Source organism: Pseudomonas sp. SDO52101_S400 (assembly GCF_054071635.1).
Genome location: NZ_JBSVWF010000054.1, coordinates 1 through 44294 on the forward strand (window position 1 = coordinate 1; position 44294 = coordinate 44294).

Here is a 44294-nt window from a genome sequence, read left to right on the forward strand (position 1 = left end):
GCGGTGTGTCTGCGCGAGATTTTCCAACAGATACGACGCTTTCGCGAGCAAGCCCGCTCCCACATTGGAATTGTGAGTTGTCTGGTCGGGTTGGGCTTGCCCGTCGCAACATTTTGTTCGAAACTCCGCACCTCGTCCTTTGCGGCGACCCTGGATCAGCAGACAGGGCAACACTGAGCTGGCAACCCTGAACCCAACTTTCAGAGGAGCCGGCCACAATGCCTGCGACCCGTATCTGGTTAAAAAATCCCCTCGCCATTTTTACGGCCAACGGTCTCGATGCCCGTGGCGGTCTGGTGCTGCAAGACGGTGTGATCACCGAAGTGCTCGGCGCCGGCCAGCAACCTTCCGCGCCATGCAATGAAGTGTTCGACGCCCGTGAACACGTGATCCTGCCGGGCCTGATCAACACCCACCACCACTTCTATCAGACCCTGACCCGCGCCTGGGCGCCGGTGGTCAACCAGCCATTGTTCCCGTGGCTGAAAACTCTGTACCCGGTGTGGGCGCGCCTGACGCCTGAAAAACTCGCCCTCGCCACCAAAGTCGCGCTGGCCGAGCTGCTGTTGTCGGGTTGCACCACCGCCGCCGACCACCACTACCTGTTCCCGGATGGCCTGGAAAACGCCATCGACGTGCAAGTCGAAACCGTGCGCGAACTGGGTATGCGCGCCATGCTCACCCGCGGTTCGATGAGCCTCGGCGAGAAGGACGGCGGCCTGCCTCCGCAGCAGACCGTGCAGGAAGGCCAGGTGATTCTCGACGACAGTCAGCGCCTGATCCACGAGTACCACGAACGTGGCGACGGCGCGCAAATCCAGATCGCTCTGGCACCGTGCTCGCCGTTCTCGGTGACCCCGGAAATCATGTCCGCCAGCGCCGATCTGGCGAACAAGCTTGATGTGCGCCTGCACACTCACCTGGCCGAAACCCTCGACGAAGAAGACTTCTGCCTGCAACGCTTCGGCCTGCGCACCGTGGATTATCTGGACAGCGTCGGCTGGCTCGGCCCGCGTACGTGGCTGGCCCACGGCATCCATTTCAACCCCGACGAAATCGCTCGCCTCGGCGCGGCCGGCACCGGCATCTGCCATTGCCCGAGTTCGAACATGCGCCTGGCGTCCGGCATCTGCCCGAGCATCGAACTGACCGATGCCGGCGCACTGTTCGGTCTCGGCGTGGATGGCTCGGCGTCCAACGATGCGTCGAACATGATCCTCGAAGCCCGTCAGGCCCTGTACATCCAGCGCCTGCGTTATGGCGCCGAGAAGATCACCCCGGAGCGTGTGCTGGGCTGGGCAACCAAGGGTTCGGCGAGCCTGCTGGGTCGTACCGACATCGGCGAACTGGCGGTGGGCAAGCAGGCGGACCTGGCATTGTTCAAACTGGATGAGCTGCGCTTCTCCGGCAGCCATGACCCGATCTCGGCGCTGCTGTTGTGCGGCGCGGATCGGGCGGATCGAGTGATGGTCGGTGGCAAATGGCGCGTGATTGACGGGCAGGTTGAAGGGCTGGATCTCAAAGGCCTGATTGCCGATCACAGCCAGGCTGCCCGGCAGTTGATCGCCGGAACCTGATCCAGGTGAAGGTCTGAAGGTGGGAGCAAGCCCGCTCCCACATTTGGTTTTGTGGTGTTCTCAAAGTCCGAGCAGCGACAACATGATGAACGTCGCAAACAGCACAAAATGCGTCATGCCCTCGATGGCATTGGTCTCGCCGTCATTGAGGTTGATCGCGCTGACGATCAGCGTGATAAAGATCATCACCGTCTGCACCGGCGTCATCGCCATCTGAAACGGCTGACCGGTGTAGAGCGCCATTGCTTCCATCACCGGAACCGTCAGAATCACCGTCGACAACGAAGCCCCCATCGCAATGTTGACCACCGACTGCATGCGGTTGGCCAACGCCGCGCGCAACGCGGTCAGGATCTCCGGCGCCGCCGAAATCGCCGCCACCAGAATCGCCGTGATCACCGGAGGTGCGCCCGTCCCTTCCAGGCCCAGATCGAGGGTCTTGGACATCACCTCGGCCAATGCGCCGATCACCACCACACCGAACACCAGAATGCCTATCGACAGCGCCAGGCTGACCGGTTTCGGCTCCTGCTCCACGGGCTCTTTCTTGCGGCGTTTATCCGGGTAGCTGTAGCTGAAAAAGTAACTGTGCGGGCCGACCTGCATGCGCAGGAACAACGTGTAAAGCACCACCATCGCGCCGATGGTGAACGCAGAATAGATTTTCCAGTCGGCCTCGGGAATGAACTCCGGCACCACCATCGACACGCCCATGGCGGTGAGGATCATCACGCTGTAGCTGCGGGCCGAATCATCGTTGTAGGACTGCTCGCCATGCTTGATCCCGCCCATCAATGCGGCCAGGCCGAGAATGCCATTGATGTCGAGCATCACCGCCGAATAGATCGTGTCGCGCACCAGGGTCGGTGAAGCTTCGTTGCTCATCATGATCGCCAGGATCACCACTTCCACCAGCACGGCGGCGAGGGTCAGGATCATCGTGCCGTACGGGTCGCCGACTTTTTCCGCGAGCAGTTCAGCCTGGTGGGCTACGCGCATCGATGCAGCGACGATGAACGCGATCAACACCAGCCCGGCCGTCAGGGCGACGACCTGGCCGCTGTGCAGCAACCAATGCTCCAGCGGATAGGCGACAAGAGCCGCGATCAGGGCCAGCAGCAGAAAGCTTTCTTGCTTGAGGATCGTGAGCATGGCGGGCCTTCGGGTGCTGAGGTCGAATGAGCTACTGACTGCGGGGCGGCGCTAATGGTTCGTTACACCTTAGCGCACCAGTGGATGGCAGCTTTATCTAAACCTGCACTTTTATTGGCCTTTGCGGCCTCTTCGCGAGCAAGCCCGCTCCCACATGAGAATGCGATCCTCTGTGGGAGCGGGCTTGCTCGCGAAGGCCTCGCCGCGATTTCGAATCGATTTGTTGTCCGCTTGGTCAGCCTTTTGCATTGCCCTCCCCACACACAACAAAAGGGAGTTAGCGTTCATGCAAAAACGTCCACTGCAAAAACTGCTGTGCATCGCCATGGGCCTTGGCCTCAGCCTTGGCGCCAGTGCCGCCGATCCACTGAAAGTCGGTTTCGTCTACATCGGCCCCATCGGCGACCACGGCTGGACGTATCAGCATGAACAGGGGCGCAAGGCGCTGGCGGACAAACTCGGCACGCAGATCACCACCAACTACGTGGAAAACGTCGCCGAAGGCGCCGATGCCGAGCGGGTGATCCGCAACATGGCCAAGGACAACTACGACCTGATTTTCACCACCTCTTTCGGCTACATGAACCCGACGGTGAAAGTCGCCAAACAGTTTCCCAAGGTGACCTTCGAACACGCCACCGGCTACAAGCAGGACAAGAACCTCGGCACCTATCTGGCGCGCACTTACGAGGGCCGTTATGTCGGTGGTTTCCTCGCGGCGAAGATGACCAAGACCAAGAAGATTGGCTATGTCGCCTCGTTCCCGATCCCGGAAGTGATCCGCGACATCAATGCCATCCAGCTGGCCTTGAACAAATACAACCCGGGCACCGAAATCAAAGTGGTGTGGGTCAATTCGTGGTTCGATCCGGGTAAAGAGGCCGACGCCGCCAACGCACTGATCGATCAGGGTGTGGACGTGGTGTTCCAGCACACCGACAGCCCGGCACCGATCCAGGCCGCCGAGCGGCGTGGCGTATACGCCGTGGGCTACGCTTCCGACATGGCGCACTTCGGCCCGAAAGCGGTGCTGACCTCGATCGTCAACGACTGGGCGCCCCACTATATTCAGGCGACTCAGAGTGTGATCGACCACAACTGGAAATCCCAGGATTACTGGGGCGGGTTGAAAGAAGGCACGGTCGAACTGCCGATCAGCGATCTGGTGCCGGCGCCGGTTAAGGCCGAAGCCGAGCAGATCATCGCCGACATCAAGAGCGGCGCCCTGCAACCGTTCACCGGGCCGATCAAGGATCAGGCCGGGGTCGAGAAAATCCCGGCGGGGGTCAGTGCTACCAATGCCGAACTGGCGTCGATGAATTACTACGTCGAAGGTATGAAGGCCGAGATGCCGAAGTAACGCCTGCCCGCCATAAAACCCTGTGGGAGCCAGCCTGCTGGCGATAGCGCACTTTCAGTCGATACCGTTCTGGCCTCATCGCCAGCAGGCTGGCTCCCACACTGGATCTCACATGACTCCAAGGATTGTGCATGAACAGCCTTCCGATCATCGACATCTCGCCGCTCCATTCAGACGACCAAAATGCCTGGCCCGCCGTCGCCGGACAGATCGACCAAGCCTGCCGCGAATGGGGCTTTTTCTACATCAAGGGCCATCCGATTTCTGCGCAGCGCATCGAATCCCTGCTCAATCACGCCCGGCACTTTTTCGCGCTGCCGACAGCGGAAAAACTCAAGATCGACATCACTCGGACCGCCCATCACCGCGGCTACGGCGCCATCGCCACCGAACAACTCGACCCGGACAAACCCAGCGACCTCAAGGAAACCTTCGACATGGGCCTGCACCTGCCGGCCGATCATCCCGAGGTGCTGGCGGAGAAACCCTTGCGCGGCCCCAACCGTCATCCGGCCATTGCCGGTTGGGAAGCACTGATGGAGCAACACTACCGCGACATGCAGGCCCTCGCGCAAACCCTGTTGCGAGCCATGACTTTAGCGCTGGGCATCGAGCGCGACTTCTTCGATACACGCTTCAACGAACCAGTCAGCGTATTACGGATGATCCATTACCCGCCACGCCACACCGCCAGTTCCGCCGAGCAACAAGGCGCCGGCGCGCACACCGATTACGGCTGCATCACGCTGTTGTATCAGGACGCGGCCGGCGGTTTGCAGGTGAAAAACGTCAACGGCCAGTGGATCGACGCCCCGCCCATCGACGGCACGTTCGTGGTCAACCTCGGCGACATGATGGCGCGCTGGAGCAACGACCGTTATCGCTCGACTCCGCACCGGGTCATCAGCCCGCTCGGCGTGGATCGCTATTCAATGCCGTTCTTCGCCGAACCGCACCCGGACACTCGCATCGAATGCCTGCCCGGTTGCCAGGACGCGCAACATCCGGCGAAGTATCCGACCACCACCTGCGCCGAATTCCTGCTGTCGCGCTTCGCCGATACCTACGCCTATCGACGGGAGCCGCAAGCAGTGTGATGGATCGGTTGGTCAGGTTTTGCCAATTGTTTCGGCGGGCATCTGTAGAATGCTCGTCATTGCACCTGATGAGAAAAGAATATGTACGACTGGCTCAACGCCCTGCCCAAGGCCGAACTGCACCTGCACCTCGAAGGCTCGCTGGAGCCCGAGCTGCTGTTCGCCCTGGCCGAACGCAACAAGATCGCCCTGCCATGGAGCGATGTGGAAACCCTGCGCAAGGCCTACGCCTTCAACAACCTGCAGGAATTCCTCGACCTGTATTACCAGGGTGCCGACGTGCTGCGCACCTCCCAGGATTTCTACGACCTGACCTGGGCCTACCTGCTGCGCTGCAAAGAACAGAACGTGATTCATACCGAACCGTTCTTCGACCCGCAGACCCACACTGACCGTGGCATCCCGTTCGAAGTGGTACTCAACGGCATCGCCGCCGCGCTGAAGGATGGCGAGCAGCAACTGGGCATCACCAGCGGTCTGATCCTGAGTTTCCTGCGCCACCTGAGCGAAGACGAAGCACAGAAAACCCTCGACCAGGCGCTGCCGTTCCGCGATGCGTTTGTCGCTGTAGGTCTGGACAGCTCCGAGATGGGTCACCCGCCGAGCAAGTTCCAGCGCGTGTTCGACCGTGCCCGTCACGAAGGCTTCCTGACCGTTGCCCACGCCGGCGAAGAAGGCCCGCCGGAATACATCTGGGAAGCCATCGACCTGCTGAAAATCCAGCGCATCGACCATGGCGTGCGCGCCATCGAAGACGAGCGTCTGATGCAGCGGATCATCGACGAGCAGATCCCGCTGACCGTGTGCCCGCTGTCGAACACCAAGCTCTGCGTGTTCGATCACATGTCCCAGCACAACATCCTCGACATGCTAGAGCGTGGCGTGAAGGTCACGGTGAACTCCGATGACCCGGCGTACTTCGGGGGTTATGTCACCGAGAACTTCCATGCGCTGCATACCCACCTGGGCATGACCCAGGATCAGGCCAAACGCCTGGCACAGAACAGCCTGGATGCGCGGTTGGTAAAACCGTAACAACGCTGAAGATCCAATGTGGGAGCCAGCCTGCTGGCGATGAGGCCGTTACATTCAACATCTGTGTTGATTGAAAGCCCGCAATCGCCAGCAGGCTGGCTCCCACAATAGGATCTGTATTCAGCCAGCGACCTGAGCTTCGGTCAGCTCTTCCAGCGTCTTGCCCCGGGTCTCCATCCCGAACAGCCACACCACCCCCGCCGCAATCGCAAAGCACAACGCCCCCAACGCAAACACCCCGCCCTGCCCGGTGATCGGGAACACCAGCCCGGTGACCAACGGCCCGAGCAGCGAGCCCACGCGCCCGATGGCCGAGGCGAAACCCGAGCCCGTCGCCCGCGCCGAGGTCGGGTACAGTTCCGGCGTGTAGGTGTAGAGCACCGCCCACATGCCGAACAGGAAAAACTGCATCAACAGACCCGTGCCGATCAGCAGTGCCACGTTGCCGCCAAACACTGCGCTCTGCCCGTACAGAAACGCCATCACCCCGCCACCGAGCAACGTGACGATGCACACCGGTTTGCGCCCCCAACGCTCCACCAGCCACGCCGCCATCAGAAACCCGGGAATCCCGCCCAGGGAAATCAGTACCGTGTAATACACGGACTGGGTGACCGCGAACCCCGACTGTTGCAGCAACGCGCTGAGCCAGGAGGTCAGGCCATAGAAGCCGAGCAATGCAAAGAACCACAGGCTCCAGATCATCATCGTGCGCTGGCGGTACTGCGGCGACCAGATCTGGCCGAGGGCCGAGAGGAAATTGCCCGGTGGCGTGATCACCCGAGGCAGGCGAACCGGCTCCGGCAACGCAGCCCCGCCAAGCGACGCCCGCACCCGGCCCTCGATTGCGCACAGCACCTTGTCGGCAGCTTCATGCTTGCCCGCCTGCTCCAGCCAGCGTGGCGACTCGGGAATGAAAAAGCGGATCGCCAAGACAAACACTGCCGGTACCGCCAACACCAGAAAGATGTCGCGCCAGCCAATCAGCGGTAGCAGGAAATACGACAGCACCCCGGCAGCGACAAAACCCAGCGGCCAGAAACCGTCCATCAAGGCGATGTAGCGCCCGCGACGCCGGGCCGGGATCAGCTCGGACAGCATCGACTGGGCAATCGGAAACTCCATGCCCATGCCGATCCCCAGCAGGATGCGGAACAGCGTGAGACTCTCGACCGTTTGCGCCGTGGAGCACAGGTAACTGGCCACACCCCACAATACGATGCTCCACTGAAACACCGGTTTGCGACCGAAACGATCAGCCAGCAACCCGGACAGCGACGCCCCCAGCACCATGCCGAAAAAACTCGAACTGGCCAGCAGCCCGGCCTCGGCGCTACTCAGGCCGAACTCGGTTTTGATCGAGCCGAGCAAGAAGGTCATCATCGCCAGATCCATGGAGTCGAAGAAGAACGCCAGGGCGATGATGATGAATATGATCCGGTGATAACCGCTGACCGGCAGGCGTTCCAGTCGATCTGCCGCGCTGAAGCTTCCCGTGTCCATGCCACCTCCTCCACCCGAAATATCTGCGGATCGAGTGTGCGCGATAGCCGTTCAGCGTTTGTGCCAGATGCGACCTGTTCGCAGCCGTAGGCGACGCCTGTCATCCGAAAATGGCGCAAAGTGCTCTAGAACGCCATTTCCAGCTCGGTCTCCCGGGCGAATCGATGAATTTCCCGCTGCCCTGCTGCCGTCAGTTGCAGGGCGCGCGAATCGTTGGGCAGCATCAACCAGCCGGACTGCATGAACAACTGGAGTAAAGCCGCTCCCAGTGAGCCGCCCATGTGCGGGCGACGCTCGCTCCAGTCCGGGCAAGCACACGCCACCTGGGCATTGCGGTGGGCCAGCGCCTGGATGAAGACCCCACGACTGGCCAGTTGCGTCGCCCCCTTGTGCGTGACCACCACCCGATGCTCAAGCTGCTCGATCCAGCCGGCATCGAGCAGGCGTTGATACAGATCGGCAGCCAGCGTACCGCCCAGATGATCATCGCAAAAACGCGCACGCAGCAGAGAGGATGGGGCGGCCTGAGGTCTGGCAATGGGTGTGGCGCGCTTGAACACGTCGGGAATCTCCCGCGGCGCGCTGGCAAGCGTGGCGCTGGCCAGGGCCTCGATGGCCGCGCCGATTTCCGGAGCTGCCAGGCGAAAGAAGCGCTTGCGCCCGCGAGCCTCGACCTTCAACAGACCGCCAGCGGACAAGCGCCCCAGATGCGCGCTGGCCGACGAGGGCGACAGCCCCGCCAGCAGAGCCAGTTCCTCGGTCTGCCGGGCCGAGCCATCCATCAACGCCCACATCATCGCGCTGCGTTTGGGATCGGCCAGCAACGTGGCGATCTGGCTGATGCAAGGTGCATGTTCCATGTATTCACTCCCTGTTGAATCGTATCGTCTACTGCTCAGAGACATCTTGACCAGTAATCAGTCGTCGGCCAAGCCGCGCAAAAACGCCTTGATCGGAGGCGAGGCAACACACTGCCACCCGGTATTCGCAGTACTTGATGCAACCGTCACCACTGCCCGGCCAGTGTCGGTCCGAGCGTGCCTGTGCCCGCATGCCGGTGCAGGCTTCAGGCGGTCGCTAGTATAAGCGGGTTGCTCGCGGCGTCCTGCGCCGGAGCGGGTACGGCTGGTGATTGTTCCTGACAGAAATTTCGCTATTTGCCTGCGACTAATGATCGAACTGCGAAAAAGCGGGAAATCGGCTACTCAATTCGGCGCAACGGCTGGCGAGCATCTCCCTCAACAGGTTCACCGGCTTACTCAATTGTGCGCGATGGGCGCACAGCAGATTCAGCGGAGCCCGCTCGCAGAGCAGCCCGGGCAGCAGCACTTTCAGTCGCCCGGCGAGCACATCGCCGGCCACATCCAGCCAGGACTTGTAGGCGATGCCCGCCCCCGCGACGGCCCATAAACGCACCACGTCGGCGTCATCGCTGAAACGGTCGCCGCTGACGGTCAGGCTGACTTCGCGTTTGCCGTCATGAAAACTCCAGTGGTCATGCACTCGGCTACCCAGCATGTACAACAGGCAGTTGTGCTGCGCGAGCTGTTCCAGTTGAGTCGGCTCGCCATGTTGCGCCAGATAGCCGGGAGAGGCGCAAAGTACCCGTCGGTTCTGCGCGGCGACAGGTAGCGCGACCAGACTGGAATCCTCCGGTTCGCCATAACGCAGGGCGATATCCACCGGTTGGCGAAACAGGTCGGCGATGCGGTCCCCCAGCAACAGGCGCACCGTCAGTTTCGGGTGTTCACGCTGAAACTCATCGAGCCACGGCAGCAGCAGGTTGCGGCCGAAATCCGACGGTGCCGACAGTTGCAGAATCCCGCTGACCTGTTCCTGACCACTGGCCAGCAGACGACGGCCTTCCTCCAGATTGCTCAGCGCCGCCCGGGCGTATTCGAGGAAGCCTTCGCCTTCAGATGTCAGGCGCAAGCTGCGGGTGGAACGTGCCAGCAAACGCGCTCCAAGTTGCTGCTCGATACGCTTGAGCGCCGCGCTCGCCACGGCGGCGGACATGTCCATCACCCGTGCCGCCGCCGACAGACTGCCCAGATCCGCTGCCCGGACAAACAACTGCAAGTCGTCGAAACGCAGCATTTCAGCCTCGATTATCAAAAAAGCATTGAAAGAGACTGCTCTTTTAGCGGGTTTTATCTCGGGTAGAAATAGCCAATCATGCCACCCATCGAATTCATCCCGCTTCGGAGTCGAACATGTCTCAGCCATTCACCGCCATCGCCACCCTGATCGCCAAACCTGGCCAGCAGGACGCCCTCGAACAGCACCTGCGCGCCCTGATCGAACCGACCCGCGCGGAAGCCGGTTGCGGCCAATACGACCTGCACCAGGACCTGGCCAACCCGCTGGCCTTTTACATGATCGAGCAGTGGGCCAGCGACGAAGCCCTGCAGGCCCACGACGACAGTGCGCATATCCAGCATTTCCGGGCGCAGGCCGCTGGTTTCCTCGAACATTTCGAGCTCAAGCGCCTGCGCGCCATCGCCTGAATCCTTCCTTCAAGCACTTTTCGGAGTCATCCATGAAAGCCATCGCCTATTACGCGTCACTGCCGATCAACGACGAAAAATCCCTGCAAGACATCGAACTGCCGGAACCGGTGGCCGGTCCGCGCGACCTGCTGGTGGAAGTCAAAGCGATTTCGGTCAACCCGGTCGACACCAAGGTTCGCCAGAACGTCGCACCAGAAGACGGCGCCGCCAAGGTGCTGGGCTGGGACGTGGCCGGCGTGGTCAAGTCGGTCGGCAGTGAAGTGACGCTGTTCAAGGCGGGCGACAAGGTCTTCTACGCCGGCTCCATCGCCCGGGCCGGTGGCAACAGTGAACTGCACGTGGTGGATGAGCGGATCGTCGGCCATATGCCCAAATCCCTCGGCTTCGCCGAAGCTGCAGCGCTGCCGCTGACCGCCATTACGGCGTGGGAGCTGTTGTTCGAACGTCTGCAGATTCGCGAAGGCAACACCGACGAAGGTCAGAGCCTGTTGATCGTCGGCGCGGCCGGTGGCGTGGGTTCGATCCTGACCCAACTGGCCAGCCAGCTGACCGGGCTCAAGGTGATCGGCACTGCCTCCCGCCCGCAAACCCGCGACTGGGTGAGCGAACTGGGCGCCGACGTAGTGATCGATCACAGCCAGCCGTTGAGCGAAGAACTGAAACGCGCCGGCCTCGGCCACGTGACCCACGTCGCCAGCCTGACCCAGACCGACCAGCACCTGGACCAATTGGTCGAAGCCCTGGCGCCGCAAGGCAAACTGGCGCTGATCGATGATCCGAAAGCGCTGGACGTGACCAAGCTCAAGCGCAAGAGCCTGTCGCTGCACTGGGAGTTCATGTACACCCGCTCGCTGTTCGAAACGCCGGACATGATCGAGCAGCACAAACTGCTCAACCGGGTGGCCGACCTGATTGATGCCGGAACGTTGAAGACCACGGTGGGCGAGCACTTCGGCAAGATCAACGCGAGCAATCTGCGCCGAGCCCATGAATTGCTGGAAAGCGGCAAGGCCAAGGGGAAAATTGTTTTAGAAAGTTTCTAAAACTCGGAAGGCCGCAGCCTACGCCCGAGCCAAAAGTATCTGGCGCGGGGGCTGCGGTCGCTTTTTGCCGTCAGTCAGATGCTTGACCCTTGTCACAATTGCGATCGTATTCAGGTCTACAATCGAGACCTCTGCGATGCAATCTTTTACGTCCGGGAGGTCAGCAATGAAGATCCTGATAAAAGAAGTGGCAAAGTCCCAGTGGCAAGTTCGTCTCGACCAGCACGCCGTGACATTCCGCAGTGAGGCCGAAGCTCGGGCCTTCACCCGCACCCTCGAAGCGCGTCTGCACGCGCCCCATCAGATTCCCGACCTCGGCCAGCAACGCGCTGTCGGCTGAGTTCTTCCGTTCAGACTTCGGCCTGCGCCTTTGCCAGCGCCCGGGCATTCTGTATGCGCCGGGTGAGCATCGCCGCGCTGACCACCAACAGACCGCACAGGCTGATGACCATGGCCATCGGCACGGCCGTGCCGTCGTGCAAAACCCCCACCAGCGCCGAAGCACCTGCGGCGACGCTGAACTGCATGCTGCCAAGCAATGCGGACGCACTGCCGGCGCGAGCGCCCTGCCCGTTCATCGCACTCGCTGCCGCATTGGGGCTGATGCAGCCCAGGCTCGCCACACAGATGAACAACGGGATCAGCAGTGGCCACAGAGCCTCGGTGTGCAGGGCACTGACCGCGAGCAACGTCAACCCGGCGCCAAAGTAAACCCAGACCGCCCGTGACAGCAGAAACGCCGGGCCACGTTTGGCCAACAGTCGCGCGTTGACCTGTGCCACCAGAATGAATCCCGCCGCGTTGGTGCCGAACAGCCAGCCGAAATGCTCGGCCGGTACGCCATACAACTTGATGAAAATGAAAGGCGAGCCGGCGATGTAGGCAAACATCCCGGCGATAGCGATGCCGCCGGTCAGGGCGTGGCCCATATAGACCGGATCGGTCAGCAACCGGCCGTACTGGCGCAGTGCGCCGGACAATGGCTGGCGCGGAACATGGGCCGGCAGACTTTCCGGCAGGCCGAGGGCCACCGCCAGTCCGGCCAGGGCACTGAACCCGGTCAGCACCAGGAAGATCGACTGCCAGCCCGTGGTGTTGACCAGCAGGCCGCCGAGCATCGGCGCCAGAATCGGTGCCAGCCCCATCACCAGCATCAGTTGCGAGAAGACTTTCGCCGAACCCACCGCATCGCACTTGTCGCTGACTACTGCCCGGGAAATCACCATCCCCGCACAACCGCCCAGCGCCTGAACGAATCGCGCACCAATCAACCATTCAAGATTCGGCGCATAGGCGCAAGCCAGTGACGCTAGCGTGAACAGCGTCAGCCCCACCAGCAACGGAATCCGTCGGCCAAACCGATCCGCCACCGGCCCGTAAGCCAGCTGACCGATGGACAGGCCAAAGAAGTAAGCCGACAACGTCAGCTGGACGTGTTTCTCATCGGTGCCGAACGCCAGCGCCATGGAAGGAAACGCGGGGAGATAGAAGTCGATCGCCAACGGACCGAAAGCGGTCAAGGCACCGAGAATCAGAATGGTACGGAAGTTCATCAGGCGTCCAGGTCCGGCAGGCAGTTGGGTGGGCACTTTGGTAGAGAGTGCAGCCCGACAGTCTAGCCGCGCGAGGACGCCTTGAACATTCCGATAGCTCGCTAACTATTAAAAAGTTCAGGCGAGTCTGATGGCATAACCTTCTTCGCTGATCGCCTCGATCACCTGCTCGGCGCTCAACGCACTTTCGACACCGACTTCCTTCGCTGCCAGATCGACCCGCACGCTGGCCGCCGGATCCTTGCTCTGCACCGCTTGGGTGACGGCTTTGACGCAGTGACCGCAGGACATGCCTTCAACAGTGAAAACTTGCATGGAATGACTCCTTTGAGTGAGGTTGCCGGCAGTTTCGAGCTTGCCACGATGGCAAGGTCAAGTTCTGCAAAAAACTGCCGGGCTGGCAATCGGCGCCGCGCTCGGCCAAGCTGCGTGCATCAATGACATAAATTCAGGAGATTCAGCCATGCGCTGGTCAGCTTTCAGCCTGTTTGGCTTCCTCAGCCTCTTTGCTGCGATCCCTTCGGTGCAGGCCGCCGGGGAGGATTTCGGGGTGCTGATCATTTCCCGCGAGCGCCTGGAAGTTGCGACCTCCTGCGAAATCGGCGTCTACATCCAGGATCAACTGTCGGCGCGACTGTTCCAGGAGCAAAGCACCTCGTTCAACCTGCCGCCGGGCAATGTGTCACTGCGCCTGAAGCTGCTGCCGGGGCAAATGCCGGGCTGCAACCCGGGCATGCTCGCGCCGGGCTCGCAGGAGATCAAACTGCATGCCGGCGACATCCTGAAGTTCCGGATTGCGATGAATGCGGAAGGCATGTACCTCAAGCCCACTGGCCTCGGTTACTGACACTTTCGGATTGGCGCTTGACCTTGCCAGCATGGCAAGGTTGATCCTGTAGGCATCTTCTACAGGGAGTACGACCGATGTCCGATTCCATCACGTTCGATCTGCCCATCAGCGGCATGACCTGCGCCAGTTGCGCCGGTCGTGTCGAGCGGGCGTTGAGCAAAGTCAGCGGCGCCAGCGCCGTCAGCGTCAACCTCGCCACCGAACAGGCCCGCGTACAGGCACCCGGCGACAGCCTGCCGGCGCTGATGGAAGCGGTTGAGCGTGCCGGTTACAGCGTGCCGCAGCAAACCTTGGAATTGAACATCGACGGCATGACCTGCGCCTCCTGCGTCGGCCGCGTCGAACGCGCATTGCAAAAAGTGCCGGGGGTGAACAGCGTCAGCGTCAACCTGGCCAATGAACGCGCCCACCTCGAACTGCTTGGCGCTGTCGATCCGCAGCTCCTGATCGCCGCCGTGAGCAAGGCCGGTTATTCGGCCAGCCTCTTCGAACTTGAACACCAGACCGACAATCATCAGCAACGCCTGAGCCACGAGCGCTGGGCGCTGATCTGCGCCATCGCCCTCGCCTTGCCGCTGGTGCTGCCGATGCTGCTGCAACCGTTCGGCATTCACTGGATGCTCCCGGCCTGGGCGCAGTTCGCACTCGCCACGCCGGTGCAGTTCATCTTCGGTGCACGTTTTTATGTGGCCGCATGGAAAGCCGTGCGCGCCGGGGCCGGCAACATGGACTTGCTGGTGGCGTTGGGCACCAGCGCCGGATATGGACTGAGTCTCTACGAATGGGCGACCGCCGACGGAGGCATGCCGCATCTGTATTTCGAAGCCTCTGCGGTAGTCATCGCTCTGGTGCTGCTCGGCAAATACCTGGAAAGCCGCGCCAAACGCCAGACCGCCAGCGCCATTCGCGCACTGGAAGCCTTGCGCCCGGAGCGGGCGATTCAAGTCATCGATGGTCGCGAACAGGACGTCGCCATCAGCGCCCTGCGCCTCGGTGACCTCGTACTGGTCAAACCCGGCGAACGTTTCCCGGTGGACGGCGAAGTGCTGGAAGGCCAGAGCCATGCCGATGAAGCGCTGATCAGCGGCGAAAGCCTGCCAGTGCCCAAACAACCGGGCGACAAGGTCACCGGCGGTGCAATCAACGGCGAAGGCCGCTTGCTGGTGAGCACGACTGCACTCGGTGCGGAAAGCGTACTGGCGCGAATCATCCGTCTGGTCGAAGACGCCCAGGCGGCGAAGGCACCGATCCAGAAACTGGTGGATAAAGTCAGTCAGGTGTTCGTGCCGACGGTTCTGCTGCTGGCCCTCGCCACGCTGATCGGCTGGTGGCTGTATGGCGCGCCGCTGGAAACCGCGTTGATCAACGCCGTCGCGGTATTGGTCATCGCCTGCCCCTGCGCCCTTGGTCTGGCGACACCGACCGCAATCATGGCCGGTACCGGCGTGGCGGCACGGCACGGGATTCTGATCAAGGACGCCGAGGCACTGGAGCGTGCCCATGAAGTCAGCGCCGTGGTGTTCGACAAGACCGGCACCCTGACCTCCGGCACTCCGCGCATTGCGCACTTCAGTGCGATCGATGGTGATGAAGATGCCCTGCTGACAGCAGCCGGCGCGCTGCAACGCGGCAGTGAACATCCGCTGGCCAAAGCGGTGCTGGATGCCTGTGCCGAGCGCAATCTGACTGTGCCCGACGTCAGCGATAGCCAGTCGCTGACCGGTCGCGGCATCGCCGGCCACCTCGACGGGCGGCGCCTCGCCTTGGGCAATCGCCGACTGCTGGACGAAACCGGGCTGGACGCCGGCACGTTGGCGGAATCCGCCAAGGCCTGGGAAACCGAGGGCCGGACACTGTCCTGGCTGATCGAACAGAGCCCTGAACCCCGAGTGCTTGGGCTGTTCGCCTTCGGTGACACCCTCAAGCCCGGCGCGCTGCACGCGGTGCAACAACTGACAGCACGAAATATCCACAGCCACTTGCTGACCGGCGACAACCGAGGCAGCGCCCGTGTGGTGGCCGAAGCGCTGGGCATCGAGAACGTCCACGCCGAAGTGCTGCCGGCGGACAAGGCCGCCATCGTCGCCGAGCTGAAAAAAACCGGCGTCGTCGCCATGGTGGGCGACGGCATCAACGATGCCCCGGCGCTGGCCGCAGCCGATATCGGCATCGCCATGGGCGGCGGCACCGATGTGGCCATGCACGCCGCCGGTATCACCCTGATGCGCGGCGATCCGCGACTGGTACCGGCAGCGCTGGAGATCAGCCGCAAGACTTACGCGAAGATCCGGCAGAACCTTTTCTGGGCTTTCGTCTATAACCTGATCGGCATTCCGCTGGCGGCGTTCGGCTTCCTCAACCCGGTGCTGGCCGGCGCGGCGATGGCCCTGTCGAGCGTCAGCGTGGTAAGCAATGCGCTACTGTTGAAAACCTGGAAACCCGAGGATCTGGAGGACAACCGATGAACATCGGCCAAGCGGCCCGCCACAGTGGCCTGAGCGCGAAGATGATCCGTTATTACGAGTCGATCGGTCTGCTCAAGGCTGCCCATCGCACCGACAGCGGCTATCGCGTCTACGGCGACGATGATCTGCATACGCTGGCGTTCATCAAGCGTTCGCGGGACCTGGGCTTTTCGCTGGAGGAAGTCGGCAAACTGCTGACGCTCTGGCAGGACCGCCAGCGCGCCAGCGCCGATGTGAAGGCCCTGGCCCGCCAGCACATCGACGAGCTGAATCAGAAGATCCGCGAACTCGGCGAACTGCGCGACACCCTGCAGGATCTGGTCGAGCACTGCCACGGCGACCATCGCCCGGACTGCCCGATCCTCAAGGAGCTAGCGTCGGGCTGCTGCGCGCAACCCGCTCGCGCCTGAGCAGCAGGACGTTCATCGACAGCACCGTGGCGAGGGGGATGCCGTGGAACAGCAGCACCACGGCACCCGGTGCCCACCACTCATAGAACGGTGCGGCGATCAGCATGCCGATGCCGAACCCGGTCATCTGCAACAGCGTCAGGAAACTGAAGATCGGCAGGCGCAGTCGCTCCGGCTCCCGTTGCAGACGTGACATCAGACCGACTTCCGAGAACCCGTCCCCCAGCCCGGCCGGCAGTGAAAACAGCAGCAGGCCATAGAGGCTTTGATGCTGGAACATCAGGATGAAACCGCAGGACATCAGTAATACGCCGCCAAAGAATCTGCGTTCCAGATTGATGTTTTCCGAGCCCTTGAGGCGACTGGCAATCCGCGCCCCCAGCAATTTTCCGCTGGCCCACACCGCGAGCATCAGGCCCAGCGTGGTGCTCGCCGAGTCCGGTGTCAGCAGTCTGGAAATGATCGGGAACCCGACATTGTGCGCGGCGCTGCCCAAGGTGTCGGCCATCGTCACGGCCAGCATCGCGGCAATCACCGGGGCGCTGCGCAGGCCCTGCAGCAACGCCGACCATTCGCCCTGTTCAGCGCAGGATTCGGCGACCGGCTCCGGTGCGCTGAACCGCAGCGGCGCAATCAAGACTGCCGCCAACAGATAGGTCAATGCGTTCAGCACAAACACCGTTTCAAAACCGAATCCCGCGACCAGCAACCCGGACACCAGGCTGCCACCGACCATCGCCATGGACGAAGCGGACGTGATCCAGGCATTGGTCTTGAGCAATTGCGCCGGTTCGATCAGGCGCGGCAACTGGCTGTTGAGACCGATGGCGAACATCGAGTTGCCAAAACCCAGGCCGAACGCGATCAGCGGCAACAGCAACGCCTGCTGGCTGACCGGCACGATCAGCAGCAAACCGAGCACGGCGGCGCGCAAAAGATCGAAGGCAATCAGCGGCAAGCGACCGCTGCATCGGCGATAAAACGCGGTGCCGATCAGACTGGCGAAGATCCCGCCGCCCACGCGACTGGCCAGGAAGATCCCGACGCTCATGGCGCTGTTGCTCAGCAGGTAGACATAAGTGGCCAGCGCAACCATGTTCAGGAAGGCGCCGAAATCGGAAATAAGCCGCGCCGTGATGATCAGCCGGACATTGCGGGTGGTGCTGGTCACAATCAATCCTTGAATGTGTAAAACCCGGCCGAAGCCGGGTTTTCTTTTTCAGATGCTTATTGCATCCACGGTGGCGGAGGCGGTTCGTCGGACTTGCCCTTGGGCTCGTCGTCCGCCGCACGGATGGCTTGCTTGCGCTCCTCATCCAGACGCGCCGCTTCGATCTCGCGCAGTACCCCGCCGACATCGGCCAGGTCCTCGGGATCGTCGAACTCGCCGGTCAGCACGCTGGCCGGGTGCAACGTACCCGCTTCATACAACGCCCACATTTCCTTGGCGTATTTGGTTTTCTTCAACTCCGGGGCGAACCGGCCGAAGTAAGACGCCATGTTGCCGACGTCACGCTCCAGCATGCTGAACGCGTGGTTGTTGCCCGCCGCGTCCACCGCTTGCGGCAGGTCGATGATGACCGGACCGGTCGGCGTCAGCAGCACGTTGAACTCCGAGAGGTCACCGTGCACCAGACCGGTACACAACATCAGCACGATCTGCGAAATCAGGAACGCGTGGTATTCGCGGGCCTGATCCGGCTCCAGCACCACGTCGTTCAGACGCGGCGCGGCATCGCCGTATTCGTCGGCCACCAGCTCCATCAGCAGCACGCCTTCGAGGAAGTCGTACGGCTTGGGTACCCGCACACCGGCGCTGGCCAGACGGAACAGCGCCGCAACTTCGGCGTTCTGCCAGGCGTCTTCGGCTTCCTTGCGCCCGAACTTGGAACCCTTGGCCATCGCCCGGGCCTGTCGGCTGTTACGAACCTTGCGGCCTTCCTGATACTCGGCCGCCTGGCGGAAACTGCGTTTGTTCGCCTCCTTGTAGACCTTTGCGCAACGTAACTGATTGCCGCAGCGCACCACATAAACAGCTGCTTCTTTGCCACTCATGAGTGGACGCAGCACTTCGTCGACCAGACCGTCCTCGATCAGGGGTTCAATGCGTTTTGGAGTCTTCATCAGCTTTTATTGTGGGTCCTTTATTACCAAACACGCGAATGTCACTCGTTATACGGCAATCCTCGCATCACGGGGAGGGGTTGCCGACCTGTGAACCTGTGGATGCACACACTGTGCCGGATCAAACGGGTCATTCCACCCACTTGTATCGGCCGCAGCGAATCATAGCCGAGCCCGCCAGACTTGTTGGCGCAAGGACTTGAGGGCATTTGCGACAGAATCTGACATCCAGCATCACTCCTTTCGTAAGAATTTTCTCTTACGGCCTCAATTTCCCTCTTCGGCAGCCGAAGTCCTCAGAGACAGAGGAATTTGTCCGACAATCGTTCCAAAAAAACTCCGATGTCGCACTCGAAGGATGGAGTGGCAAACAACGTTTTTCGGCTGCCAATAAACCGCGAGTCATCTGCACTGCGTGGGCCTACAAGAAAATCTGGAGCGCGGATGAACATCAAACAGAAGTTGACGTGGGCGTTTGCAATCATCGCCTGCTTGCCCGTGGTGCTGGTCGCCACGCTGGTGGTACTCAACCTGCGCAGCGATGCCCGGGAAGGTTTTGTCGACGGCAGCGGACGCGAGATCCGTCAGGTCAGCAACGCCATGCAGCTTTTTTTTGACGGCATCAGCCAGAACGTCGATTACCTGGCAACGCAACCGTTGATCAAGAACACCGACGACAGCCTCAAGACCTACATGAGCGCCAACGCCGAAAGCGTCCCACAGGGCGAGATGGACAAGAAGGTCTTCGCCTTCCTCCAGGACCTGGGCAACAGCCACCCGGCCTACGCCTACGCCATTGTCGGCACCGCTGCCGGCGGCTACGTCTCCTGGCCCGACGACCCCAAGCTGAACAATTACGATCCGCGTCAGCGCCCCTGGTACAAGGCCGCTCAGGCCAAACCCGGCAAACCGCTGCGCACAGCCGCCTATTACTGGGCACAGGACGATGCGACCTACGTCAGCACCGTACGCACCATCGACAACAAACTCGGCAGCAATGGCGGCGTGGTCAGTATCGACGTCACGCTCAAGCAGCTCACCGAGATCGTCAAACAGATCAAGCTCGGCGAAACCGGTTACCTGATGCTGCTGGAAAACAGCGGCATGGTGCTGGTCGATCCGAAGCAGCCCGAGCACAATTTCAAGCCTCTGGACAGCCTCGGCGAGGGTTACGCGCAACTGGCCAAGGCCGGCAAAGGGCTGGTGGAAGTCGAACTCAACGGCGAGCGCTACATGGCCAACGTCTGGCCGTCGGAGCAACTGGGCTGGACCTTCATCGGCCTGATCAAGCAGAACGACGTAATGAGCTCGGCCACTAAACTGACTTGGCTGATCGCAATCATCGCTGCCGTGCTGGCGGTGATCTTCGCCGTCGTCGGCGCCAGTTTCGCCAGCCTGATCGTGCGACCTATCCGCAGCGTGGCCAGCGGTCTGGAAGGCATCGCCCAGGGCGAAGGCGACCTGACCAAGAACCTCGACATCCGTGGCAGCGACGAAACCGCGCAACTGGCCAACTGGTTCAACCAGTTCCTGACTGCGATTCGCAGCCTGATCCAGCACATCGGCGGTGCAGCCGGGAAAATCCTCGCCACTTCGCAGAGCTCGACCCGGGTTTCCGGCGACATGGCCGAAGCCGCCGGACGCCAGCGCGAAGCGGTGGATATGGTATCGACCGCGTTCCACGAAATGGTCGCCACTGCCAACGAAGTCGCCCGCTCGTGCAGCCAGGCAGCGGAGTCGGCTGACAGCGGCCAGCGCCAGGCGCGTGAGGGTCAGCAACAAATCGATGCGGCGGTACACAGCGTCGATCAACTGAGCCAGGAACTGGAGCAGTCGGCGCAGTCGATGCAGCAACTGGAACGCGACAGCAACGACATCCAGTCGATCCTCGGCACCATCCGTTCCATCGCCGAACAGACCAACCTGCTGGCACTCAACGCGGCCATCGAGGCGGCGCGTGCCGGCGAGCAAGGCCGTGGCTTTGCGGTGGTGGCCGATGAGGTCCGCGCACTGGCCAAACGCACGGCGGATTCGACGGCGGAAATCGACGGTCTGCTGGGCAACCTCGCCAAGCGCACCAGCGCCGTGACCCAGCAGATGCGCGCCAGCCTCGATGTCTCGCAACAATCGGTGGCACGTATCGGCGAGGCGCGGGAAAGTTTTGGTCAGATCCGTGAATCGGTGGATGTGATTCGCGACATGAACACCCAGATTGCCACGGCCGCTGAAGAGCAGCATCAGGTGGCCGAGGACATCAATCGGCATATCAGCCAGATTCACGGCGATGCGCAGTTGGTGGCGGAGTTGGCGAATTCGGCGCGGCTGGATTCGCAGAGTCTGGCGGGGTTGTCGAATGAGCTGGATGGGTTGGTGCGCAGGTTCCGGACTTGAGTCAAAACCAGAAGCGCCCTCACCCCAGCCCTCTCCCGGAGGGAGAGGGGACTGACCGAGTTGTCTTTCGCTATACATCGACCTGAAAGATCGAGTCGATTATGGATTCGGAGCGATTCTGTCACGTCGGCACATCTCTAAAGCATCCCCCAATCGGCTCCCTCTCCCTCCGGGAGAGGGCTGGGGTGAGGGCTGCTTTTTCAGCGCTCGATGATCGCCGTCACCCCCTGGCCCCCCGCCGCACAAATCGAAATCAACCCCCGCCCCCGCCCCGCCGCATCCAGCAGCTTCGCCAGGTTCGCCACGATCCGCCCGCCGGTCGCCGCAAACGGATGCCCCGCCGCCAACGAGCTGCCCTTGACGTTCAGGCGGCTGCGATCGATCGAGCCCAACGGCGCATCCAGCCCCAACCGGGTCTTGCAGTATTCCGGATCCTCCCAGGCCTTGAGCGTGCACAACACTTGCGCAGCAAACGCTTCGTGGATTTCGTAATAGTCGAAGTCCTGCAAGGTCAAACCATTGCGCGCCAGCAACCGTGGCACCGCATACACCGGGGCCATCAAAAGTCCTTCTGCGCCGTTGACGAAGTCCACCGCCGCCGCTTCGCCATCGCGCAGATACGCGAGGATCGGCAAGCCTTTTTCTTTGGCCCACTCTTCACTGCCCAGCAGCACCACCGAGGCACCATCGGTCAGCGGCGTGGAGTTGCCGGCGGTCAGTGTGCCCTTGGCACTTTTCTCGAAGGCCGGTTTCAGGGTCGCGAGTTTTTCCAGGGTCAGGTCCGGGCGCAGGTTGTTGTCGCGGGTCAGGCCCAGGAACGGGGTCATCAGGTCGTTGTGCCAGCCTTCGCTGTAGGAGGCGGCGAGTTTGTGGTGGCTTTCGAGGGCCAGTTGGTCCTGCTCTTCGCGAGGAATGTTCCAGGTCTGCGCCATCAATTCGCAGTGCTGGCCCATCGACAGGCCGGTGCGCGGCTCGCCATTGCGCGGGAATTCGGGGATCAGGTGTTTCGGGCGCAATTGCAGAAAGGTCTTGAGCTTGTCGCCGGTGGTCTTGGCACGGTTGGCTTGCAGGAGGATTTTGCGCAGGCCTTCGCTGACGCTGATCGGCGCGTCCGACGTGGTGTCGACGCCGCCGGCAATGCCGCAATCGATCTGGCCGAGGGCAATCTTGTTCGCCACCAGTAACGCAGCTTCCAGGCCGGTGCCACAAGCTTGCTGGATATCATAGGCAGGCGTTGCCGGCGACAGGCGCGAGCCGAGCACGCATTCACGGGTCAGATTCATATCCCGTGACAATTTCAGCACCGCTCCCGCGACGACTTCGCCCATGCGCTGGCCGTGCAGGTTGTAGCGTTCGATCAGGCCTTCAAGGGCGGCGGTGAGCATCACCTGATTGCTCGCAGTGGCATACGGCCCGTTGGAACGGGCGAACGGAATACGGTTGCCACCAATGATCGCGACGCGGCGCAGCTGACTCATGAAAAACTCCTTGTGAAATATCCAGTCTGAAAATCGGGCACTGAAAATCCCGCCGGGCCCCAAAAACACCGGGGGCAAACTACTCTGCTGTTCTAGCGTAGGCCTTATTGCGTGGATCGAACGATTGATTGTCCTTCGCAGTCCACACTTTGAACCCCATCTTCTGGAGAGCGTTCCATGTCTGACCGCTATATCGACTTCGCCAACTCCTCCATCGGCCACCGTCTGGTCGGGGCCCTGGGCCTGCCGTCGCCGGTGCGGCTGGAACGCTGGCAGGCCGGGCGTCTGCGGCCGGTGGACGGCGCACTGCTTATTGGCGGCGGGCCGCTGGCCGAACGGGTCAGCGCCTTTGCCAACCGGCTGACCGATGCCATTTATCGCTACGGCGATCAGCCGGCGTCCGCCACGCAGTGGATTCCCGGCCATGGCCCAAAACTCAAGGCCGTGGTGTTCGATGCCAGCGATTTGCAGCACACCGACCAGCTGAAGCAGTTGCGCGAGTTTTTCCAGCCGTTGATGAAGAACCTCGACAGCAGTGCGCATCTAGTGATCCTCGGCCGTGCCCCGGAAACCCTGCGTGAACCGTTCGCCGCCAGTGCTCAGCGAGCGCTTGAAGGTTTCTCCCGCTCACTGGCCAAGGAGCTGCGCAGCGGCGGCACGCTGCAATTGATTTACGTGGGCGAAGGCGCCGAGGATCAACTCGAAGGGCCGCTGCGGTTTTTCCTCTCGCCGAAAAGCGCATTTGTCTCCGGGCAGGTGATTCGTCTGAATCCTTGTGCCACGCCGGTGACCGACTGGACGCGCCCGCTGGCCGGGCGCAAGGCACTGGTCACCGGCGCGGCGCGGGGCATCGGCGCCTCCATCGCCGAAACCCTGGCCCGTGACGGTGCCGAGGTGATCCTGCTCGACGTGCCGCCAGCAAAAACCGATCTCGAAGCCCTGGCCGCGCGCCTCGGCGGGCGCGCCATCACCCTCGACATCTGCGCCGAAGACGCCGCCACGCAACTGATCGAACAGTTGCCGGACGGCCTCGACATTCTGGTGCATAACGCCGGCATCACCCGCGACAAGACCCTGGCCAACATGACGCCCGAGTTCTGGGACGCGGTGCTGGCGGTCAACCTCAACGCGCCGCAAGTGCTGACCAAGGCCCTGCTCGACAGCGGCACATTGCGTGATAACGCGCGAGTGATTCTGCTGGCCTCGATCAGCGGCATCGCCGGTAACCGCGGGCAAACCAATTACGCCGCGAGCAAGGCCGGGCTGATCGGGCTGGCCCAGGCCTGGGCTCCAACGTTGCTGGAACGTGGCATCAGCATCAATGCCGTGGCACCGGGCTTCATCGAAACCCAGATGACCGCGCACATTCCGTTCGGCCTGCGTGAGGCCGGCCGGCGCATGAGTTCGCTGGGCCAGGGCGGTCTGCCGCAAGACGTTGCCGAAGCGGTAGCGTGGCTGGCGCAGCCGGGTACCGGCGCGTTCACCGGGCAGGCGCTGCGGGTCTGTGGACAAAGTGTTCTGGGGGCTTAGGCATGAGCATCGAATGGCACACGTTGCACCGCGAACCGAGTCTGCCGGGTTTGTATGTCCGGGCCGCGACCCGGCGCAAAATCACCGGCACCCGTTTGCCCGACAGCGGCCTGCGCTGCGGGGTCGAGATCGACGGCAAGCGCCTGGCGGCCTATCGCAAGGTCTGCGGTTTTGCCGATGACGGCCTGCTGCCGCCGACTTATCCACATGTCCTGGCGTTTGCGTTGCAGATGCAATTGCTCACGGCCAAAGACTTTCCATTCCCGCTGCTGGGGCTGATTCACCTGAGCAACCGCATCCGCATTCTGCGGCCGATGGGCGGGATCAGTCGCGCGCAGGTCAGCGTTCGGGTGTACAACCTGCAACCGCATCCGAAAGGTGCGACCTTCGATCTGCTCACCACCCTCGACGATCAACTGGGTCCGCTGTGGGAAGCCGAAAGCCAGATGCTCTGTCGAGGCGTGAAGCTTGAGGGCGAAATGCTCGAACAGGCGTGGGAGCCGACGCTGCCATTGATGCAGGTGGCGCAGTGGAACGCCCCGGCGGACATCGGCCGGCAGTACGCCAAAGTCTCCGGCGACTACAACCCGATCCACCTGAGTGCCGCCAGTGCCAAATTGTTCGGCTTCCCTACCGCCATTGCCCATGGCCTGTGGAACAAGGCCCGTACGCTGGCCGCGCTGACGGATCATCTGCCCAGGGCCAACCTGGAAATCGCCGTGCATTTTCGCAAACCGGTGCGCCTGCCGAGCGAGGTATCGCTGTTCGCCAGCGCGGCGGGATCCAGCGGTGAGTTGCGACTGATCGGTGCCGCAGATCTGGAGCACATGGTCGGCTGCTGGCAACCGATTGCCTGAATCGATATGCCGTCCCAGTGGTTACCTTGCCCGTTGCGGTACTCGATCCACAGCAGCGGAACATGATTAATTGTGTGTATATAACTTAAGTTTCTGCAGCCGTTATCCAGCGCCCTTCCAAATAACAAGCCTTGATTTTCAAGGCTTTTTTTTGCGCGTTTATATCCTCTGAATTAGTCGTTAAGCACCACATTCACCGATCTATATAAAGGCGTTAATACCAACTCGAGAATGGCGTGGATCCAACCTTGCGATTGATATGAGCACAACGGACGAAGGCATTGCCGGCAACAGAACCGGCGGGCCATCGAAGACAACGAACGTTGTGACAGGTGCAAGGAATATCCCTCATGAAAACTCAAGTGTGGTGCAAATCGGCAACAGCATTGGCATTGATCCTCTCCCTTGGCCTCGCCGGCTGCAGCAGCGGCGGTGGCGGTCATCACAGCAGCTCCGGCAGCTCGTCGCCGGACAGTTCCACCGCAGGCACTGGCGGAACATCCGGCAGCGGCGGTACAACCGGGACCGGCGGCACCGCAGGAACCGGCGGAACAGGTGGCACCGGCACCACGGATCCGACCAATCCAACGAACCCAACCAATCCGACAGACCCTACCAACCCGACTAACCCGAGCACGCCTCAAGCGCTGGTCACCACAACCCTGGTGCAGGATGTCGGTAGCACCGTTGCCGGTGTCGGCAGTGGCGTCGGTCAGGTCGGCGACTCCCTCAGTGGCGTGCCCGTGGTCGGCGGTGTCGTGCAAAGCGCCGCCAAAACCGCCGGCAACGTAGTGACTACGCTGGGCAACGGCGTAGCCAACGGCCTCGGCAAACTCGGCACCACCGACAACGGCCTGGGCGTCACCGCCTCGGCGGTCGGTGGCGTGGTGCAGGATGTCGGCAACGGCGTATCGGACCTGAGCGGCAAACTGGCCACCGCCACCGGCAGCGTGCCAGTGGTCGGTGGCGTGGTTACCAAAGTCGCGCCGCTGCTCAACGGGGTTGGCGAAAAAGTCACCATGCTCGGTGACACCCTCAGCACCGCCACTACCACTGGCCCACTCGGCTCGGTGACCAAAGAGGTCGGCAGCAAACTGGTGCCGGTGATTGCCATGGTCGAAAGCACCACGGACAAACTCGGTAGTGCCACCGGCCTGGGGGCCCCCGTGAACGGCCTGTTGCAGAAAGTCGGAAGCACCGTCGATGGTGTAGGCGACAAAGTCACCGACGCTGGCAACGGCAATGCCCTGACCAACACCGTCGGCGGCGCCCTGAGCAATGTCGGTACGGCGGTCGGCAAGACCGGCGGGCTGGTCGATAACGGCACCGGATCGGGCACCGGCGTGGGTGGCGGGCTCGGTGGTGGCCTCGGCAACAATGGTCTGCTGCAAACCGTCGGCGGTGCGGTGGTCAATGTCGGTGCCGGGCTGGGCGCCGGCAACGGCTCACTCGGCGCACCGGGCAATGTGCTGGTCTCGGCCGGCAATACCGTGGCTTCGCTCAACACCGTACTCGGTGGTTCGGGCTCGCCAATCACCAGTCCTACCGCGCCCCTGGCCAGCCTGGGCAGCGGCGTCGGTGGCGGGCTCGCGCCCGTCACCAGCGCTGTCACCAACCTGACCCAGAACGTCGGCAGCGCCACCGGGCTCGGTGCTCCGGTAGCCGGCATCACCAGCCAGGTGGGCGGTGCGGTGGGTAATCTCGGTGGCGCCATCGCCGCCACCAACAACCCGGTCACCACCGCTGTCGGTGGCCTGGTCAGCAACGTGGGCAACACCGTCACCGCCGTTGGCGGGCTGGTCAACGGTGGCACCTCCACCGGTGGCACTGGCGGTCTGGGAGGCGTTCTCGGTGGCCTGACTGGCACCCTGGGCGGCAATAAACGCTGAATTGCACCTGGCCGATTCGACGGCCTAACCTACAGCGCCTACGCTTGGTTGAGGGCGGAAGATTCCCACGAGTCTTCCGCTTTTTTTCTTAGGAAAAAACCCGCCAAGTGCTGCGGTTTGAACATGGAGTGTCCTATGCGCGTTATGGCATCCCTGCTGTTCCTCAGTCTCAGTTCCACCGCCCTCGCCGACACCCTTCCCAGCTTTCTCAACAGCAACGAAACCATCCGCAACCTGCCGGTGCCGAACCTGCCCGCCGACGCCTACCGTCCGAGCGCCGCGCCGCTGCAAGTTCCGGAGCCCGGTGCTGCGGCTGCCGAGCCGTTGATGATGGGCACGAAGATCAACCTGAAAACCGTACAGATCGAAGGCGGAACGATTTACCCGCTCAATGAACTGGCAGAAATCTACAAACCCCTGATAGGCCACGAAACCAGCCTCGCCGATCTGATCGAAGCGACGCGCAACATCACCCGTCGCTACCAGAGTGACGGCTACCTGCTGTCCTACGCTTTCCTGCCGCAGCAGACCTTCGATGATGGCGCGGCGCGAGTCGTGCTGGTGGAAGGTTACGTGCGGGATGTGCAGGTACAGGGTGATATCGGCCGGGTCAAAGGCCTGATCGACAAACTGACGGCGAAGATCCAGGCCGAACGTCCATTGACCCGCAAGACCTTCGAGCGATACACCACGCTGATGACCCGCATTCCCGGCGTCACGATTCAGGCTCAGGTCCCACCGCCCGGCACCACCGACGGCGCCACGACGCTGGTCGCCCAGGCCAGCCGAAAACCGTTCACCAGTACCCTGAGCACCACCGAAGACAACCGCAATGGTACCCAGGCCCTTCTCGGTGTCAGCAGCAACTCACAGACATCGATGGGTGAGCAGCTGAGCCTCAGCGGTCTGTTTCCGCCGGGCGATGACCACGAGCATTATTATCGCCTGGACTACAGCCAGTTCCTCGATGACGAAGGTACACAACTGAGCCTGTCCGCCTCGCGTTATCGCGCCGATCCGGGCACGAACGTAGTGCTGAACAACGGTCTGGAACTCAAGCCGCACCGCGAAAACGACCGTTATTCGATCGGATTCAGCGTGCCGCTGATTGCCGCCTCCAATGAACTGCTGACCGCCGGATCGCGCCTGTACGCAGTCAACGACAAGACTCGCTACAACGTCATCGGCTACCCGCTCAGCGTGGAGGAGCGCACCGACATCCGCGCCCTCGCCTTCGAAAGCGACTGGCGCAAGGCCGACGCCCGGCAACTGCGGATTCTCAGCGGCGGGGTTTATCAAGGCATCGACAGCATGGGCGCACACACCAACAACAGTGCCATCGACCTGAATTTCTTCCGCCTGCGGGTATCGGGGGTACAGAGCGACAAGTTCTTCGACAACTGGCAAGGCGTCCTTTCAGGGGCGTTGTACTGGACCGACGACACCCTGCCCGACAGCGAGCGTGCGGTATTCGGCGGGCAGAATTTCGGCCGAGGCTACCCCGACGACCAGGCGTCCGGCGACAAGGGCTGGGGGGTGGCTTACGAGATCAACTACAGCTTCAACCGCGACGGCAACTGGGTGCGGATCCTGCAACCCTACGTGGTGCTCGATCGCTCGCGCAGCTGGTTCAACCGGTTGCCGGTGCAAGCCAACAGTCTGTCCTCGGCAGCAGTGGGCCTGAGGTTCGGCGATGCCAGGTACTACAACATCGCCCTGGAAGCGGCCAAACCGATGTCGGATGAAGCGCTGGATACGTTCAACCGCCGGCCGCGTTACAGCATCAGTTTCAGCTATCAGTTGTAGGTCGCTGTCGCAGGCAACTCCGGTTGCCTGCGAAGCACGACTACTGCTTCTCGATCTTCCCGCCCGCATCCGGGTCATAGAAGTCGGGGATTTCATATTTGTATTTCTTCAGCCAGCGCTGCATCGCCAGTTCACGCTCGGTGGCCGTGGCCGCTTGCGGGTCGGGGGACGCGGCCTTGTTGCGGCTTTGCAGCAACAGCCAACCTTCGGTTTCCTGCTGCTGGGCCGATGCCGGGCCGGCGTCGATGGCGAAGGCACTGAGCGGCAGGCTCAGCAGACTCAGGCAACACAAGGTCTTGAAGGTATTCATGGTGCCTCCTGGAGGTTCACTTGATCGTCGCCGGTTGCGGGTCAGCCACCACAGCGACCTGATTGCTCGCGGCGGGTCTGGCCGGAGCCGGAGCCTTGAGCTTTTCCGCGCGCTCCTGGGCATCGGTGAACTGTTCCGGGGTCAGGTGCGCGCGGCTGACGACTTCGGCGGCTTGCTGCCAGTTGTTCTGGTAGATCAACAGGGTGACCAGATTCAGCGTCGCCAGTTGATTGTTCTGCTTCAATTCGATGGCGGTCAGAAACTCGAAGCGAGCGTCCTCAAGTCGCAGCTGATTGAGGTACACCACACCCAGATCATTGCGGATATTTTCGTTGGTCGGCGCCAGTCGCACCGCCCGTTGCAAGTGGGCCTGTGCCTGACCGTTGTCGCCACGGGCGGCATACAACTGGCCCAGACCATGTTCGGCGTCGGCGCTCAGGCAAGTACCGAGCAGGCCGCGATACAACGGTTCGGCTTCACTGCGCCCCAGCAGGCGATAGACCCTGGCCTTGCGCAGCCGCACCTCGACGAGGTTGTCGGGCAGGCCTTGCAGGTTGGCCAGGCTGGCGTGCAGCTTGCCGTCGTTGGCCAGGTCATCGACCAGATTCAGCGAAAGCTCCTGCTCGGAACTCAGTTTGCTGCAACTGGCCGGCGCCAGCATCGTCGTCCACGGCGCCTGACCGTCCGTTGCGCAACCGCCAAGCAGCAACAGACTTGCCACGACTATCAGTACTTTCATCAAATGCTCTCCATCGCCAGTGTCAGGACGCAAACGCTCGGGTGATTGCGGTAAATCCGGGGCCCGCCAGTACGATCAGCAGAGCCGGAAACAGGAACAACATCATGACCACCGACATCTTTGCCGACATCTTCGAGATGTATTCCTGCAAGCGCGTCAGGCGTCGGTCGTCCAACAGTTGCTTGAGCGCCAGCAGCGATTTCATCGCCCCGCCGCCCTGCTGAATCAGTTGTTGCAGGATCACGCAGGTGTCGGTGAACTCATCCACCGCCAACATCACCGCGGCCTTGTTCAGTTCCTGGCCGAGTTCCAGACCCGAGTCGACCCGGGCCAGAATCAGGCGCAGTTCGCTGGTCAGTTCCGGCAGCAGTTTCTGCCCTTCGCTGCTCAGCACGCGCAGCGCCTGTTCGACCGCCATGCCGGACTCGAACAGGATGCGCAGCAGAGGAATGAACGTTGAGACCTCCACGGAAATGATTTTCTGCCGCCGGGCGGCGGCATAGGCCAGCACGCGCTTGGGCAGCAAGTAGCCGGTGCCGGTGGCGAACATCGGCACCAGCCAGCCCTTGGGAGCCTGAGGAAAGAACACTTCCTGAAGGAACAGGCCGATGCCCAGCGCCAGCAACGGCGTTCCGATCTGGCACGCGGCAAACAGCGAGCGTTCGCTGGCCCGGCGCCAGCCGAGGCGATTGAGCAGGGTCTGGGTTTCGCTGTCCATGCTCACCGAACGCTGGCCGAAGCGGCTGTTGCCCAACGCCCGCAACCAGGTGCCGAGGCGGTTCTCCCGCACCAGGTGTCCCTGCAGGCGCTGGGTGACCTGACGCACCCGGCGGCGCTCGGTCAGCAAGTGATTGCCGACCAGCAACAGGGCGCCGAGCAACAACATGAGACTGGCCAGCATCACCATGTCAGACACTCCTCAACATGCGCCACAGCGCCAGGCTGCCGATTACCTGCAACACCACCGCGACGATCAGCATGGTCTGGCCTCCCGGGTCATTCCACATGCCAAGCATGTAGCCGGGATTGGTCAGCATGAAGTAGCTCACCAGGATCACTGGCAGTGATCCGAGCACCCACGCAGTCAAGCGGGTTTCGCCGGTCAGGGCGCGCAGTTGGCGGGCGCCCTGGTCGCGCTCGCGAATCAGTTTGATCAGGTTCTCCAGCAACTCGCTGGCATTGCCGCCGTAGCGGTGATTGACCTTCAGGCCCAGGGCGAACATGCGCAGTTCGTCCTGCTCATAGAGTTCGGCGAAGTCGCTGACCGCGTCCGGCAGGTTCACCCCCAACTGCACGTTGCGCTGCACCCGGCCCATCGCGGTCTTCAACGGGTCGTCACTGGATTCGATGCCGCCCATCACCGCGTCGCTCAGCGTCCGGCCGGACTTGAGGCTGCGCACCGTGTGGTCGAGCAACTGCGGTAGTTGTTCGATCATGCGATTGAGCCGGCGCCGGTACAGCCAGGCGATGTACAGCCGTAAAACCAGGGGCGGCGCCAGCATCAGGATCAACAGGCCGATCCATTCGGCTGCCAGATAACCCAGCATCATCGCCAGGACCCACAACCCCAGCCATAGCCCGAAGTGCTCGCTCGGACGGCCGAGCCCGGCCCGCAGAAACATCCGCTCCAGCCCGGTCCACGAGGATTTACCGACCACCGCTTGCGGTTGCCCGACGGCCAGACGCGTAAGCACCCGTTCGTTGGCAGTCTTGCGCACACCCTGCAGGAACAGGCGTATCGACAGTCCCAGCAACAGCAGACAAATGACGATCAGGATCACCGCTCCGATCATGACAAACGCTCCATGCGCTCAGCCCAGACTCGACTCGTGTCGCAACTTGTCGCCGGCCGGGTTGACCGCTTCGCGCAGGAAGCCGAACCCGGTGCGCCGATCAAGACGGAACAGCGTGTTGGTGACGTAGACGTCTTCGCGCACGCCGACCACTTCCACCACTTCGCTGACGCAGCGGCGGCCATCGGGCATGCGGGTCAGCTGGATGATCACATCGAGCGCCGCGCAGATCATCTGGCGCAGGGTGCGTTCGGCAACCGTGCGCCCGGTCAGACCGACCAGGGTTTCCAGGCGCAGCAGCGCATCCTGGGCGTTGTTGGCGTGTACCGTGCTCATCGAACCGTCGTGGCCGGTGTTCATGGCGGTGAGCACGTCGAGCACTTCGACGCCACGGATCTCGCCGAGAATGATCCGGTCCGGACGCATCCGCAGGGCGTTGCGAATCAGGTCGCTGGCCTTGACCTCGCCATGGCCCTCGGCATTCGGCGGCCGGGTTTCCAGGCGCACCACGTGCGGGTGGCCGAGCTGCAATTCGGCGACGTCTTCGATGGTCACCAGCCGTTCATGGGGGTTGATCAATTGGCTGAGGATGTTCAGCAACGTGGTCTTGCCGGTGCCGGTACCGCCGCTGATCAGGATGTTGCAGCGCTTGCCCACGGCGTCCTGGAAGCACTCGAAAATCGCCAGGTCGATGGTCTGCATGGCGATCAGGTCGCTGCTCTTGAGCATGTCCTTGCGGAATTTCCGGATCGAAAGACACGGGCCATCAAGGGCGATCGGCGGAATGATCGCATTGACCCGGCTGCCGTCGGGCAGGCGCGCGTCGACCATCGGCGAAGACTCGTCCAACCGTCGCCCGAGCGGCGCCAGAATGCGCTGCATGACCCTTTCGACGTGATGGGCATCGATAAAGCGCAGGTCACTCTGGTGCAGCACACCGTCACGTTCGACGAATACCCGGTGCGGCCCGTTGACCAGAATTTCGGTCACGGCGGGATCGCGGAGCAACACTTCCAGCGGACCGAATCCGGTCAGCTCATCAACGATTTCTTCCGCCAGCCGCTCCATCTCGTAACGTGAAATCGCCAGGTGCAAACGGGCGATGTATTCGGCGACCTTGTCGGTGACGAATTGCGCCAGCAACTGCCGCGAACCTTCCAGCAGGTTTTTCCCGGACTCCTCGATGGCATCGATGATGTAGCGATGCAGGACCAGTTTCAGGCCTTCGTGGTCGGTGTTGCCCGACTGGCCTCGCGCGGGGGCACCGAAGAGTTTTTCCGGACTCATGAGGTGCCTCGCAACCGGTCGAACCAGGTGACCTTGGGTTTGGCCAGACCTTCGGAACGTTTGGCCAGTCGTTCGCCAAGCGCCCGCAGGCTCTGGGTGAGTTTTTCCCGGGGGGCCAGTTCAAACAGGCTGACGCCCTGGTTCTTGGCATTCAGGCGCAGCTCCGGACTCAGGGCCAGCACGGCGATCACTTCCAGATTGAAGGTCTTGCCGAGGGTGTCCGCATCCGGCGCCACGTTGCTCAGATAGCGGTCGACCAACAGCCGTCCGTGATCGAGCTTCATGCCTTTTTCCCGCCACAGGTTGAACATTGCCAGATTGCGCCGGCAATTGAGGACGTTCTGGTCGGTGTACCAGATCAGCTTGTCGCAATGGCTGACGAAGGTGCGCAAGGCTTCGCTGTCAGGCTGGCCGGTGAGGTTCACGACAATGTGCTGGAAGTGCTGGCGCAAGGCACTGAGCAACATGTACAGCTCGGCGGCGCTGGTGCTTTCCAGCGGCTCGTCATTGTCGGCGTAAGCCAGAATCCGCAGCCCCGCTTCGGCACTGGTGAAGGCGCTGTCGATCAACGTCGCGTCGAGCCTTCGCAGGTGACGCAAGGCATCGCCGAAGTGGAACGAACTCTCCAGCCCCAGCAGCGCCAGGCTATCGCCACGGGGCAGGCCGAGATCCAGCAGCAGCGTCTGTTGCCCGCTCTTTTGCACCACCAGCGCCATATGGTTGGACAACAGCGCGCCGTCGGAACTGCTCTGCACGCCGTACAGAACTGTCAGGCCTCCCAGCTGCGTGTTGTGAGTCACCGGCGGCATACGCTTGCTCAAGCGGCGCACCAGCCCCGCGACTTCGCTGGAGCGCGAACCGTAGGCGACGAAATCCCGTGCCCCTGCGCGCATGGCGTTGAGCACCAACTGATTGTCCATGCCGTCGCCGAGGGCGACGATCGCCAGCATCGGCTTGGCCTCCAGCGCGCCTTCGATCAGCGCGCTCTGGGCCACCACGTGTTCACGGTCGAGGCCGACGAACACCAGGCTGGCGAAGGTGACATCCACCAGTGCGAGCAATTCATCGAGGCTGCCGGTGCCGGCGCTGACCACCTGGCCCAAAGGCGCGAGTGCACTCTGCAGCCATTCCAGATCGGTGCTGTTACGCGTGATGGCGAGAAACGTCTGGCTCAGGCTCTGGCTCATTGGGACAACCCGCTGCGCTTGTCGAAGTTGCCGTTTTCCAGGAAAAACATACGGTAGAAATTCGGGTCGTAGTTGCGCAGTTTTTCGCCCGGCAACGACGGCAGTTGCGCCTCTGCCGACAACGGCCTAACCAGATGCGGGGTGACGATCATCAGCAGTTCACGCTCTTCGCGCTTGATCTGCGAACTCTTGAAAAACGCCCCGAGTACCGGGATATCGCCCAGCCCCGGAAACTTGTCGACCTGGGAACTGTTGCTGGTGCTGATCAAACCGCTGATGACAAAACTCTCGCCATCGGCCAGGGAAATACTGGTGTCGGTGCGGCGGATGGTCAGGGCCGGCACCGCGGTACCGGCGACCTGCACGGAGTTGCTGAAATCCAGTTCACTGACTTCGGGGGCGACTTTCAGGGAGATGCGGTCGTGACTGATGATCGTTGGCGTCAGGGTCAGGCGGATGCCGAACTCCTTGTATTCGATGGACACGTTGTTGCTGCTGGAGCTCGGAACCGGAATCGGAATCTGCCCGCCTGCGAGGAAACTTGCGCTTTGCCCGTTGAGCGCCACCAGACTTGGTCGCGCCAGAGTGTAGGCGAAGCCACTGCCTTCAAGGGCATTGATGATCGCCATGGTCTTGCCGCCGATCCACGAGAAGTTGAACAGCGAGTTGTCCACCGGCAGCCGTGGCTGGGGAACACCGTCGATGGGCGGCAGGGTTCCGGGCGAGCCGAACAGGAAATTGCCGCGGGTGCCGATCAGCGAAGCCGAGGCCTGTTTGAGCTTGGTGCGGCTGACTTCGACGAAGCGAATGTCGGTCTGCACCTGCGAGGGCAGCAGCGCATCATCCGATGGCAGCGCACTGGTGTTGGTGAGGGCCGAGGTCGCGGCGCCCTTGACGAACACCATGCTCTGACGTGGCTCGCTGGAGCAGCCGGTCCAGACCATGAGACTGGTGGCGCCCGGCGCTACGGCGGTGAGCAGGAACGACGAATTGCCATTGGCATGCACGTCGGCGATTTTCGGATCACCGATGGCCAGGCGTGTGATTGCAACCGGTGATTGCATGTCCTGCTGCCAGCCTTCGTTGATTTCGATCACGGGCGGCAAGCGTCCGAGGGCCGCGCAGTTGCCGGTGGCCGCGTGCGCGGCATTGATTGACAGTCCCATCAACAGCATGGCCGGGAGCACGGGATTTAAGGTCGGCCAGGAACGACTCTGCATGCACTTGGATCCTTGCTCAGTCATGGGTTTTGTTGATTGGTCTGATTGCCGCGAATCACTTCCACGGCAGGTCGTATCGCACCGCTGTGGTCGCCGCTCGACGGAGCTTTCGGCGCAGTTCCCAGCGCCAGCTGAGTGAACTGGAAGAGTTGGCTGTTGGCGGCAATCAGTTTGTCCGGTGCCTGGCTTTCGCCGGCCCAATACTTGGCCAGGCGCTGTTCTTCGCTGCTGCGCACGGCCAGGCGCAATGTCCCGACCTGAGTGGCGAGCATCATTCGGCTCAGCAGTTGTTCAGGCACCGCCAACACCACGGTGCGCGCGGTGAGCCGGCGCTGATCCTGTTTGATCTTGTCGTCGGCACTCAACGCGGGGGCAGACGGTTGCCCATCATTGGTCAGGCCGTATTGCTCGCCGACACCCAGCACGCGCATGGCCGGCACCACAATCTGCGCCGACTGCTGCGGGTTGCTGGCGTCCTGGCGCAGGAACAACAGCACATCGACGTAATCGCCGGGAATCAATTGTCCGGCTGCGCCAATGACTTCATCGACCGACACTGCCAGTGCGCGTTCATCTTTGTGGATCATGCGCGCCAGCGTTCCGCCGGCCTCGAAGCTTTCATCGTTGAGCCAGGTCCCGGCACTCAGATGGCGCCACGGTGTGCGCCCCACGGCCTGTTCGATTGTGCCGAGGCTGCCGGCAGGCGCACTGCGCAGTTTTTCAACGGCCAGGTCGGCAGCAGTGAGGGGCGTGAATGGAGGGACATCGCGCACCAGCACCACGACGGGCTGGCGGGTCTGGTCTTCGGCGGCGGCGACGGTTTTTTCGACGGTGACCACCGCCGGCGCAGGTGCCTCGGCAACCGGAGCCGGTTGTCGGCTGAGCACCAGGCCCCAATACCCGACAACAATGGCCCCCAGTAAAAGCACCGCTGCAAGGCCCATGGTGACACGACTGTTCATGACGGCTCTCCCTTTCCTGCTGCACTACCAGCCCGCACTTCCTACCAAGGGAACATCGCAATCAGGCAGCTATGAACATCCAACTATTTCGCTATTTCCACGCTAGCTGAAACAAGCCAAAACGCCATTACTGGCGGGCAAATAACCTACGAAAGTATTGGGGTTGGCCAATTAGCAGTCGAAATACGGGGAGAAACGAAGCGATTAACGCTTTGTGATTAATCCGTTCTTACAGTTGTTGACGGGGGCTTTGTTGACAATGCTCAGATAGCACGGCGGAGGCTTTGCCGCTGTAGCGACATCGGCGCCAGGAGCGCAAAGGAGTGGACGTATGATTCTCGATTATCTGTTGGCCAGAGCACGGCTGTTTTTCAAAAGTGATGAAGGTGCTTCGGCTATCGAGTACGCGATCGTGGTGGCGATGGTAGCGGTGGTGGTCGTGGTGTTCGTGACACCGATGGGCACAAAGGTCTTCAATATTTTCAGCGCGATACTGACCTCGCTGGGTGGCACTGCTCCGACCAAGCCCGGCATACCTTGACAGAACGCTCTCTCCCTCTGTCGATGCCTGTCTGCTGCTGAGCAGGAGCGTTCAGGCATTGCCCTGATCATTGGCTTTCCGGTGCCCGGAAGACCCCGGGCATGAAGGAGAATGTCCATGCTCTTCGAATACCTGATTTTGCGTGCCCGGTCGTTCCTGGCAAGCACCGAAGCCGCGTCAGCCATCGAGTACGCAATTGTGGTGGCGATGGTTGCCATTGTGGTTGTGGTGTTCGTGACGCCGGTAGGCACCAAAGTGCTGGCGATCTTCAACAACATCCTCGTGGCCCTGGGCGGTACGGCGCAGACTGCGCCGACGCAGTTACCCTGACTCGATGGGTGGCGAATCTCACACTACACTCGGACCCACCTTCAGTTTCCCAGGAATTGCCCAATGACTGCTTCCTCACTGCCCCGCCAACAGTTGCTTCTGGTTGACGACGAAGAGGATGCATTGCTGGAGCTGGCGGAACTGCTGGAGGGCGAGGGGTTCGTCTGCCACACCGCGACTTCGGTGAAACTCGCCCTGCATCACCTGACCCGCCATCCCGATATCGCCCTGGTGATCACCGATCTGCGCATGCCCGAGGAAAGCGGCATGTCGCTGATCAAGCGCTTGCGCGAACACACCTCACGCCAGCATCTGCCAGTGATCGTGACGTCGGGGCATGCGGACATGGAGGATGTGAGCGACATGCTGCGGTTGCAGGTGCTGGACCTGTTTCGCAAGCCGATCTATCACGTGCGGTTGCTGGAAACCCTCGACAACCTGTTTCCAAAACCCAAGGTGAATGCCGGGTAATGAGATTACCCGGCAGTCTGTCTCAGTGTGCGGTCACTCGTTGACGCAAACCGGAATTACCCGGCGACAACGCCAACGCCAACTGCGTGCGGTTATGCATGTGGGTCAGGCGCAACACTTGTGAAACGTATAGCTTCACGGTGTTTTCGGTAATGCCCAACTCGCACGCAATCTGATAATTGGTCTGCCCCTTGCCCACCAGGCGCGCCACGTCCAGTTGCCGTGGCGACAGCTGATTGAAGATCGCCGGGATCTCCAGCGCATCGGCCTCGCTCGGCGCCTCGTCACTGACGGGTGCAGGTCCGCGACGAACCTTGTCCAGATCCTGGTAAAGATCATCGATGGACGACGACAGGTCCTGAAGCTTCTGATTCAGATGCCCCAGTTGCAGGGTTTTCTGCCGCTCCTGCAGCACCGCTTCCTGGCGCTGCAAGCCTTCCAGCAACTCGTCCAGATTGACCGGTTTCTGGTAGTAGTCGGCAATCCCGGCGCGCAATGCCTTGATGACGTCCTGCTTGTCGGCGCGGCCGGTGAGCATGATCGCTTCGAACGCCCGGTGTTTGCCGGCCAGCCGCTGCAGTTCCTGCACCAGTTGGATGCCGTCCATGTCCGGCATGTGCAGATCGCACAGCACCAGGCCGATCGCGGTGTCGTCCGTAAAACGCTCGATCGCCTCTTTGCTGGACTCGCACGGAACACAGCGGTAGCCGCTGCTCTCGAGAAACTCACAGAGTTCTTCGACGATCAGAGGCTGATCATCGACAACGAGGACTTTTACCGCAGATGTAAGCTTGTTCACGTGCCACTCCATGCCCAGGCCAAAACTGACCATTCCTGTACTGTCAGCCGTTGGCTGTATAACCAGTTACTTTGAAAGTAGACCCACTTTCCGACTATGTACATAAGACTAGTGGCGTTTGGCGACTAATGGATCCAAGGTAGTGCAAGCAAAAAACCGGTCAGCACGAACGGCGCAAATGGCAGCTTTTTTGACATGGATGGCGCCATATATCGAAGACGATGCCTAAGCCCTTGACTCATATGCAGCCAGACTCTTGGCGCCAGCACAATCCAGATCAGGCTCGCCGCCCCGGCACCGATAAATATCCCGAGCAGCGACGTGCCGTCCGTCGCAAGGCCAAGAGCTGTCATTAATTTCACATCGCCGGCGCCCATTCGCCCCATGAAATACCCCGGCAGCGTGAACGCCAGCGCCACCAGACACGCCCAGCCGCCCTGCCTCGCTTCGGCGCCCATCCAAGTGGTGCCGAAATACAAAAGATAAACCAGCGCCAGCGCGCCTACGCCCAGCGTCAGCGCGTTGGCAATCCGTCGTTGCCCGGCATCCTGTACCGCACACACCGCCAACCAGATCAGAAGGACAAGACTTTGCATCCGGTAAAAACCGTCCGTTTTTGCTGAATGATTCTATGCTGATACTACGCAGTGACTGTCAGGGTAGACGCACGGATGAAAACCGGCTCTCGGAAGGCGCAAAAAGGCGCGGTGGCGATCGAGTTCGCCCTGGTGTTCGTGATCTTTTTCGCGGTGTTTTACGGTCTGGTCAGTTATGCCCTGCCGTTCGTGCTGATGCAGACGTTCAACCAGGCCACAGCCGAAGCCGTACGCCGCGCGGTGGCGGTCGACCCCACGATTCCCAACTATTCGACCGTAGTGGTCAGCACCGCCAATGCCGCGCTGGCCCAACAATTGATGTCAACGCTGCCATCTCTGAATGTGGTGGTTGGCACAGATACCTCGACGGTCTATGACCCGACGGCGGGCACACTCACCGTCAGCGTCAATTACCCGGTCAGCAAACTGAATCAGGTCATCCCGTTTCTGGTGTTGCCGGGCGTCGGCGCTGTCCCCAGCCTGCCAACCAACCTGACCGCCAGCTCGAGCCTGAAATTTTGACGCCCGGGGACAACCTGCTCGGCCGCCTGCTGAAGCGAGGCCCGGTCGTCAGCGACTTGCCGGACGTGCTCGGTTCCCCCACGACGGGGCTGCACCTGCACCTCGATGGCGAAGGTGCCGTGTTGCAAATGGCCGGCCCGTTGCGCCAACTGTTGGCGCAACAACCGCCCCATGACAAACCGCTGTTACTGCACGACTACCTGCTGCCCCACAGCACGCTGGCCATCGAAGGTCGGCCACAGGACTGGCGAGGGCAACTGCTGGACCTGGACTTCCCCGGCCTGAGCGACCAGACCCTGCACCTTCGGGGCTGGGTCCAGCCGCAGGGCAACGGCTGGCTGCTGCAACTGATGGACATCGGCGACCTTTTGTCCGAACGCCAGCAAGCGCATCAGCGCGAGGCTTGCCACATGATCGCCGAGCAGATCAGCAAACAGTTGCGCAGCTGCAGCCTGGGACGCCTGCCGATGCTCGTCAGCGAACAATTGCAGGTCATCGCCCAGCGCTGGCAGATCCCGTGCCTGGCACTCGCCCTGCTCGATGAACAGGAACAGGGCTGGCAGATCCATCAGCAATTCCACGCCCATGACGCACCGGCGCTGTGGCACGACGGCCAGCGTCTGGGCACGCCGCTCGACAGCCTAAATGGCAGCGGCCCGCAGCGCCTGGGTGCGCATTACGGCCAATATGAACACTCGCGGGTGCAGGGCCTGTTCGGTAATGCCGAAGGTTTCGCCGTGCCCTACAGCGATGATCGAGGCGTGATGGCGTGGTTGCTCTGCGGCTTTTACGCGGTGGACAAAACCGCGCCGTATCTGACCGACCGCGACTGGCTGATGCTGGCCGGAGCATTGGCGGGTCCACTGCTCGGACGCTTGCGCGAACAGCATCATCAACTGCAACTGGAACGCCTGGAGTCGCTGCAGACATTGCTGGGCACCGGCTGGTGGGAAATCAGCAGTGGTGAGCAGATTCAACTGGCCCCCTCGCTGGCCGCCCTCCTGCAACAGGACAGGCCGACACTGGCACTGGAAAACTGGCTGATGCTGATCCATCCCGCTGACCGCGAAGAAGTCCGCAGCCGCCTGCTAGCCCTGCAACTGCACGGGGAAATCCTCGACCTGTGCGTGCGTTTGCATCATCCCGATGCCGGTCAGATGCCAGCGTGGTATCGCCTTCAGGGACAAGTCACCGGCACCGGCGATCACCGCCGGCTGGTGGGTTTCATGCTGGACATCAGCGACATCAAGAACCAGCAGCAACTGGCCGCCGCAGCCCACGCACGGCTGGACAACCTGATCGCCAGTTCGCCAGCGGTGATTTACGTCCAGCACTACGTCGAAGGCGCATTGCTGCCGGCGTTTTTCAGCGCCAGTCTGCAACCGTTAATGGGCTGGAGTCTGGAAGACTGCGATGCCGGAGCTCTGGTGGAGCGGATTCATCCGGATGACCGGGCCCTGTATTTCGAACGAACCCGCCAGCTGCTGCGCGAAGGCTCGGTGCGCACCCGTTATCGAATGCGCGACAGTCACGGCGATTATCACTGGCTGCTCGACGAAGCCCGCCTGCTGCGCAATGACCTCGGCCTGCCGGTAGAGGCCGTCGGCTTGTGGCTGGACGTCACCGAAGCGACGCTGGCCGCCGAACAGGTCAGACAGAGTGAGGAGCGCTACCGGATTCTGGTGGAAGACTCGCCAGCGATGATCTGCCGCTATCGTCCGGATCTGATCCTGACGTTTGGCAACCGACCGCTGGCGAAGTACCTGGAATGCGCCCCCGAAGCCCTGGCGGGCGTCGATCTGGGCAGCTGGATGTCCGACGTTCAGCGCGCAGCCTTCGTCGAGCGCCTGGCGCTGTTGACCCCGCAATCCCCCGTCAGCACCGCGGAAATCAACCTGCAATTGCCGGGGCGCGAACATGCCTGGTGGGTGTGGTCGGATCGCGGCGTGTTCGATGAGCACGGGAAACTGATCGAAGTGCAAGCCGTTGGCCGTGACAACACCGAAGTGCGCCGCTCCCAACAGCAACTCACGCAAAGCGCAAAAATGGCCACCCTCGGCGAAATGGCCACCGGCCTCGCCCACGAAATCAATCAGCCGCTGAACGTCATGCGCATGGCCATCGTCAACGTGCAGAAGCGCTTGAGCAACGGCGATGTGCAGATCGATTACCTGACCGACAAACTCAATCGAATCGATGCTCAAGTCCAGCGCGCCGCCAAAGTGGTGGATCACATGCGGGTGTTCGGTCGTCGTTCGGAAATCGAACAGCAACTGTTCAACCCGGCCAGCGCCATCGAAGGCACGCTGTCGCTGCTGGCCGAAGGCATGCGCGGCAAAGGCGTGGATTTACGCATCAGTGAAACCGCGTTCGAGGTTCAGGTTCGCGGGTACGTCGATCAACTCGAACAGGTGCTGATCAACCTGATGGTCAACGCCCGGGATGCGTTGCTGGGCAAGCGCGAGTCCGACTCAGGGTTCAAACCGTGGATCTCGATCTACGCCGAACGTGACGAGCAGAAAGTGCGCCTGTGGGTCGAGGACAACGGCGGCGGTATCGATCCGCGTCTGCTGGAGCGGATTTTCGAGCCGTTCTTCACCACCAAACCGGTGGGTGTCGGTACCGGTCTGGGGTTGTCGGTGAGTTATGGGATCATCGAGAACATGGGCGGCCATCTGAGCGTGCGCAACTCGGCGGAAGGTGCACGGTTCTGCATCGAACTGCCGATCGCCCCCGACGATTAGATCACCAGATACGCCTTGCCGGTCTGGCCGCAGGTCATGTTGGCGCCGACATCCACGTCCATCAGATTGATTCCCAGACTCTTGAGCAGGTTATTCAGCAACGGGTCGAGCAGCGGGCTTACCAGGTTGGTTATCAGCGGTTGCAGGATGTTCGTGACGCTGCTGATGAGGCCCGCAACGCCAGCGACAACAGCGCCAAGGGGATTGCTGCCGATCGGTTGGTAAACGATCAGATTGATCCCGGCCAGGGTGCTCGCCAGGCTGTTGACGATGTTGCTGGAGGGCGCAGCGGAAATCACGCTCGGTGGCAGCTTCAGGTTTGGCGGCGTGGCGAATGGTGTGCCACTGGAAAACACCAGGTCCTGGGTGTTCTGCGCCACGCTGGTGTTGACCATGATCGCGATGCCGCCGGCGGCGTATTGCACGTGGGTACTCGAGTCACAGCTGCCAATACCCAGGATCGTATGGCAGGTCACAATGCCCAGGTCCACCAGCCGCAACGGGGTGACCGAGGGTTCGGCAGAGGATGAAAACGCGTTGGTCGGGTCAATCTCGCCCAGCTTGAGGTCAGCAATCGAGGTGATGGTGTGGGCCGTCAGGCTTTTCGTGCCCGTGTTGTCGGTCGGGCAGCTGTAGTCGGTGACGTAGCTGATGGCGCCGCCGGCATCCAGGCTGATGTCGATTGTCGGTGACGGCAACAATAACGGGTCCATCCGTTGGCAACTGAGGCAAAGGAGTGAGTTAGCCAACGAGACCAGATTCAGGGTCAACAGCTGATTGACAGTCGTGCTCAGAGTGCCGACCAACCCCAATACCGCGTTGCTCAGCCCGGCCACCCCGGTCAACAGCGGCAGATTCACCGAGAGCATCGTGCGAATCTGCGCGGTGCGCACATAGATCCGGTTCGGCCCCAGAGGGTTGGCCTTGGCCAGCGCCGGATCACCAATCGCGGAGAACTGCGGCGGCTCGATCACCTTGACCCGTACCGTGACATTCGCCAGCCCCAGCACACTGATGGGCAAGGTCGCGGCCACCGCACTTTTGCTGTTGGCCAGCTGGATCACGCCCTGAACCAGTTGCAGCAGTTGCAGATTGGCATCCAGCCCGGCCGCCGTGGTGCCGGTCTGCAGTTGCAGGATGTCACCGAGCTTCACCGGCGCGGCATTGATCGCCGCCACTTGCAGCTGGCCCAACGCAGTGATCACGTCGGCGGTGGCACCGTTGAGTTGCACCGCCGTAATGGCAGCCTGAATCAATTGGGTCACCGTGGCCTGGGTATTGAGCAACTGGGTGTAATTGCCGGCGGCCACGTTGAGGTTGATCGCCAGTTGATTCAGGTAGCTGAGCAGGTTGATGTCGGTGTTGAGCAAACCGTTCCAGCCCACCGCCGTCAGGTTGACGTTGCCGCCAAGCAATCCGGAAAACAGCGGGTTGAGGATGTTCGACTGGGCGGTGCTGATGCTGGCCAGGTTGCTGCGAATATTCAGTTGGGCGACGGTCGGCTTTGGCTGGGCGGCTACCGCAGAGGCGTAGAGCACGGTGTTGAGACTGACCGGCGTGCCACTGAACAGCGCCTGTACGCCACCGGCGAAACTGGTGGTCACGGTGTGGTTGATCGCGACCTTGACCGCCGCCGATTGCGTGGCATCCACCGTAAAGGTACGCAGGCCGCTGGCAGCGGTCACCAGCGTTCCGCAATCGACCACGATGACATTGTTGGCATCGGCGGTGAAACCGTTGCGGGTCGCACTTTGCCCGGCGTAACTGGCGGCGGTGAGACCCGGCAGACAATTGCCGCCACGGCTGACGGCTTCCAGGGCGGCGTTATCCACCAGCCGCTGAATCTTGCGCTGTTCCATGTACAACCGGCCGGTGTCCACCACCAGCAACATCAATATCAGCGCCAGGCTCAGGGTGGCGGCCGCCATCAAGCCGATCGCTCCCCGCTGCCGGGCAGGCCCGCCGCACTGCGGATGACGCGACATGGCGCACTCCTTTGCCGGCGCACAGCCGGGCGCAACCTCCATTGGTGGATTTGAGTGTAGACGCGCTGCAACGACACTGCTGGCAACGCGCCAGCCGCTCCTCCATAAAAAACGGGAGCCTTTCAGACTGTGTGAAAACGCACTGAAGGCCAGCCCAACAAACGCCCCGACTTGTTCG

The 44294-nt window shown here is 61.8% G+C and carries 40 protein-coding genes and 1 pseudogene; 21 read left to right on the forward strand and 20 right to left on the reverse strand.

The features are described from left to right. Positions 1-218 precede the first annotated feature (218 nt). On the forward strand, positions 219-1577 hold the full coding sequence (locus tag ACW9HX_RS23020) for an 8-oxoguanine deaminase (protein WP_457382366.1): 1359 nt from the start codon (positions 219-221) through the stop codon (positions 1575-1577). Between the two features lie 60 nt (positions 1578-1637). On the opposite strand, the gene ACW9HX_RS23025 is transcribed toward ACW9HX_RS23020, so the two are convergent. After that, positions 1638-2729 (reverse strand): calcium:proton antiporter, encoded by a 1092-nt coding sequence (locus ACW9HX_RS23025; RefSeq protein WP_457382367.1) that lies wholly within the window; start codon positions 2727-2729, stop codon positions 1638-1640. Positions 2730-3015: 286 nt separating this feature from the next. Between ACW9HX_RS23025 and ACW9HX_RS23030 the strand changes: the two genes are divergently transcribed. The 3 genes from ACW9HX_RS23030 (at position 3016) to ACW9HX_RS23040 (ending at position 6221) form a co-directional block, all read left to right on the forward strand. Next, positions 3016-4089, forward strand: a complete 1074-nt coding sequence (locus ACW9HX_RS23030; protein ID WP_457382368.1) for a BMP family ABC transporter substrate-binding protein — start codon at positions 3016-3018, stop codon at positions 4087-4089. Between the two features lie 131 nt (positions 4090-4220). Then, positions 4221-5186, forward strand: a complete 966-nt coding sequence (locus ACW9HX_RS23035) for a 2-oxoglutarate and iron-dependent oxygenase domain-containing protein (protein ID WP_457382369.1) — start codon at positions 4221-4223, stop codon at positions 5184-5186. An 81-nt stretch (positions 5187-5267) separates the two neighbouring features. Further along, complete coding sequence (locus ACW9HX_RS23040; RefSeq protein WP_007958502.1) at positions 5268-6221, forward strand: adenosine deaminase; 954 nt, start codon at positions 5268-5270, stop codon at positions 6219-6221. A 120-nt stretch (positions 6222-6341) separates the two neighbouring features. Here ACW9HX_RS23040 and ACW9HX_RS23045 read toward each other — a convergent pair whose 3' ends face one another. From ACW9HX_RS23045 to ACW9HX_RS23055, 3 genes are all read right to left on the reverse strand, one after another. Then, entirely contained in the window at positions 6342-7724 is a 1383-nt protein-coding gene (locus ACW9HX_RS23045) for an MFS transporter (protein ID WP_457382370.1), read from the reverse strand. Positions 7725-7849: 125 nt separating this feature from the next. Then, positions 7850-8584, reverse strand: coding sequence for an ArsR/SmtB family transcription factor (locus ACW9HX_RS23050; RefSeq protein WP_457382371.1), 735 nt, complete (start codon positions 8582-8584; stop codon positions 7850-7852). 307 nt (positions 8585-8891) lie between these two features. After that, complete coding sequence (locus tag ACW9HX_RS23055) at positions 8892-9821, reverse strand: LysR family transcriptional regulator (RefSeq protein WP_457382372.1); 930 nt, start codon at positions 9819-9821, stop codon at positions 8892-8894. Positions 9822-9937: 116 nt separating this feature from the next. Between ACW9HX_RS23055 and ACW9HX_RS23060 the strand changes: the two genes are divergently transcribed. The 3 genes from ACW9HX_RS23060 (at position 9938) to ACW9HX_RS23070 (ending at position 11617) form a co-directional block, all read left to right on the forward strand. After that, positions 9938-10231 (forward strand): putative quinol monooxygenase, encoded by a 294-nt coding sequence (locus ACW9HX_RS23060; RefSeq protein WP_096819697.1) that lies wholly within the window; start codon positions 9938-9940, stop codon positions 10229-10231. A 32-nt stretch (positions 10232-10263) separates the two neighbouring features. Next, positions 10264-11277 (forward strand): zinc-binding alcohol dehydrogenase family protein, encoded by a 1014-nt coding sequence (locus ACW9HX_RS23065; protein ID WP_457382373.1) that lies wholly within the window; start codon positions 10264-10266, stop codon positions 11275-11277. Positions 11278-11443: 166 nt separating this feature from the next. Beyond that, on the forward strand, positions 11444-11617 hold the full coding sequence (locus ACW9HX_RS23070; protein ID WP_289204423.1) for a hypothetical protein: 174 nt from the start codon (positions 11444-11446) through the stop codon (positions 11615-11617). A 10-nt stretch (positions 11618-11627) separates the two neighbouring features. Here the strand turns inward: ACW9HX_RS23070 and ACW9HX_RS23075 are convergent, their stop codons facing one another. Together ACW9HX_RS23075 and ACW9HX_RS23080 are read right to left on the reverse strand one after the other, a co-directional pair. Next, the gene (locus ACW9HX_RS23075) at positions 11628-12830 is read right to left on the reverse strand and encodes a multidrug effflux MFS transporter (RefSeq protein WP_457382374.1); all 1203 of its coding nucleotides are present in this window, start codon (positions 12828-12830) and stop codon (positions 11628-11630) included. 117 nt (positions 12831-12947) lie between these two features. Beyond that, positions 12948-13145: a heavy-metal-associated domain-containing protein gene (locus ACW9HX_RS23080; RefSeq protein ID WP_457382375.1), complete on the reverse strand. Its 198-nt coding sequence runs from the start codon at positions 13143-13145 to the stop codon at positions 12948-12950. A 148-nt stretch (positions 13146-13293) separates the two neighbouring features. Between ACW9HX_RS23080 and ACW9HX_RS23085 the strand changes: the two genes are divergently transcribed. The 3 genes from ACW9HX_RS23085 (at position 13294) to cueR (ending at position 16555) form a co-directional block, all read left to right on the forward strand. Beyond that, entirely contained in the window at positions 13294-13677 is a 384-nt protein-coding gene (locus ACW9HX_RS23085) for a hypothetical protein (protein WP_457382376.1), read from the forward strand. Positions 13678-13754: 77 nt separating this feature from the next. Next, positions 13755-16145 carry a heavy metal translocating P-type ATPase gene (locus ACW9HX_RS23090; RefSeq protein WP_457382377.1) on the forward strand — a complete coding sequence of 797 codons (2391 nt, stop codon included), beginning with the start codon at positions 13755-13757 and terminating at the stop codon, positions 16143-16145. Continuing rightward, positions 16142-16555, forward strand: a complete 414-nt coding sequence (cueR, locus tag ACW9HX_RS23095) for a Cu(I)-responsive transcriptional regulator (protein WP_007958485.1) — start codon at positions 16142-16144, stop codon at positions 16553-16555. Before ACW9HX_RS23090 ends, cueR begins: the two co-directional genes overlap by 4 nt. On the opposite strand, the gene ACW9HX_RS23100 is transcribed toward cueR, so the two are convergent. Beyond that, a complete protein-coding gene (locus ACW9HX_RS23100) occupies positions 16509-17726 on the reverse strand; it encodes an MFS transporter (protein ID WP_457382378.1) in 1218 nt (405 codons plus the stop codon). The genes cueR and ACW9HX_RS23100 overlap by 47 nt on opposite strands. 56 nt (positions 17727-17782) lie before the next feature. Beyond that, on the reverse strand, positions 17783-18679 hold the full coding sequence (locus ACW9HX_RS23105) for a PA4780 family RIO1-like protein kinase (protein WP_192563381.1): 897 nt from the start codon (positions 18677-18679) through the stop codon (positions 17783-17785). Positions 18680-19123: 444 nt separating this feature from the next. Here ACW9HX_RS23105 and ACW9HX_RS23110 point away from each other — a divergent pair. Continuing rightward, positions 19124-20212, forward strand: a pseudogene (locus tag ACW9HX_RS23110) (cache domain-containing protein); the annotation flags it as partial. A gap of 129 nt (positions 20213-20341) precedes the next feature. Beyond that, positions 20342-21070, forward strand: coding sequence for a methyl-accepting chemotaxis protein (locus ACW9HX_RS23115; protein WP_371320909.1), 729 nt, complete (start codon positions 20342-20344; stop codon positions 21068-21070). Positions 21071-21270: 200 nt separating this feature from the next. Here ACW9HX_RS23115 and ACW9HX_RS23120 read toward each other — a convergent pair whose 3' ends face one another. Then, positions 21271-22548: an acetyl-CoA C-acetyltransferase gene (locus tag ACW9HX_RS23120; protein WP_457382379.1), complete on the reverse strand. Its 1278-nt coding sequence runs from the start codon at positions 22546-22548 to the stop codon at positions 21271-21273. Positions 22549-22725: 177 nt separating this feature from the next. On the opposite strand from ACW9HX_RS23120, the gene ACW9HX_RS23125 reads away from it, so the two are divergent. From ACW9HX_RS23125 to ACW9HX_RS23140, 4 genes are all read left to right on the forward strand, one after another. Further along, the gene (locus ACW9HX_RS23125; protein WP_457382380.1) at positions 22726-24078 is read left to right on the forward strand and encodes a 3-oxoacyl-ACP reductase; all 1353 of its coding nucleotides are present in this window, start codon (positions 22726-22728) and stop codon (positions 24076-24078) included. Between the two features lie 2 nt (positions 24079-24080). Beyond that, positions 24081-24935 carry a MaoC family dehydratase gene (locus ACW9HX_RS23130; protein ID WP_457382381.1) on the forward strand — a complete coding sequence of 285 codons (855 nt, stop codon included), beginning with the start codon at positions 24081-24083 and terminating at the stop codon, positions 24933-24935. 350 nt (positions 24936-25285) lie between these two features. Continuing rightward, positions 25286-26824, forward strand: coding sequence for a collagen-like triple helix repeat-containing protein (locus ACW9HX_RS23135; protein ID WP_457382382.1), 1539 nt, complete (start codon positions 25286-25288; stop codon positions 26822-26824). Between the two features lie 135 nt (positions 26825-26959). Beyond that, complete coding sequence (locus tag ACW9HX_RS23140) at positions 26960-28630, forward strand: ShlB/FhaC/HecB family hemolysin secretion/activation protein (RefSeq protein ID WP_457382383.1); 1671 nt, start codon at positions 26960-26962, stop codon at positions 28628-28630. Between the two features lie 40 nt (positions 28631-28670). On the opposite strand, the gene ACW9HX_RS23145 is transcribed toward ACW9HX_RS23140, so the two are convergent. Genes ACW9HX_RS23145 through cpaB form a run of 8 tightly spaced genes read right to left on the reverse strand, consistent with a single transcriptional unit; the run spans position 28671 to position 36128 of the window. After that, complete coding sequence (locus tag ACW9HX_RS23145) at positions 28671-28940, reverse strand: DUF3613 domain-containing protein (protein WP_457382384.1); 270 nt, start codon at positions 28938-28940, stop codon at positions 28671-28673. A gap of 16 nt (positions 28941-28956) precedes the next feature. Continuing rightward, positions 28957-29679 (reverse strand): tetratricopeptide repeat protein, encoded by a 723-nt coding sequence (locus ACW9HX_RS23150; RefSeq protein WP_457382385.1) that lies wholly within the window; start codon positions 29677-29679, stop codon positions 28957-28959. A 22-nt stretch (positions 29680-29701) separates the two neighbouring features. Continuing rightward, entirely contained in the window at positions 29702-30586 is an 885-nt protein-coding gene (locus ACW9HX_RS23155; protein WP_457382386.1) for a type II secretion system F family protein, read from the reverse strand. A gap of 1 nt (position 30587) precedes the next feature. Next, positions 30588-31472, reverse strand: coding sequence for a type II secretion system F family protein (locus ACW9HX_RS23160; protein ID WP_457382387.1), 885 nt, complete (start codon positions 31470-31472; stop codon positions 30588-30590). 18 nt (positions 31473-31490) lie between these two features. Continuing rightward, a complete protein-coding gene (locus ACW9HX_RS23165; RefSeq protein WP_457382388.1) occupies positions 31491-32759 on the reverse strand; it encodes a CpaF family protein in 1269 nt (422 codons plus the stop codon). Beyond that, on the reverse strand, positions 32756-33946 hold the full coding sequence (locus ACW9HX_RS23170; RefSeq protein ID WP_457382389.1) for an AAA family ATPase: 1191 nt from the start codon (positions 33944-33946) through the stop codon (positions 32756-32758). The genes ACW9HX_RS23165 and ACW9HX_RS23170 overlap by 4 nt, the downstream gene beginning before the upstream one ends. After that, positions 33943-35166, reverse strand: coding sequence for a type II and III secretion system protein family protein (locus ACW9HX_RS23175; protein ID WP_457382390.1), 1224 nt, complete (start codon positions 35164-35166; stop codon positions 33943-33945). The genes ACW9HX_RS23170 and ACW9HX_RS23175 overlap by 4 nt, the downstream gene beginning before the upstream one ends. A 20-nt stretch (positions 35167-35186) precedes the next feature. Further along, positions 35187-36128 carry a Flp pilus assembly protein CpaB gene (gene cpaB, locus ACW9HX_RS23180; RefSeq protein WP_457382391.1) on the reverse strand — a complete coding sequence of 314 codons (942 nt, stop codon included), beginning with the start codon at positions 36126-36128 and terminating at the stop codon, positions 35187-35189. Between the two features lie 331 nt (positions 36129-36459). Here cpaB and ACW9HX_RS23185 point away from each other — a divergent pair, with 331 nt between their 5' ends. From ACW9HX_RS23185 to ACW9HX_RS23195, 3 genes are all read left to right on the forward strand, one after another. Continuing rightward, complete coding sequence (locus tag ACW9HX_RS23185) at positions 36460-36669, forward strand: Flp family type IVb pilin (RefSeq protein ID WP_169428704.1); 210 nt, start codon at positions 36460-36462, stop codon at positions 36667-36669. 117 nt (positions 36670-36786) lie between these two features. Next, positions 36787-36999, forward strand: a complete 213-nt coding sequence (locus ACW9HX_RS23190) for a Flp family type IVb pilin (protein WP_457382392.1) — start codon at positions 36787-36789, stop codon at positions 36997-36999. A 63-nt stretch (positions 37000-37062) separates the two neighbouring features. Continuing rightward, positions 37063-37470 carry a response regulator gene (locus tag ACW9HX_RS23195; RefSeq protein WP_102620071.1) on the forward strand — a complete coding sequence of 136 codons (408 nt, stop codon included), beginning with the start codon at positions 37063-37065 and terminating at the stop codon, positions 37468-37470. A 22-nt stretch (positions 37471-37492) separates the two neighbouring features. Here the strand turns inward: ACW9HX_RS23195 and ACW9HX_RS23200 are convergent, their stop codons facing one another. After that, a complete protein-coding gene (locus ACW9HX_RS23200) occupies positions 37493-38269 on the reverse strand; it encodes a response regulator transcription factor (protein ID WP_457382393.1) in 777 nt (258 codons plus the stop codon). A gap of 125 nt (positions 38270-38394) precedes the next feature. Next, entirely contained in the window at positions 38395-38865 is a 471-nt protein-coding gene (locus tag ACW9HX_RS23205) for an A24 family peptidase (protein ID WP_457382394.1), read from the reverse strand. A 75-nt stretch (positions 38866-38940) separates the two neighbouring features. On the opposite strand from ACW9HX_RS23205, the gene ACW9HX_RS23210 reads away from it, so the two are divergent. Beyond that, on the forward strand, positions 38941-39387 hold the full coding sequence (locus tag ACW9HX_RS23210) for a TadE/TadG family type IV pilus assembly protein (RefSeq protein ID WP_457382395.1): 447 nt from the start codon (positions 38941-38943) through the stop codon (positions 39385-39387). Further along, a complete protein-coding gene (locus ACW9HX_RS23215; RefSeq protein ID WP_457382396.1) occupies positions 39384-42131 on the forward strand; it encodes a PAS domain-containing sensor histidine kinase in 2748 nt (915 codons plus the stop codon). The genes ACW9HX_RS23210 and ACW9HX_RS23215 overlap by 4 nt, the downstream gene beginning before the upstream one ends. Here the strand turns inward: ACW9HX_RS23215 and ACW9HX_RS23220 are convergent. Next, positions 42128-44116 (reverse strand): pilus assembly protein TadG-related protein, encoded by a 1989-nt coding sequence (locus tag ACW9HX_RS23220; RefSeq protein ID WP_457382397.1) that lies wholly within the window; start codon positions 44114-44116, stop codon positions 42128-42130. The genes ACW9HX_RS23215 and ACW9HX_RS23220 overlap by 4 nt on opposite strands. Positions 44117-44294: the final 178 nt, after the last annotated feature.

Excerpts from the sequence above, each read along its gene's own strand:
- cpaB (WP_457382391.1), bottom strand. The coding sequence starts at position 36,128 with ATGAACAGTCGTGTCACCATGGGCCTTGCAGCGGTGCTTTTACTGGGG.
- ACW9HX_RS23065 (WP_457382373.1), top strand. The coding sequence starts at position 10,264 with ATGAAAGCCATCGCCTATTACGCGTCACTGCCGATCAACGACGAAAAA.
- cueR (WP_007958485.1), top strand. The coding sequence starts at position 16,142 with ATGAACATCGGCCAAGCGGCCCGCCACAGTGGCCTGAGCGCGAAGATG.
- ACW9HX_RS23165 (WP_457382388.1), bottom strand. The coding sequence starts at position 32,759 with ATGAGTCCGGAAAAACTCTTCGGTGCCCCCGCGCGAGGCCAGTCGGGC.
- ACW9HX_RS23220 (WP_457382397.1), bottom strand. The coding sequence starts at position 44,116 with ATGTCGCGTCATCCGCAGTGCGGCGGGCCTGCCCGGCAGCGGGGAGCG.
- ACW9HX_RS23055 (WP_457382372.1), bottom strand. The coding sequence starts at position 9,821 with ATGCTGCGTTTCGACGACTTGCAGTTGTTTGTCCGGGCAGCGGATCTG.
- ACW9HX_RS23120 (WP_457382379.1), bottom strand. The coding sequence starts at position 22,548 with ATGAGTCAGCTGCGCCGCGTCGCGATCATTGGTGGCAACCGTATTCCG.
- ACW9HX_RS23135 (WP_457382382.1), top strand. The coding sequence starts at position 25,286 with ATGAAAACTCAAGTGTGGTGCAAATCGGCAACAGCATTGGCATTGATC.
- ACW9HX_RS23155 (WP_457382386.1), bottom strand. The coding sequence starts at position 30,586 with ATGGTGATGCTGGCCAGTCTCATGTTGTTGCTCGGCGCCCTGTTGCTG.
- ACW9HX_RS23105 (WP_192563381.1), bottom strand. The coding sequence starts at position 18,679 with ATGAAGACTCCAAAACGCATTGAACCCCTGATCGAGGACGGTCTGGTC.
- ACW9HX_RS23090 (WP_457382377.1), top strand. The coding sequence starts at position 13,755 with ATGTCCGATTCCATCACGTTCGATCTGCCCATCAGCGGCATGACCTGC.
- ACW9HX_RS23130 (WP_457382381.1), top strand. The coding sequence starts at position 24,081 with ATGAGCATCGAATGGCACACGTTGCACCGCGAACCGAGTCTGCCGGGT.
- ACW9HX_RS23145 (WP_457382384.1), bottom strand. The coding sequence starts at position 28,940 with ATGAATACCTTCAAGACCTTGTGTTGCCTGAGTCTGCTGAGCCTGCCG.
- ACW9HX_RS23045 (WP_457382370.1), bottom strand. The coding sequence starts at position 7,724 with ATGGACACGGGAAGCTTCAGCGCGGCAGATCGACTGGAACGCCTGCCG.
- ACW9HX_RS23040 (WP_007958502.1), top strand. The coding sequence starts at position 5,268 with ATGTACGACTGGCTCAACGCCCTGCCCAAGGCCGAACTGCACCTGCAC.
- ACW9HX_RS23020 (WP_457382366.1), top strand. The coding sequence starts at position 219 with ATGCCTGCGACCCGTATCTGGTTAAAAAATCCCCTCGCCATTTTTACG.
- ACW9HX_RS23115 (WP_371320909.1), top strand. The coding sequence starts at position 20,342 with ATGGTATCGACCGCGTTCCACGAAATGGTCGCCACTGCCAACGAAGTC.
- ACW9HX_RS23205 (WP_457382394.1), bottom strand. The coding sequence starts at position 38,865 with ATGCAAAGTCTTGTCCTTCTGATCTGGTTGGCGGTGTGTGCGGTACAG.
- ACW9HX_RS23175 (WP_457382390.1), bottom strand. The coding sequence starts at position 35,166 with ATGCAGAGTCGTTCCTGGCCGACCTTAAATCCCGTGCTCCCGGCCATG.
- ACW9HX_RS23060 (WP_096819697.1), top strand. The coding sequence starts at position 9,938 with ATGTCTCAGCCATTCACCGCCATCGCCACCCTGATCGCCAAACCTGGC.
- ACW9HX_RS23070 (WP_289204423.1), top strand. The coding sequence starts at position 11,444 with ATGAAGATCCTGATAAAAGAAGTGGCAAAGTCCCAGTGGCAAGTTCGT.
- ACW9HX_RS23140 (WP_457382383.1), top strand. The coding sequence starts at position 26,960 with ATGCGCGTTATGGCATCCCTGCTGTTCCTCAGTCTCAGTTCCACCGCC.
- ACW9HX_RS23035 (WP_457382369.1), top strand. The coding sequence starts at position 4,221 with ATGAACAGCCTTCCGATCATCGACATCTCGCCGCTCCATTCAGACGAC.
- ACW9HX_RS23025 (WP_457382367.1), bottom strand. The coding sequence starts at position 2,729 with ATGCTCACGATCCTCAAGCAAGAAAGCTTTCTGCTGCTGGCCCTGATC.
- ACW9HX_RS23085 (WP_457382376.1), top strand. The coding sequence starts at position 13,294 with ATGCGCTGGTCAGCTTTCAGCCTGTTTGGCTTCCTCAGCCTCTTTGCT.
- ACW9HX_RS23160 (WP_457382387.1), bottom strand. The coding sequence starts at position 31,472 with ATGATCGGAGCGGTGATCCTGATCGTCATTTGTCTGCTGTTGCTGGGA.
- ACW9HX_RS23195 (WP_102620071.1), top strand. The coding sequence starts at position 37,063 with ATGACTGCTTCCTCACTGCCCCGCCAACAGTTGCTTCTGGTTGACGAC.
- ACW9HX_RS23185 (WP_169428704.1), top strand. The coding sequence starts at position 36,460 with ATGATTCTCGATTATCTGTTGGCCAGAGCACGGCTGTTTTTCAAAAGT.
- ACW9HX_RS23190 (WP_457382392.1), top strand. The coding sequence starts at position 36,787 with ATGCTCTTCGAATACCTGATTTTGCGTGCCCGGTCGTTCCTGGCAAGC.
- ACW9HX_RS23170 (WP_457382389.1), bottom strand. The coding sequence starts at position 33,946 with ATGAGCCAGAGCCTGAGCCAGACGTTTCTCGCCATCACGCGTAACAGC.
- ACW9HX_RS23210 (WP_457382395.1), top strand. The coding sequence starts at position 38,941 with ATGAAAACCGGCTCTCGGAAGGCGCAAAAAGGCGCGGTGGCGATCGAG.
- ACW9HX_RS23125 (WP_457382380.1), top strand. The coding sequence starts at position 22,726 with ATGTCTGACCGCTATATCGACTTCGCCAACTCCTCCATCGGCCACCGT.
- ACW9HX_RS23030 (WP_457382368.1), top strand. The coding sequence starts at position 3,016 with ATGCAAAAACGTCCACTGCAAAAACTGCTGTGCATCGCCATGGGCCTT.
- ACW9HX_RS23150 (WP_457382385.1), bottom strand. The coding sequence starts at position 29,679 with ATGAAAGTACTGATAGTCGTGGCAAGTCTGTTGCTGCTTGGCGGTTGC.
- ACW9HX_RS23050 (WP_457382371.1), bottom strand. The coding sequence starts at position 8,584 with ATGGAACATGCACCTTGCATCAGCCAGATCGCCACGTTGCTGGCCGAT.
- ACW9HX_RS23080 (WP_457382375.1), bottom strand. The coding sequence starts at position 13,145 with ATGCAAGTTTTCACTGTTGAAGGCATGTCCTGCGGTCACTGCGTCAAA.
- ACW9HX_RS23075 (WP_457382374.1), bottom strand. The coding sequence starts at position 12,830 with ATGAACTTCCGTACCATTCTGATTCTCGGTGCCTTGACCGCTTTCGGT.